Genomic DNA, 55,299 nt, shown 5'->3' on the forward strand with positions numbered 1-55,299 from the left:
CGACCGCGAGGGCTCCGTCCAGTCCTCGCTGCGCGTCGGCCTCGTGGCGGTGCCGCGGGAGCACCCGGACTATCCGGCGCTGCAGCTCGCCAACCTGGTCTTCGGTGGCTACTTCTCGTCCCGGCTGGTGGAGAACATCCGCGAGGACAAGGGGTACACCTACAGCGCCCGCTCGCACTCGGAGTTCACCCCGCACGGCGCCAGCCTGATGATCGACGCGGACACCGCGAGCGACGTGACGGCGGCGGCCCTGCTGGAGACCCGCTACGAGCTGGCCCGCCTCGGCCTCGTGCCGCCGACGGCCGACGAGGTGGACGTGGCCCGCCGGTACGCCGTCGGCTCGCTGCTGACCGCGACCTCGTCGCAGGGCGGCCTGGCGTCGTTCCTGGTGAGCCTCGCCGGGCTCGGCCTCGACCTCGACTGGTTCGTCGCCCACCCGGAGCGGCTCGCCAAGGTCACCGTCGAGGAGGTCGCCGCGGCGGCGCTGGAGTTCTTCGCCCCCACCGCGTTCACCGGCGTGCTCGTCGGCGACGCGGACAAGCTGGCGCCGCAGCTCACGGCGCTGGGCGGTGTGGCGCTGCCGTGACCGACCCGTTCGAACTGCTGGGTCCGTCCGCGCTCTCCCGGTTCACCGTGGACCGGAGCGAGCCGCTGCGGGCGGACACCGAGCGCCTGGCCGCGCTGTGGCCGAAGTCCCGCGTGCTCGTGGTGGACCGGCGCGGGCGCACCCTGGTGGCGGACAAGGGCTCACGGCTGGTCGACCAGCCCGCCCCCGAGTTCGGCGACGCCCCGCCCGCCGACGCCGTGCTGCTCGGTGAGCAGGACGGCGTGGCGTACTGGGGCGTCCCGCTCGCCGACGACGAGACCGACGTCCAGGTCACGGCCGCGCGGACCTGGCAGTTCCCGGAGCTGACCGAGGAACCGCAGTGGCTCGACCTGCGGGCCGTCGGCGCGCTGCTGGACGACACCGGCGCGGGTCTGCTGACCTCGGCGGTGGCGGCGTTCGCGTGGCACCGCACCGCGAGGTTCTGCGCCCGGTGCGGCTCGCCGACCGAGCCGGTCAAGTCCGGCTGGGCCCGCGTCTGCACGGAGTGCTCCCACGAGGAGTACCCGCGCACCGACGCGGCGGTCATCTGCCTGGTCCACGACGGCGTCGGCGTCAACGGCGAGAACGTGCTGCTGGCCAGGGGAGCGGGGTGGCCGGAAGGCCGCTACTCGGTCCTCGCGGGCTTCGTGGAGGCGGGCGAGTCCCTGGAGGCGTGCGTCGCCAGGGAGATCGCCGAGGAGGTCGGCGTGAACGTCACCTCGATCCGCTACCTCGGCAGCCAGCCGTGGCCGTTCCCGCGGTCGCTGATGGTCGGCTTCACCGCCGTCGCCGACCGCGCCGAGCGGCTCGTGCCCGCCGACGGCGAGATCGCCCAGGCCAAGTGGGTCAGCCGCGAGCAGGTCCGGCAGGCCCTGGCCGTGCCGGGCAGCGTCGAGGACCTGCTGCTGGCCCCCGGCGCGTCCATCGCCTACCGGATGATCTCCGCCTGGGCCGAGGCCTCCTAGGGCGGCACCGGCCCGTTCGTCCCGTTCGGACGCGGCGAAGGGGGTGGGGGAGGCCCGCCTGCCTCCCCCACCCCCTTCGGTCCCGGTGCGCTACGCGGTGACGGTCCACTTCTGGTTCGCGGCACCCGTGCAGGCCCAGATCTGGGCCGGGGTGCCGTTCGCCGAGGAGTTGCCGGTCGCGTCGAGGCACTTGTTCGTCGCCGGGTTCACGACGTCGCGGGCCGCGGTGACGTTCCACCGCTGGTTGCCGCCGCCCGCGCAGTCCCAGATCTGGAGCTTCGCGCCGTCCGCGGTGCTGTTGTCCTTGATGTCCAGGCACTTGCCGAGCGCGCGGATCGTGCCGTCCGCGCCCACGGCCCACTTCTGCGCGGTGCTGCCGTTGCAGTCGTAGAGCTGCACGGCCGTGCCGTTGGCGCTGCTCGCGCCCGCGACGTCCAGGCACTTGCCGCCCAGACCGGTGATCGTGCCGCCGACGGGCTGCGGGGTGCCGCTCTGCGCGCCGGTCCAGGTGAACGTGGCGGACGTCCTGGGGGGCAGGCTGTAGTCGAACGACGAGCCGCCCCAGTTGACCTTGACGTTCTGGGTGCTGCCGGTCGTGTTGTACGCGATCAGCGCCTTCGAGCCGTCGGTGTTGCGCCACGCCACGTTCTTGACCGACGCGTTGTCGTTGGTCTCGATGCGCTGCGCGCCCGGCTTCACGAACTTCGTCAGGTGGCCCATCGTGTAGTACTCGACGGTGTAGTCGACCTGCCCGCGCCTGCTGTCGTTGTTGTGCACGGTGATGAAGCCGGTGCACGTGCCGCAGCCGCCGTTGTGCGGGTTCATGGTCTCGTCCATCGCGAGGCTCCACTTCACCACCGAGCTGCCCCAGTTGCGGGTGTAGTCGATGATGTTGAACATGTCCTCTCGGTGCTGGTCGGTGATCCAGGTGCCGCCGGAGTGCTCGGTGTCGAACGCCTTGACGTTCGGGAACTCGTTGTGCGCCGTGGTCTGCGCGGAGACGTCACCGACGTAGCCGTGCCAGGCGATGCCGCCGAACAGCGGGTCGTTGACGATGCCGGGGTCCTGGAGCTGCGGCTTCACCCAGGTGTTGTAGCCGTCCCAGTTCCAGTCGTAGATCAGCACCTTCGTGGTGATCCCCGCCGCCCGGAACGCCGGGTAGATGCCGTTCTTGGTGAAGTTGATCAGGCCCGCGGTGTTCCACTGCATCGACGGGTAGCCGGGGCAGCAGCCCGGCTCGTTCTGCGGCGTCACGTAGTCGATCGGGATGCCGCGCGACTGGTAGGCCTGCACGTACTTCGCGAAGTACTGGCCGTAGGTGCCGTAGTGCTCGGCCTTCAGCCAGCCCTGCCGCATGCTGTTGTTGTCCTTCATCCACGCGGGCGCGCTCCACGGGGACGCCATCACGCGCAGCGCCGGGTTCAGCTCCTTGGCCCGCTTGGTCAGCGGCAGCACGTCGGCGAGGTCGTGGTTGATCGTGAAGTCGTTGACGTCGCAGCACGTCTCGTCGTAGGAGTAGTCGAACCGCGCGAGGTCCGTCGACGCCATCGGGTTGCGCGTCATCGACAGGCCGATGCCGTTGACCGGGTCGAACAGCTTCTTCATCGTGTCCTCGCGCGTCGCCGCGCTGAGGATGCCGCTGCTGTTCATGAGCCACGCGGCGCTGTCGGTGAACGACGCGCCACCGCCCTCGAACGTCTGGTAGCGGGTGTTCTCGTTGACCGTGATCGTCTGGCCGCCGGTGCCCGTGCCCGCGGCGAACGCCACCGGCGTCTGCTGCTGGAGGCCCCGCGTGACCCCCGTCCCGCGGTTGGCGCTGGTGGTGGACGTGAGCCAGACGTTGACCTGTTCACCCGCGGCTCGGGCGGTGGTCGCGTTCGGCACGGCGACGGCGGCCGCCGCGAGGGCGACGGCGCCGAGCGCGGATAGTAGGGACCTTCGAGGCGAGGACTTCGGCATGGCAGGGTTCCTCGTTCCGTGCTGGCAGACCGCTGGTCAGGATCAGCGGGGCGTGGTGGCGACCTTGCGTTACCGGGTTCAGGTGACGGCTGGCATAGTCGGGGTGTCCGGCATCACGCCTTATTTCAAGATGTGATTTAACTCAGATGACCTCGGGGCGTCAAGGCTTGGCGAAGGGGAGAGACAGTGCAGCGGAGCAAGCGGACGATGCGCGACTTGAGGACGAGCAACCGCGCCCGCGTGTTGCGCAGGCTGTACTTCGACGGCCAGTTCAGCCGTCACGAACTCGCCGGGGCCACCGGGCTCAGCCAGGCGTCGGTCAGCAACGTCGTCGGTGAACTCGTCGAGGACCAGGTCGTCGTCGAGGCGGGACTGGTCGGCTCCGACGGCGGCAGGCCCCGCGTCCTGCTCCGCGTCAACCCCGACCACGCCTGCGTCGTGGGGGTGGACGTGGGTGAGACCCACGTGCTGGTCGAGGTCTTCGACCTCACCCTCCGCAGGCTCGCCATGAGCACCTTCCAGATGGACACGATCGCCAACCGGGGCGAGGCGGTCGTCGAACGCGTCCTGGCCGGGCTCGACCAGTGCGTGCAGGACAGCGGCGTCGACCCCAGCAGGCTGCTCGGCGTCGGGGTCGGCGTCCCCGGCCTGGTGGAGCGCGGTTCGGAACTGCTGGTCCACGCCCAGACCGTCGGCTGGAACGGCGTCCCGCTGGAGCGGATGCTCCGGGCGGGCACCGACCTGCCGCTGTTCATCGACAACGGCGCCAACACCCTGGGCCAGGCCGAGATGTGGTTCGGCGCGGGCCGCGGCGCCCGCAACGCCGTGATCGCCCTCATCGGATCCGGCGTCGGCGCGAGCGTCATCGCCGACGGCGTTCCCTACCGCGGTGCGTCCGGCGGTGCGGGCGAGTGGGGGCACACCACGCTGTCCCTGGACGGCAGGCCCTGCCGCTGCGGCGCCAACGGGTGCCTGGAGGCGTACATCGGCGCCAAGGGGGTGCTGGGTCGCCACCGCGAAGCCGCGGGCCTGCCGCCGGGGATCGTCGACGAGGAGGTCGCGCTCCGCGAACTGCTGGCCGAGGACTCGCGGGCGGCCAGGGAGGTGCTGGACGAAACCGCCCGCTACGCGGGCGCGGGCATCGGCAACCTGATCAACCTGTTCAACCCGGAACGGGTCATAGTGGGTGGTTGGGCCGGTCTGCTGCTCGGGGAGCAGCTGCTGCCCGCCATCCGCGAGGTGGCCGCCAAGCACGCCCTGCACCACCCGTACCAGCAGGCGAAGATCAAGCTGTGCGAGCTGGGCACCGAGTCGGTGGCGATGGGCGCGGCCACCCTGCCGGTGGCCGAGTTCCTCGGCGCGGGAGGCGTCCGGTCAGCCGCCCTGATGCGCCCAACCGGCTGACCGCCACAGCGCGGGCTCGTCGACGGGCGCCGACACACCCCGCGCCAGCCCGACGGCCCGAACGACGACCCTGCGCACCAGCGGGTCGTCCAGTTCCGCGGGCCAGTCCCACGGCGCCCCGCCGAGGACGGTCGCGAGCACCGCGTCGGCCCGTGCCACCACGTCGTCGAACAGCGCGGCGGGCACCTCGTCGTACCGCCTGACCTGCGCGAGCCACTGCGACCGCCACGCCATCTGCCCGGCGGGCCGCCGAACCGACCGCTGGTGCACCTCTTCGAGGACCTCCACGAGCGACACCCCCTCCACGCGCAGGTGCTCGTCCAACCGCACCAACGACACCTGCCGCCGCGCGGGAAAACCGATCGCCTTGTGCAACACCGCCCCGAGCGCCTCGGCGGTCACCCGGTCCTCGACCCGAAAACTGAACGCGGACCGCCCGGACTCCATCGTGTCGAGCGTCGACCCCCAAAAACCGACCAACGCAGAATCGGACCAGCGACCCCGTAGTTCGTCATCCACCACAACAGCTTACGACCGCCGATTCCACCCGTTTTCGGGCAGTGAAATCGGTTTCGGGCCAGGTGGTCGGGAAGATGTGAAAACCGCAGGTCAGTGAACCCGTATCGGACAACGGCGCGTGGTCGCGCCCATCCGCCGACCCCGCAAGACCACTGATACCGACCGGTCTACCCCTCAAACGCCGCGCACAATCACCGAGCGTTCATCCGGGAAGCCTCCGAAGGCGTGTTCGGGCAGGCTTTGTTGATCATTGTTGACCCGCCTCCCAGCCCCGTGGTCAAGTCGTCACGAAGGTTATGACGAGATTAAGGGGCCGGTGTTCATGCTGGTACCCGTGCCGACGGCGGTGGAAGCGTCCAGACGAAGACGCCTCCCCGCTACTGCGACAGGACAGTCACATGTGTGATCTCCTCGACGGCCCCCGACACCCGGACCGCTTTCGTGCGCGGATTTCGTCGACCACCGCGACCGTGGAGCACGGCGGCTACCGCTACGGATCGACCAGGTCCAACGCGGCTCCGGCCCAGGTCGTCTGGGTGCAGGCGACACCGCGTCCGGTGCGGGGCGGCAGGACGTCGTAGCCGGAGCGTCCGACGCGGCCGCTCACCCGCTCGACCCGGTTCACGCTCCGCGGAACGTGATCCGCTCCCAGCCGTGAGGCGATGACCACGCTGTCCGCCACTGTCGGCGACGCTCGCTCGCCTCGGCGAACCTCTCCTTGCTGCCTTGCTGCCTTGCTGCCTTGCTGACGCCCTGTGCGAGCCTGCTCGCCGCGCTTTGCTTCCGGCGGATCGGGCAGGCCCCGTGGACCGAGCGTCGTCAGGGGTTGGCCCGGTCCAGCGCGGCTCCGTCCCAGATGCCCACACTGGCGCTCGTGCGAGCCTGCTCGACAGCGGGAGCGCTTCTCCCGTCAGGCCGGGCAGGCCCCGTGGACCGAGCGCCGTCGAGGGCAACCCTGTCCACCGCGGTTCCGCCCACCCCGGAGCGATCCCGTGCGACGCGCCTTCGTCCGGCGAGCCGAGCAGGCCGCGCACCGAACGCCATCAGGGGTCGACCCGGTCCAGCGCCGCTCCGTCCCACGTCGTCTGGGTGCAGGCGACGCCGCGGCCGTTGCGGGGGCGGAGGACGTCGTAGATGTGCATCCTCGGGATCTTGTCGGAGACTCCCCAGCCGCTGGGCCAGGTGATGACCCAGTCCATGTCGAGGTCCACGAGCAGGCCGAGCATGCGGGCGATCGTCGGGTCGTCGAGGCGCTCGAACGCCTCGTCCAGCAGCACCAGCCGCAGCGGGTCGAACGACTCCTCGCCGCTGCCCACCGCGTCGTAGAACGACGCCGCCGCGGCGAACAGGGTCACGTACGAGATGAGCCTGGTCTCGCCGGACGACAGCTGCTTCAGGCGCCGCTCACGAGGGTTGCCGTCCGGGCCGGTGTCGCCGACGGTGACGGTGAACTGGTGCCACGTCCGGTAGTCGAGGGCGCGGGACAGGACCTCGGCGTAGTTGCCCGAGTCCGCGTCGCGCTCGGTCTCGATCCGCTCGGTGAACACCCGCCGCAGCGCCTCGTCCTGCTCCGGCGTCCGGTTCGCGAACGGCTCGCGCACCAGCGCCAGCGCGCCGCGCGTCTCCTCGTCCAGCGCGGACGACGGCTTCCACGACAGCTTCACGTGCACGCCCTGGCTGGACCTCGCCCTGCTGAGGACGTCGTTCATCCGCTTGCACAGGTCCTCGGCGACGGCCACCTGCCCGCGCAGCCACTCGGCGAGGTCGCGGATCAGGTAGTCCGCGAACACACCCTGGTACTGCTCGTTGAGGAAACCGCGCTGGTCGGCCAGCTTCGCCGTCACCTGCCTCGCCGCGACGGCCACCGGACGGGTGCCCTCCTCGCCGGTCACGGTCACGGTGAGCAGCCCCGCGTGCTGCTCGGCGGCGATGTCGTGGCTGCCCGCGAGCGACGTCTGCAACGCCTGCAACCTGGTGATCACCGTGGCCTCGCCCGCGCCGCGCCGGTCGCCCGCGGCCGTGATGGCCTCGCGGATCGCCTCCAGGTCGTCGGCCGCGTCCGGCAGCGCGGCGACCAGGATGCCTGGCGCCGCGACGGTCGCCCGGAACAGCTCGGCCACGCGGGCCTCGTCGGCGGTGGCGCCCGCCAGCTGCTCGCGGGCCCCGTCGAGCTGCGCTTCGAGCTTCGCCGCCTGCTCGCGGGCCGACACGACCTGTTCGCGCGTCGACTTCAGGTCCTCGCGGAGCTTCCGCCGCGTCGACTCCAGCGAGCTGAGCTGGGCGGCGATCTCGCGCGCCTCGCCGCCGATCGCCTCGGTCAGCTCGGCCAACGTCGTGGCCTGCGTCGCGTGGTCGACGCAGCGGCTCTCGGCGTCGGCCTCCGCGGCGGCCCGGTCCTCGCCCGCCGCGTGGAAGCGGTGGGTCGCGTCCGTCAGGTCCGTCACGGCACCCCGGCACTGCCTGCGCAGCAGGTCGCCCAGCCGGTCCGCGGTCCGCTGCGCGTCGCCCGCGGCCTGCTGGGCCTGCCGCAGCCCCTCGGTCTCCGCGGGCAGCCCGGCCTCACCGGCCTGCCGCACCAGCTCGCCGCGCACGGCCTCGCCGCGCGCCTGCGCCTCGTCCAGTTCCGCCCGCAGCTCCCGCGCCCTGGCCCCGGCGCGGTCGGCCGACTCGCGCGCGGCCTGCTCCCGGCTGTGCTTGGCGATCAGGTCGCCGTCGGACGGGAAGCCGTCCAGGTGCGCTTCCCAGCGCGTCACGCGGTCGCGCGCACCCGCCAGCTCGCCCTCCGCCACGCCGAGCTCACCGCGCAGCTCGGCCAGCTCGTCCTCCAGCTCGCCGATCCGGCGCCGCCGGGCGGACTCCCGCGCTCCCGCGCCGATGAACTCCGCGGCGGGCTTGCGCCACGAGCCGCCGAGCACGCCCGCCCGCCAGCGCCCGTCGGTCGACAGCGCCAGCCCGCTCCCGGTGTCCAGCGACACCGCCGCGAGCAGCCCCGCGACCACCTCGGCGGGCACCACGGACCCCGGCTCCACGGCCGGGACCAGCACCGACGCCAGCGACGGCCCGGTGACGGCCTCCCGAGGGGTCGCGGTGACGTCGTCGGCGACCGCCCCGTCGACCGCCACCCACGCGTCCAGCAGCCCGCTCGCCTGGAGCGCCGATTCGAGCCCGGCCCGCCCGGCGTCGTCCACACCCGCGTGGAAGTCGACCAGCCGGTAGAACGGCGTCCCCGTCAGCGGGTCGCGCGAGGACGACACGTAGCGGCCGGGCTCCGGCGCCCGCTCCTCGCCGGAGCGCAGCCCGGCCAGCTCGGCGTCGAGCCGGTCGATCCGGCCGCGCAGCTCCTCCTGCCGCAGCACGAACGCCTGCGCCGCGTCCCGCGCCGCGCGGACCAGGGGAGCGGTCCACTCCCGCGCCGCGGCCGTCACGGTCCGCGCTACCTCCGGGTCGACGGCCTCGGGCAGCTCGAACGACCGGTTCGGCAGGCCGTCCGCCAGCGGGCCCGCGCCGCACCAGCGCTCGACCTCCTCCAGCCACGTCCGCGCGACCGCCGCCAGCTCACGACCCTCCCGGTCGCGCAACGAGGAGGCCTCGGCCGCGGTGGCCTGGGCGTCCTTCGCCTTCTGCCGCAGCGCCTCGACCTTCTGCCGCTCGCGGTCCAGCTCACCGGCCCGCTGGTGCAGCGCGAGCGCCAGCGCGCCGCGCTGCCGGGCCGACGACGCGATCCGCGAGGCCGCGTCCACGGCCGTCTCCAGCCCGGCCAGCACCGCGTCCGCGGGCACCGAGGGCGGCACGCGCCGCTCCGTCGGCAGCGGCTCCGCCTCCGGGTCGGGCTTCACCCGCACGAGGTGCGAGGTCACGGACGCCTCGGCGTGCGGCACCTCCGGCACGGCGGGCGCGGGCGACGGGTCCAGGCCCGCCGCCCTGAGCTGCTGGCGCAGCGGCTCGGTCAGCTCGTCGGCCGACCCCAGCTCCTCCCGGAGCCGCCGCAGCGACCGCAGCACGGCCTCGACGGCACCGTCCTCCTGGAGCCGCTGCTTGTTCGCCATCTCCAGCGCGGCCACGGCCGACGACCGCTTCTCCGCCACGAGCTTCTCGCGGGTCTGGAGGTCCTGGAGGTCGCGGAACGCGGGCAGCTCCTTGAGCGCCGCGATCGTCTCCTCGGCCTGCTCCTCACCGGTCTCCAGCGCGGCCTGGGCGCTCTCCGCCTCGGCGCGCGACGACCGCGTCCGCTCCAGGTCGCCCTCCAGCCGGGCGCAGGCGCGCGCGAGCTTGCGCACCGCGTCCTCGGCGCCGCGCAGCCGCTCGGCCGACGAGCGCAGCCCGCCGAACGCGTAGTCGGAGTAGGTCTTGAGGAACGTGCCGAGCGCGGCGTCCGCCGACGACAGCCGGGTGATGTTCTCCCGGATCGACTCCAGGTCGTCGAACGACGTCGCCAGCTGCTCGACCATCGTCTGGTCCAGCGGCGGCAGCGCGTCGGACAGGATCTGCTCCAGCTGCCCCTCCAGGACCTTCAGGCCGACGTCGGGGTTCCGCAGCGTGCGCTGGAGGTGCAGCAGGTCGCCGTACCGGGCGGCCGGGACGCCGTAGACCGTCTCGGCGACCTTCGCGCGGAACGCGGCGTCCTCCAGCACGCAGTCCGCGCCGATCGCCTCCCGCAGGTGCGCCGGGCCGAGCGGGATCCGCTCGTGGCCCGCCAGGTGCAGGTCGTGCCCGACCCTCGCACGCGTGATGAACCGCCACGAGTCGGTGATCGCCTGCGACGTCTTGGACGCCTTCACGCCCAGCCCGCAGGTCAGGAACTCCTCGACGCCGTCGACGACCCGGCGCAGCTCGATCCACGCGTAGCCGATCCGGTTCGGGCCGCCGTTGTAGTCGTCCAGCATCAGCCGCCGCAGGCTGACCGTGTCGAAGCCCTTCGAACCGACCTGCCGCAGGTCGCCGTCCAGGCACAGCGGCAGCAGCAGCTCCAGCGTCCGCGACTTGCCGGACCCGTTGGTGCCCTGGAAGATCGCGCGTCCGCCGGAGAAGTCGAACGTCTGCTCGGCGTACTGCCACACGTTGACGATGCCGCCGCGGTGCAGCCGCCACCTGTCCCGCCCCAGCGTCACGACACGTTCTCCTCGTCGAACAATGACCAGCTCGGCACTTCGGGCTCGATCGGGGCGGGGGCGGCGACCTCGCGCTCGGGATCGCCGTCCGGTTCGGGTATCCACCGGTGCGCGGCGGGGTTCAGCAGCCAGCCGTCGTCGCACTCGACGGCCAGGCCCATGCGGCGCAGCAGCTCCGCCACCTCGACGGCGAGCTTGGTCGGGTCGTCGACGATCTGCTTCGACCAGGCCGCCGGGTAGTCCTCGACCAGCTGGTCCAGCACCTCCCGCAGCCGGGCGACCGCCACCGGGTGCCTGCCGTCGGGCCGCGTGATCGGCTCGTCGGCGGCGTCGTGCTCCAGTTCCAGCAGTGACGGCAGCGCCAGCAGGGCGAGCCGCGCGACCGTCGACGTGCCGGGGAAGTACATGTCCGTCAGGTAGTCCTCGGGGTCGGCCGCGAGCACGCCCTCCAGGCGCGACTCGGTGAACAGCCCGAAGCACTTCTCCAGCAGCACGGACTCCTTGCGCTGGTTGCGCCGCAACCAGTCGGCCTGGTCGGGCGGCAGGTCGGCGTAGAGCACCAGCGGCGTCTCCACCAGCCTGCGCCGCACCGCGTGCTCGACGCCGCGCGGCCCCGGCCTGGCCGCCAGCGCGACCAGCCGCTCCGGCGAGTCGGCCTCGGCCACCGGCCCGGTCAGCAGCTGCCCCAGCAGGTCGGTGTCGATCGTGATCAGCGCCTCGGTCTGGAGGTCGGCGCCGACCTGGCCCTCGGTCTCGTGCAGCACGCCCAGCGACACCAGGTGCCGCAGCGCCGCCGTCAGCGCCCGCCGGTCGACCACGTCGTCCACCACGTCGATCCCGGCCTCGGCCGCGGCGGCCCGCACGTCCGACACCAGCCGCGACAGCAGGGCCTGCCTGCCGACGCCGGTCAGCACCCCCAGCGTCAGCGCCAGGTAGGCGTACCCGCGCGGCGACATCCCCGGCACGCCGCGGGTGTCGTCCACCCCCGGCCCGGCCTTGTACAGCCGCGCGAACCGGCGCTCCACCACCAGCCGGTAGCCGAGCAGGCCCGCGAACAGGTCCTGGAGCGCGAACCGGTGCCGGTACACCAGCGCCAGCAGCTCGCCGTCCGGGCCGTCGCCGCGCAGCAGCGGCCTGCGCAGCAGCGTGCGGGCGCAGCGCACCACGTTCGCCGCGTCGATGTCGGGGAGGTCGTCCAGCGGCGTGCTCATCCGCTCAGCGCCAAGCGCGCGTCGTGCAGGGTCAGCGTGCCCGCCGCCGAGGTGATCCTCGTGGTCTCGCCGGGCGCGTGGTCGACGGTGACCCGCAGGCCGCGCACCGGGTCGGCCGCCGACCCGGAGTCGACCGCGCTCTCCCGCTGCGCCATCGCCAGCGTCAGCAGCTCGCACAGCACGCCCAGCGCGTCGCCGGACAGCGTCGTCGAGTCGAGCCGGGGAGCCGCCGAGGCCAGCTCGGCCACCGACGCGGCCCGGTGCTCGTCCGCCTCGCGGGCCGCGGCCAGCAGCGACTGCTCGGTGATCGGGTCGTCCAGGATCCGCGACGTCCGCCCGCGCGCGCCGCGGTCGCCCCGGCTGCGGACGCTCACCGTCACGTCCCGCACCGGCCCGTCGCGCCACGCCGTGCGCTCGTTGTCGCTGTCGTGCTCCGGCGCGGGCAGCACGTGCCGCGCCGAGTACAGGCCGAACGCCGCCGCGTACAGCTCGTGGCCCCGCTCGCGGGTGCCGGAGTCGAACCACGCCGCCAGCTTCAGCAGCTCCGCGCGCCTGCCCGGCAGCAGCCCGCCGCCGGAGGTCGCGCGCTTCACCGACGCCAGCAGCGACCCGATGGCCCGCGCCGTCGCCTCGCGCAGCGCCGTGACCTGGCTCGGGTGGCCGGGGCGGTCGACGAACCAGCCCGTCAGCTCCGACCAGTCCGCCGCGGACCGGCCGCGCGCCCGTTCGACCTCGCCGCCGAGCCCCTCCGTGCCGCCGAGCAGCCGCAGCAGCTCGCCGCGGGCCCGCGCGAGCCCGGCCAGGGCGTCCGCGATGGCCGGGGTGTGCCGGAGCACGTCCTCCACCACCATCTGGATGTACTCGACCAGCAGGTTGCGGAACCCGGAGATCTCCTCGGGCGCCAGGTGGTGCCGCGTCACGACCTGGCCGAGGTACGCGTAGAAGTCACGCACCGTGGCCGCCAGCTCGGCGTGCTGGAGGAAGACCGTCGTCACCCGTTCGGCCAACACCTCCCGCGACCGCCTGCCCTCGCCGGTGACCAGCGCCTCGGACAGCGCGCCGCCCAGCTCGCCGAGCCCGCGCTCGATCGCGGGCAGCAGCTCCCGCGACACCTCGCGCGCGCCCTCGGGCACCCGCAGGAGCTGGTCGACGTCGCGCTGGACCCGCACCGCGAGCTTGCTCACCTGGTAGCGGACGCTGCCGTGCTGGAACTCGGCGATGCTCGCCGCGACGACCTCCCGCCGCCCCTGCACGAGGTTGCCCCACTCCACCAGCTGCTTCAGCCGGTTGATCACGTTCTCGATCCGGGACTCGCCCGCGTCCACGGTGCCCAGCCGCTCCGCTCCCGCGAGCGCCCCCGCGACCTCCCCGGCGGACAGGTCGGCGAGCAGGGTGGACGTGAACAGACGCATGATCGCCAGGTAGGTGCGCTGGTGGTCGCGCGCGTCGAGGTACGCGTAGAGCTTCAACCGGCCTGCTGGTTCCACGGTCGGCACCCTAACGCCGGCCACCGACAGTCCCGGACATCGGGAACCGCGCCCCTACCTCGAACGGGTGACGGCCGACGCTATACGGTGCCGTGTCGACTTCGGGGAGGTCTGCCTTGGGCGTGGGACGAGCGGCCGGATTGTTGCTGGGAGTAGCCGCGGACGCGGTCTTCGGCGACCCCCGGAGACATCACCCGGTGGCGTTCTTCGGTCGAGCCGCCGGGGCGGCCGAGGAGAGCACGTACCGGGACAGCCGGGCGGCCGGTGCCGGGCACACCGCGCTGCTCGCGGGCGGCGTCGTCGCGCTCGGCGTGGTCGTGGAGCGGCTGAGCGGTCGCAACGAGCTGGTCAGGACCCTCACGACGGCCGCGGCGACCTGGGCCGTCCTCGGTGGCACGTCGCTCGCCAAGGAGGGCACGGCGATGGGCCGTGAGCTCGACGAGGGCGACCTCACCGCCGCGCGCGACCGGCTGCCGAACCTGTGCGGCCGCGAACCCGCGGCCCTGGACACGCTCGCGCTGGCCAAGGCCACCGTCGAGTCCGTCGCGGAGAACACGTCCGACGCGGTCGTCGCGCCGCTGCTGTGGGGCGCGGTCGCGGGCGTGCCGGGCCTGCTGGCCTACCGCGCGGTCAACACCCTGGACGCGATGATCGGCCACCGCTCGCCCCGCTACCAGCGCTTCGGCTGGGCCGCCGCCAGGCTGGACGACCTGGCCAACCTCGTCCCCTCGCGCGCCGCCGCGCTGCTCACGGTGGCCGCGGCCCCGGTCGTCGGCGGTTCGGCCGCCGAGGCGTGGGAGGTGTGGCGGCGCGACGCGTCGGCGCACCCCAGCCCCAACGCGGGCCAGGTGGAGGCGGCGTTCGCGGGCGCGCTGGAGATCCGCCTCGGCGGGCGCACCGTGTACTCCTACGGCGCCGAGGACCGCGCGGTGATGGGCCACGGCCGCAACCCCGACGCGGGCCACGTGACCAGGGCCGTCGAGCTGTCCAGGGTGGTGGGCGGGCTGTCGGCGCTGCTGGCCGCGGCCCTGGCGCTGTTCTCCCGCCGCCGCTAGCGGGGAGGGGTCAGCGCACGAGCTGGTCGTTCGCCTCGTCCTCGGCCAGCATCTCCGCGACCGACTTCCGCTTGGGCCGGGGCTCCGCGAGCGCCCCGCCCGGCTGGATCTCGCGCCAGCTGAAGTACGCCCAGCCGCCGAGGGCCATCACGCCGAACGCGATCCACTGGAGCGCGTAGGAGAAGAACGGCCCGGAGTCCATCCGGGGCAGCGGCAGCGCGTTCAGCACACCGGGCTGGCCCTCGGAGAGCTGGAAGTAGCCGGGCCGGACGTCGAGCCCGGCCGCGCGGCCGACGACCGCGGAGTTGATCGCGTAGACCTGCCTGCGCCCGTCCTCGGTGAACGCGTCGCGGTTGTCCGACTCGCCCGCCCGCACCCACGCCACGGCGGTCACCTGCTCGGAGGGCGCGACCGGGAAGTCCGGCACGCTCACCCCGCTGGCGGGCCGCACGTAGCCCCGGTTCACCAGCACGGTCTGGCCGCTGTCCAGCGCGAACGGCGTGACCACCTCGAAGGCGGCCTCGCCCTGCACGGTCCGCAGCCTGGCCACGGCCTCGCCCTCGGGCAGGTACCGCCCGGTGAGCGACACCTTCGTCCACTCGACCTCGGCGTTGGACCGGTCCAGCACGGTGCCCACCGGCGCCGGGTCCGTCGCCATGGCCTTGGTCAGCGCGGTGTTCTGCGCGACCCGCTCGTCGTTGCGGCCGAACTGCCAGGGCATGAGCATCGTGAAGCACGCGCCCGCGAACACCCAGACGGCCAGCGTCAGGGCGAGCCAACCAGGTCGGAGCAGGAACCGGAACCGCACACCTCCACGGTAGGCGCTGCGCGGATCAGGAGCTGATCAGGGTCCGTTCGAACCTCGCCTCGAACCCCCTGCCGGTCGGCGCCGCGCACATCACCCCGACGAGCGCGCGCACGCCCGGCGGGAAGTAGGCGAGCCGCAGCATCGTGACGGGTTCGGCGTCGCCCAGCCCGTACCGGACGGTCACCGCGTCGCCGGTCCGCTCCGCGGAGATCGTGACCCGGTCCGCCGAGGCGACGGGGACGACCGACCAGTCCGAGACGCCCCTGGTCACGACCGCGCTGATCTGGAACTCGCCGTCCACCAGCTCGACGCCTGCCTTGATCCAGTTCTCCTCGTCGATCCGCAGCGCGATCCCGGCCTGGTCGTACAGCTCGGCGTAGTCCGCGCTGAACGTCGTCCGCACCTCGCAGTCGCCGTCGACCCACCGGCCGCGGACGTGCCCGGTGTCGCGGACGAACCCGTAGTGGGTGGTGCGCCAGAAGTCGGTGTCCGGGTCGGCTGTGACGAACAGCTCCCCCTCGGCGCCGGTCGACCACTTCGCGGGCTCGTTGATCCATTCGTCCATGGCACCATCATCGCGCCGCGGCGACCGTCTGCGCGGCGTAACCCCGTCCGAACAGCACCACGTGCACGAGCAGCGGGAACAGCTGGTGCAGCCCGACCCGGTCGGCCCACCCGTCGGCGAGCGGCCGGACCTCCTGGTAGCCCGCGACGACCCGGTCCAGGTGGGGGCAGCCGAACAGCCGCAGCATCGCCAGGTCCGTCTCCCGGTGCCCGCCGTGCGCCGCCGGGTCGACCAGCCACACCCGCCCGTCCGCCGACCAGAGCGCGTTGCCGGTCCACAGGTCGCCGTGCAGCCGGGCGGGCGGCTCGCCGGGGTCCTCGGCGCGGGCGACGCGGGCGGTGACGACGGCGGCCTCGGCCCCGGTGAGCAGGCCGCCGTCGACCGCGGTCCGCAGGTACGGCTCGACCCGGTGCTCCCAGTACCACTCCGGCCAGCGCGCGCCGGTCCCGTTGCGCATCGGCGCGAGCCCGATCGCCGCGTCCACGGGCCCGCCGGGCGGGGGAGAGCCGAACTCGGGTGCGCCCGCGCCGTGCAGCGCGGCCAGCTCGCGGCCGAACGCCTCGGCGGCCCGCGCGGTGGGCCGTCCCGGCGGGACGAGGTCGGTGACCAGCCAGTCGCCGCGCACGCCGTGCACGCGGGGCACCGGAGGGCCGCCGGGCACGGCCAGCCACCGCAGCGACGCCGCCTCGGCCCGCGCGGACACCGTCTCCTTCGCCACCACGTGCCCGCCGTCGGCCAGCTCGACGTCGTGCACGTCCCCGCTGATCGGCCGGGCCGACCGGGCGTCCAACCCGGCCAGCTCGACGACCGCGGTCACAGCCTCTCGCGCACCCACGCCAACAGCCCCGGCACCGCGGCCTCGGTCATCGCCAGCACCCGGTCGAACCCCTCGCGGTCGCCGTAGTACGGGTCCGGCACGTCCACGCCGTCGGCGTCCGGGTCGAACGACCGCAGCAGCCGCACCCGGTCCGGGTCGCCGGACAGCCGCCGCAGCTCCCGCGCGTGCCCGGAGTCCAGCGCCACCAGCAGGTCGGCCCCCAGGTGCAGGTCGCCGACCTGCGCGGCCACGTGCTCCGACGGGTAGCCGGCGTCCACGAGCGACTCCGCGGCCCGCTCGTCCGCCGCGTCCCCGACGTGCCAGCCGCCGGTCCCGGCGCTGGAGACCTCGACCACGTCGGCCAGCCCGGCGCGGCGGACGTGCTCCCGGAACACGATCGCGGCCACCGGCGAGCGGCAGATGTTCCCCGTGCAGACGAAGCTCACATGCATCCCCCGACCCTAATCTCAGCGGCCTCTCAGGTCGCGCGGACGACGATCACCCCGTGCCCACCACCACCGCTCCGGCCATCGGCCTCGCGATCCCGGCCCTCGCGCGAGCGCTGCCGCGCGTGGAGGACGAGATCCGCCGCATGGCGACGTCGTCCTCGCTGCCCATCGTGAACGAGCACTCCGGCCGCGTCACGGCGGCGGGCGGGAAGCGCCTGCGCTCCGTCCTCATCCTCGCCGGGACCCTGGCGGTCGGCGGGAGCGTCACCGACAAGGCCGTCACGGCGGCGGCGTGCGTGGAGCTGCTGCACGCCGGGTCGCTCGTGCACGACGACCTGATGGACGACGCGGCCGAACGCCGGGGTGTGCCCACGGTCAACGCCTCCTGGGGTCCGGGACCGGCGGTGCTGGTGGGCGACTTCATGCTCGCGCGCGCCAGCCAGGTCGCGCTGACGGAGATCTCGCCGTTCGCCGCCGAGCGGCTCGCCGCGGCCGTGGCCGACCTGGTCGAGGGCCAGGTGCTGGAGGTGCTGGACCTCTTCAACCCGGACCGGACGCCCGAGGCCGCGCTGCGGTCGATCGCGCTCAAGACCGGCGCGCTGTTCCGGACCGGCTGCGTGCTGGCGGCGCACTGCGCGGACGCCGACGAGGCCACCGGCGCGCGGATGGCCGAGTACGGCGCGAGGTTCGGGCTGCTGTTCCAGATCCTCGACGACCTGCTCGACCTCGCGTCCACCCGGCTGCGGCTCGGCAAGCCCGTCGGCAACGACGTGCGCCAGGGCGTCTACACGTTCCCGCTGCTCCGGGCCATGGATCCGGGCCTGCGGGCGCTGCTCGTGCGCGAACCGGGCGACGACGAGGTGGCGGAGGTGCTGGCCAGGCTGCGCCGGGGGCCGATGGTCGAGGACACCCTCGCCCACTGCCGGGAGCTGGCCCGCCAGTCCGTCGAGGCCCTGCCGGTGCTGCCCGCCTCGGAGACGGCGGACATCCTGCGCGAACTGCCCATGGCCTACCTGAACTGGGCAACCACGCTCATCGCCTAGAATTCCGGGCGATGACCAGCGAGCGCGCCCTCCTGCGCCACCACGGAGACGTCGACGCCGCCCCCGGCCTCGTCGACTTCGCCGTGAACGTGCGCCTGCCGCGCCCACCCGCGTGGCTGCGCGACCGCCTCGTGGCCGCGCTGGACGACCTCGGCCGCTACCCGAGCGACCTCGCAGACCTCACCGCCCGCCGCACCGTCGCCGCCCGCCACGGCCGCACGCCGGAGGAGGTGCTGGTGCTCGCGGGCGCCGCCGAGGGGTTCGCGCTGCTCCCGGTGCTGCGGCCGGTGCTCGCCGCCGTGGTGCACCCGTCGTTCACCGAGCCCGAGGTGGCGCTGGTCGACGCGGGCGTGCCGGTGCACCGGGTCCTGCTGCGCGCCGAGGACGGGTACGCGCTGCGACCCGAGCTGGTGCCGGACGAGGCCGACCTGGTCGTGATCGGCAACCCGACCAACCCGACCTCCGTGCTCCACCCGGCCGCCGCGATAGCCGCACTGGCCCGTCCCGGCCGCGTCCTGGTCGTGGACGAGGCGTTCGCGGACACCCTGCCGGACGAGCCGGAATCCCTGTCCGGGCAACGGCTTCCCGGGCTGCTGGTGCTGCGCAGCCTCACCAAGACCTGGGGTCTGGCCGGCCTGCGCGCCGGTTACCTGCTCGGCGACCCGGCCCTGCTGGCGCGACTCGCCCACCACCGTCCACAGTGGCCGGTCGGCAGCCTGGTGCTGGAAGCCGTCACGGCCTGCTGCGAACCCGCCGCCGTCGCCGCGGCCCGGCGGATCGCGGAGGAGACCGCGCCGCACACCGACCACGCCGCCCGCGCGCTGGCCGACCTGCTCGTCGTGCCGCCGCGCGCGCCGTTCCTGCTGCTCGACGTCCCCGGCGGCGCAGAGGTCAGGGAAGCGCTGCGGGGCAAGGGGATCGCGGTCCGCCGCGGCGACACGTTCCCCGGCCTCACCCCCGACCACCTGAGGGTCGCCACCCGGCCGCCCGCCGAGTTCGACCTGCTGGTCGACGCACTACGAGTCGCGCTGGAGGAACGGTGAGCACCACCCTCGGACAGGTCGTCGCGGCGCTGGAGGCCGCGTACCCGCCAGGGACCGCCGAGTCGTGGGACGCGGTCGGCCTGGTCTGCGGCGACCCCGCCGAACCGGTCACCCGCGTCCTCTGCGTCGTCGACGTCACCGAAACCGTGGTGGACGAGGCGATCGAGGTCGGCGCCGAACTGGTCGTGGCCCACCACCCGCTGATGCTGCGCGGGGTCACCGGCGTCCCGGCGAACGACCCCAAGGGCCACCTCGTGCACCGGATGATCCGCGCGGGCGTGGCGCTGTTCAGCGCGCACACCAACGCCGACGCCGCCGACCCCGGCGTGTCCGACGCGCTCGCCGCGCGCCTCGGCCTCACCGTCACCGGCCCGCTCAGCCCCAACCCCGCGCCCCCGCTGGACGTGCTGACCACGTTCGTCCCGCACGCCGACGCGGTCGACGTCCTGGCCGCGCTGCACGCCGCCGGCGCCGGTCGGCTCGGCGACTACCGCGACGCCGCGTTCACCGTCGCGGGCACCGGCCAGTTCCGCCCGGTCGACGGTGCCAACCCGGCGGTCGGCACCGTAGGCGCGCTGGAGCACGTGGACGAGACCCGCCTCGAAGTGGTGCTGGAACGGCGGCTGCGCAACCAGGTCGTGGCCGCGCTGCGCGCAGCCCACCCGTACGAGGAGGTCGCGCTCAACCTCCACGAGATGGCCGACCTGCCGTCCAGCACCGGCATCGGCCGCATCGGCGAACTCCCCGCCCCCGAAACGCTGCGCGACTTCACCCAGCGCGTCGCCGACGCCCTCCCGGAAACGGTGTGGGGCGTGCGCGCCGCGGGTGATCCTGGTCGCACGGTGCGGCGGGTCGCGGTCTGCGGCGGCTCCGGCGACAGCTACCTGAAGGCCGCGACCGCCGCCCGCGTCGACGCCTACGTGACCTCCGACCTGCGCCACCACCCGGCGTCCGACCACCTCGCGCAGGGCCCCGACGCGCCCGCGCTGGTCGACGTCGCCCACTTCGCGAGCGAGTGGCCCTGGTGCGAGCAGGCAGCGGGGGTGGTCCGCACCGCCTTCGGCGGTACGGTCGAAGCACTCGTCTCCACCCGCCGAACCGATCCGTGGACCGTCGGTGCGACGAGCCGACACAGGAGGACCAACTAAATGAAGGCCGATCCCGCCGTGCAGCGCAGGCTGCTCCCGCTCGCCGAGGTCGACGCCGAACTCTCGCGCGTCGACCACCGCAGGCGCACGCTGCCGGAGATCGTGGAGATCGCCGAAGCGGAGAAGCAGCTCCGGACGAAGACGGACGCGCTGACGACCATCGAGACGACGCTCGGCGACCTCAACCGGGACGTCAAGCGCCAGGAGACCGAGATCGACCAGGTCCGGGCGCGCGAGGACCGCGACCGGAAGCTGATGTCGGGCGGCACGGTCGGGGCCAAGCAGCTCACCGAGCTGGAGCACGAGCTGGCCACGCTGGAGCGCCGCCAGGCCGCGCTGGAGGACGACCTGCTGGAGCTGATGGAGCGGCGCGAGGCCGTCGAGGCCGACGTGCAGCACGCCAGGATCGAGCTGGACAAGGCGACCGAGGCGCTCGCCGACGCGGCTCGCCGCCGGGACGCGACGCTGGCCGACCTGGACTCCATCGAGGCCAAGCGCAAGGCCGACCGCGAGAAGGCCGCGGCCGGCTTCCCCGCCGACCTGCTCGCGCTGTACGAGAAGGTGCGCGCCCACAAGGGGATCGGGGCCGGGCTGCTGCGCTCCCGCCGCTGCGGCGCCTGCCGGATCGAACTCGACCGCAGCGCCTACTCGACCGTTCGCGAAGCCGCGCCGGACGAGGTCCTGCGGTGCGAGGAGTGCGGCGCGATCATGGTGCGGACGGCGGAATCCGGGCTGTGAAGGTCGTCGTCGAGGCGGACGGCGGATCGCGCGGCAACCCCGGACCCGCCGGGTACGGCGCGGTCGTCCGGGCCGCCGAGTCGGGCGAACTCCTCGCCGAGCGCTTCGGCGGCCTAGGCCACGTGACCAACAACGTGGCCGAGTACCAGGGGCTGATCGCCGGGCTCCGCGCGGCGGCCGAGCTGGGGGCGGAGTCCGTCGAGGTGCGGATGGACTCGAAGCTCGTGGTCGAGCAGATGTCCGGGCGGTGGCAGGTCAAGCACCCGTCGATGAGGCCGCTGGCGGCGGAGGCCCGGTCGGTCGCGGCCGGGTTCGAGCACGTCGGCTACACGTGGATCCCGCGCGAGCGCAACAAGGACGCCGACCGGCTGGCGAACCGGGCGATGGACGAGCAGGCAGGTCTCGCCGGGCCCGCCGACCGGGCGACGGACGAGCGGTCGGGTCTCGCCGGGCCCGCCGGCCGGGTGACGGAGGAGCGGTCGGGCACCGCCGACCTGGCCTCGGAGGCCGTCTCGCCCCCGGCGTCCTGGTCCGGCGCGGGCGGCACACCCACCCGCCTGCACCTGCTCCGGCACGGCCAGACCGAGCTGTCGGTCGGCCGCCGGTACTCGGGGCGGGGCAACCCGCCGCTGACCGAGGTCGGCCGCGAGCAGGCCGCGGGAGCCGCGCGGAGGCTGGCGAAGCTGGACGACGTCGCCGCCGTCGTCTCCTCGCCGCTGGGCCGCGCGCGGGAGACCGCCGACGCCGTCGCGTCGGCGCTCGGCCTGGAGGCCGTGGTCGTGGACGGGCTGGTCGAGACCGACTTCGGCGCGTGGGAGGGCCTCACCTTCACCGAGGCCGCCGACCGCGACCCCGACCTGCACCGCAGGTGGCTGTCGGACACGTCCGTCGCGCCGCCCGGTGGCGAGAGCTTCGACGCGGTGCACCGGCGCGTGCGCCGGGCCCGCAACGACCTGATCGCGAGCTACGGCGGCCGGAACCTCGTGGTCGTCAGCCACGTGACACCGATCAAAACACTGTTGCGAATGGCGTTGGACGTCGGCCCGAGCTTGCTTTTCCGACTCCACCTGGATTTGGCGTCACTGTCGGTCACCGAGTTCTACCCGGACGGCCACGCGTCGGTCCGTTTGGTCAACGACACCTCGCACCTGGCGGGCTGACTCCTCGGTGCCGGGGTGCGGCGATCGATCTCCGCGAGATCGGCTGTCGGACCCCGGTGGCGGCATTGGTGTCGGGGGCCCATCGGCCAAGCGGCGTCAGCCTGCGCTGACCAGGCCGCGCCGGTCAGAGGTCGCTTGGCCGAGCCGCACCGGTCAGACCGCGGGCCGCAGCTGCGCCGTCCCCCGCTTGCGCCGGTAGCCCACGTCCGCCAGCGCGGCCGCGAACCGGTCCACCGCCGCCGACACGGCCAGCTCGGCCTCGGGGTCGAGGGCGGAGTCGCCCAGTTCCGGCCGGATGCGGTTGTCGAGCACGAACTCGCCGCGCACCACGTGGTCGGCGCCCTTGCCCGCCAGCAGCGGGTTCAGCGCGTAGTCCATCGCCACCAGGAACCCCTGGCTGCCGCCCGTGGCCAGCGGCAGGATCGCCCGCCCCCGCAGCGCGCGCTTGGGCAGCAGGTCGAGCAGCGCCTTCACCAGACCGCTGTAGGCGGCCCGGTAGACCGGACTGGCCACGACGATGCCGTCCGCCCGCAGGACGAGCGTCACCGCCTCGGCGATGGCCGGGTCGTTCATGTCCTCCGTGAGCAGCGGCAGCGTGGGCAGCTGGCGAACCCGCAACGTCCGCACGTCGTGGCCTGCTTCGACCAGCCTGGCGTTGACGTGGTCGACCAGCACTCCGGTCCGGGCCGACGCCGATGGGCTGCCGGAGATGGTGAGGATCGTGGACATCAGGTGTGGCACCTCGGTTCGTGCGGGGCCGAGGGCCACCCGGCGTTCGCGAAGTGCGCCGGGTGGCCGACGGGGATCAGTGACGTGCCGGGTTCGCGTCACGGCCACGGGTGAATTCCGTGGCCGGAGCACCAGCCCGAACACGTGCGACAACGCGCGGAAACCGTGCGGAGGAAATGGAAAGGTCGTCAGGGACGACAGAAGGAAGCGGCCACCCGACCGAAGTCGACGTGGCGGCGACGGGTCAACACCCCGGTTCCGACCATGCTTCGAGTAGAGCAGTCCGGCCCGGTCGCAACAAGCCCACGTCCCCCGGATTCCACGACCTGGGACGTGCCCACTATCCTGGGCGTGCGGATGAGTCGGCAGGGCGGCCGCGTCGACAGAATTCATGTCTGTCGCCGAGGAAAGTCCGGACTCCACAGGGCAGGGTGGTTGTTAACGGCAACCAGGGGTGACCCTCGGGACAGTGCCACAGAAAACAGACCGCCTCGGCGTGAGCCGGGGTAAGGGTGAAACGGTGGTGTAAGAGACCACCAGCGCCCCTGGTGACAGGGGCGGCTAGGTAAACCCCACCCGGAGCAAGGCCAAGAGGGTGCTCAGGCACCTGCGCAGGCGTTCGAGGGCTGCCCGCCCGATGCCTGCGGGTAGGCCGCACGAGCCTGTCGGCAACGGCAGGCCGAGATGGATGGCCGCCGAGCGGTGCACCGCGAGGTGCCCGTGGAACAGGATCCGGCTTACATGCCGGCTCATCCGCCCCGTTCTCCTGCTTCCCGTCGGGACGGGACGGCTCCCGTTGCGTGCGGGACGGTCCCGTCGGGGTGTGGTCGATTTGACTCGGGCCCCTGGATTTGACCCTTTGATCGGGGCAAAGGGCAGGTGGTGAAAACCTGCCCGATCAACCAGGGCAAGGGTCAAATCCCCCCGGTAAAATCGACCACGGGTTGCGCGCTCCCGGAAAAAGCAGGCGCCTTCGGTCAGGAAGCGCCACCGAACAAGGCGGCAGCGGGCCGAGTGACCGACTGCTGCCAGGCGGGGGACGCGGCGCGGTCGATTCTACTCGGGGATTCGAGCCTTGAAATCGATGATCGGGCAGGCTTTCGGGACTGCTCTTCGTCCCGATCAAAGGCTCACATGAGGGGCCCCCGAGTCGCATCGGCCGACCACCCGACCACCTCGAACACGCGGACCCCGACCCACGACCCCGAAGCCCGACCCCACGACCCGAGCGAGCTACGGCCGCCGAGCGGGCCGCCCCGGCGGCATCCGGTGCACGGGCCGGAACGGGGCCCCTCCGTTGAACCGCTCCTCCAGCTCCCCGACGTACCCCTCCACGGCCGGGTTCACGATGTCCGCCAGGCTCCGCACCCCGGCCACCGGCTCGTAGGCCGCCAGGTACGTGGCGGCGGCCCTCGCGCGCTCCAGCACCTCGCTGTCGAAGTTGATGGTCCGCTGCACCCGCCGCCCCGTTTGCCGGTCCTCACCGGTAGCCTCTGCGGTGTCCAGCTCGGCCGCGGTGATGGTGATTTCCTTCACCTCCGCGTCCGTGCCGGCAGCGGTTTCGGGCGGCGGGGTCATCGGCGAGCCTCCTCGAGTCGTAACACCGGGCTCCGCCTCCGTTCGGGCGAGTGGTCCGGCCGAACAGGTCAGTCAGGTGATCAGCCGAATGAGGGAGAGGCGGGCGTGCGCACTGTGCGTGACCCGCAAGTTCGCGGTCGGGTGAACTATCTCGGCAAGCGGGAGAATCCGGCCCGGGTGGTTCACGGACGACACCCCCTCAACCATGATGTGCGTGCCAGATTAGACGTAATCGAGTGCGAGGGGAACGGCTTTTGATCACCGCACGGCTCGGCGACTGATACACCTCGTGACGAAGACGTGTTCTACTCGTTAGCGCAAGCCCCGGACGGGACCCCCTATGCCCGCCCGGAGTCGCTCGGCGTACTCAGGAGTACGAGATGACCGCCATGGCCCTGGTAACACTCGCGCAGCAGCAGCAGCCTGGCGGCGGCCTGGGCACAACAGGCATCCGCGACTGGATCCTGAACAACCTGGTTCCGCTGCTCCTCCTCACCGTTGCCGTCCTCCTGCTCTGGCTCGGTGGCGGGAAGGGCGACAACGCAGGTGTGATGCGCAGGCTCGGCGGCGTCATCGTCGCGCTGGCGATCATCGGATTGGCCGTGACCACGAACGCCGGCGCGAACATCGGCACGTGGCTCGCCGGCCTGTTCACCGGAGGCTGACGGGTGCGGGTCCGCACTGACGACGAGGTGTACCGGGTCGACGCCGTCTGGCTGGGACCACCGAAGGCGACCTTCCCCTGGCGTGCGCGCTACGTGGCCTGGGGTGTGGGCATCGCGGTGTTCCTCCTGGTCCTGACGGTCGAGCGGCAGCTCGGGTTCGGCTTCAGCTTCTTCACGACCGCGTGGGCGCTCGTCATCACGGTGATGCTCACGCGCTTCATCTGCGCCCGCATCAGCCACGAGCGGCCGCTGTCGGCCGCACTGGCGATGTGGGTCCGCGAACTGCTCGCCCCCCGCGAACGCACCGCGGGCGTGGGCGGAGCGGCCAGCGCCGCCCGGATTCGGGTCAACCCCCAACGCCCCCGCAGGCGTCAGAAGAAGCGGGGCAGGGGTTCGAGACGCTCCACAGCTTCCACCGTCCAGGTCTCGGAACAGGCCCAGAAGAATCGACGGCGGTCAGGCGGCCGTAAGAAGGAGGTACGCGGTGTTCGGACGCCGGCGAGACCGTGACCGACGCTCCGCGGCGCACGTGGCCCAGCACGCGGCCGCCGCGGACCACTCGGACCGCAAGGTGTACAGCAAGCGGGGTCGTCGCCTCACCGGTGAGCAGGCGATCCCGAGCTACACGCCGTCCATCGCCGCCCGCAGCATCGACGGCCACCTGCTGCGCACCGGCCAGGAGGTCTACGCCTGGTACAAGCTCGCGCCGCAGCGCTGGTCCTTCCGGTCGGACTCGCAGCGCCAGGACCTGATCGCGGCCATCGCCGGTCAGTACGCGGAGCTCCAGGGCCGCTGGATGCACCTGCGCGTGACCACGCGCCCGTACCCGATCCGGATGTGGGCCGAGGCGCACGTCCACAACGCGGTGCGCCGCCTCCCGGACACCCCCGGCACGCTGTCGTTCGACGACTACATGGTCGGCGAGCAGCAGCAGCTCATGGGTCGTTCGATGGCGGAGAAGGAGGTCTACCTGGGCGTCCAGGTGCAGACCCGCAACATGATGGACCGCGCCGTCGAGCGCGCCGCTCCCGTGCTGCGCAAGGTCTTCCCGGACGCCGTGGACGCCGAGCTGGTGGCACTGGACAGCGAGGTCGACCACCTCGACCAGGTCATCGGCTCCGCGGGCCTGGAGGGACGCCCGGCGACGGCCGAGGAGATGTCCTGGCTGATGCACCGGTCGTGCTCGCTCGGCCTGCCCGCCCCGCGCAACCTCCCGGCCGTGCCGGGTGCCGCGTGGGAGCCGGAGGACCTGGCCAGCTTCACCGACGCGGCGGACTTCCACCAGGAGCCGTACTCGCCGACGGTCACCGTGCGTGGCCGGACCGGCTCGAACGCGGGCATCCGGCGCCACGTCGTTGTGCTCACCGTGGGCCTGATGCACGGCCTCCAGATCCCCGAGGTCGACGACCCGTGGGTGCAGAGGGCCGACCGCCTGCCCGCGAGCGTCGAGTGGTCCGCGCGGATCTACGTGCGGAAGCCCGAAGACGTCTCGGGCGAGTTGCAGCGGCAGATGAACAAGGTCCGCTCCCAGGTCCGGCACTACACCGACGAGCACGAACTGGAGCCGCCGCAGTCGCTCGCGCGGCAGGCCAGCCGCGTGCTGGACATCGACGACGAGATGACGTCGGGCTTCACCGCGCTGGGCACCCGTGTGCGCTCGTGGTGGCGGCTCGCCGTCTCGGGTCCGACCGAGCGCGACGCGCTGCGGCTGGCCCAGTCGCTGCTGGACCTCTACAAGCCGAAGGTCGCGATCGAGCACCCCGAGGCGCAGTTCGCCATCGCCAGGGAGTTCATCCCCGGTGAGGCCCTGTCCTCCGGCGCGTACCTGCGCCGCGGCTCGGTGCTGTGGGCGGCCTCGGCCGTCCCGACGGCGACGGCGGAGGTCGGCGACCGCCGCGGCATCCTGCTGGGCGAGACCTGCACCGCCACCCGGCGACCGGTGGCGTGGGACCCGTGGATGGCGCAGGAGCTGCGCGACGCCTCGGGCCTGACGGCGATGGTGGCTGGCCTCGGCGCGGGCAAGTCGTTCCTCGGCGGCGGCATCGTCTACAAGACGCTGCGCGCGGGCGCCCACTGGACGCTGCTCGACCCGTCCGGTCCTCTGGCGGCGCTGTGCGAGCTGCCCGAGCTGAAGCCGTACGCGCGGCCGATCAACCTGCTCAACGCCCAGCCCGGCATCCTCAACCCCTACCGGGTGGTCGCCGAGCCGATGCTGGAGCACTTCATCGACGAGGAGGACCCCGAGCGGGCCTGGCGTCGGGAGAAGGCACTGGCGGCGGCGACCCGGCGGCGGCTGGTGCTGGACGTGCTCAGCGGTCTGCTGCCCTACGAGGTGGCGAAGCTGCCGCAGACCCGGATCGTGCTGCTGCGCGCGGTGCGGACGGTCGGCGGCCGGTTCGACGCCCACCCCGGCCAGGTCTTCGAGGCCCTGCGGCGGGACGCGAGCGAGCACCACGAGCACGCGGTGGTCGTGGCGGACTTCCTGGACGAGATGCGCGAGCGCATGTCGCTGCTCATCCCGGAGCGCAACGCCGACCCGTACGACGAGCAGCGCGACGACCGGCTCACGGTGCTGACCATGGCGGGCCTGAACCTGCCGAAGGACAACGTCGGCCGCGAGCACTGGACCGACGCCGAGGCGCTGGGCGTCGAGATGCTGAACCTGGCCGCGTGGCTCACCCAGCGGTCGATCTACGAGCGCCCCAAGGACCTCCGCAAGGGCGTCTGGATCGACGAGGCGTTCTTCCTGTCTGAGGTCCCGACGGGCCGCGTGCTGATGAACCGCTTCGCGCGCGACTCGCGCAAGTGGAACGTCCGCGTGCTGCTGTCGTCGCAGGTCCCGGCCGACTTCCTGAAGATCCAGGGCTTCGTCACGCTGCTGGACTCGGTCTTCGTCGGCAGGCTCGACGACGACCAGGCCCAGTCGGACGCCCTGCGGCTGCTCAAGGTGCCGATCGGCGCCGGGTACGAGCAGGTCGTGGCGAGCCTCGGCCGTCGTCCCGGTGGCGTGCGCAACGCCGCCGAGCGCGACCGCGCGCCCCGCCAGTTCATCTTCGGCGACGGCGCGGGCGGCGTGGAGCGGATCCGCATCGACTTCAGCGGTCCGCACCTGGCGCACCTGCGCGAGGGCCTGGACACGACGCCGGACGCGCTGCGGCACAACGAGGGCGACATCGTGGAGGTGTCCGCGCCCCTGGAGGAGCGGCTCACCTACAACGAGCGCAACCACACCGACGACTACGAGGACGAGCTGGCCGCCGACCTGGAGGTCGGGCTGGTCGACGACGACGAGCTGGTCGATTCGACACACGGCGAGGGAGGGAACCGCCGACCGGGCCGGGAAGGCGCGGCATGACGCTCCTCCTCATCGTCCTGGCCGCAGCCGCCGCGCCGAGTGCGCGGCGGCTGTACAAACGCTTTCGGGGGCCCGCCAAGCCGGGGCCCAAGCGCTGGCGCCCGCTGGCCGTGGTCGTGGCGATCCTGGCGCTCCAGGCGGTCATCGGCGCTCCGGCGGCGAACGCGGCGGCGTGCGGTGAGTCGCCGAACCCCGAGCGGCCGGGCTCCGGCATGGTCGGCGCGATCGACCCGCCGATCGGCAACGGCCTCAAGGACACGCCGTACCTGAACTTCGGCTACGCGGGCATGGTCTGGCACACCTACCAGGAGAAGTGCACCGTCCTGCCCGACTCGCCCGGTGTGATCGACACCTGGGTGGGCAACGAGCTGTTCAACGTCGGCAAGAACATCGTCGGCGCGACGAACGCCCTGCACTACACCGTGATGGGCCGCGGTCTGCTGGTGCCGCTGGACGACGCGGTGAAGTCCGGCGTCCAGAAGGTCTACGACAACGTCTACCTGCGCTGGTTCGGCCTGGTGGCGCTGCTGCTGGCGATCCTGATGTTCCGGCAGATCTGGCAGGGCGACCTGGCCACGATCAGCAAGCGGGGCATGTGGGCGCTGGCCGCCATGTGGCTGGCGACGTCGACGCTCGCGTTACCCCAGTTCTACACGCTGCTCGACAGCACGCTGGTGACCAAGACGTCGGAGATCCAGGCCGGTTTCGTGGAGTCGCCCGAGGAACAGGGCACGCTGCACGTGCTGCCGTCCAAGCTGCACGACACCGTCGTCTACCAGAGCTGGCTGCGCGGCGAGTTCGGCACGCCGGACGCCCCGCAGGCGACCGAGTTCGGCTCGCGGCTGCTCAACGCGCAGGCGTGGACGACCGACGAGCTGGCCCAGCACAAGGACGGCGACCAGGCGGCGCTGGACGCGAAGAAGGCCGAGTACAAGGCGATCTTCGCGGGCCTCGGCACGTCCAAGGGCTACTTCACCGGCGAGGACGGCAGCCGCATGGGCTCCGGGTTCCTCGCGATGCTCCAGGCCGTCGCGTTCTCGCTGTTCCAGCTGTTCGCGAAGGCCGCGGTGCTGCTGGCCCAGCTCCTGCTGCGCATCCTGACGCTGGCCGGACCGCTGATCGGCCTGGTCGCGCTGATCCACCACGACCTGCTGCGCAAGGTCGGCCGCGCGGCGGCCGTGACCGTGTTCAACGTGCTGATCCTCGCCGTGCTGGCGGGCACGCACGCGCTGCTGCTCCAGGCGATCCTCAACGCCAACGGGCTGTCGCTGCTGACCAGGACCCTGCTCGGGCTGATGCTGACGCTCATCTGCTTCATGATCGGCAAACCGCTGCGCCGCATGTGGCAGATGGTGGAGATGTCGGTCGGGTCGGCCAGCCAGGCGCTGCCGATGGGCCAGGGGCTGCTGTCGCGGATGCGCGGCAAGAAGGCCGACACCGGCCCGACGCCGCAGGACGAGTTCTGGGACACCGTGCGCGACACCGATCCCGACGGCGACCCGACCCCGCAGCGTGACCGGACCCGCGTCCGGCCCGAGGCGAACAACCCGGTCATGGCGACGGCGCAGCGGCTCGACCGCCGCTCCGGCCCGGCCGAGCTGCCGTCCTCGTCCGGTGTCGAGGGGACGGGCGACCGGGCGCTGCCCGCGCGCGGCTACGGCGGAGCGGCGGCAGCCCTGCCGTCGGGCCGCTCCAGCCGCGTCGTGGACACCGCCCCGGCGTCCGACCGGGGCTGGGACCGGCAGGAGGACGCGGTCTTCGTGCCCTCCCGCGTGCCCACGTACAGCAGCAACAACAGCAGCAGCTTCGCCCGCGTCGCGGACAACCCCGTGGTGCCTGGCCCCCGCAGGGCCGAGACGGAAGTCGTCGCGGGCAGGCAGGTGCACGTGATCTACCGCCCGTCGCGCGGGCTCGAAGTCAGGGACAACTGAGATGCCGATCCGGACGAACAGGGGCCGCGCGGCGGTCTACCGACGCCTGTGGAGCTGGCCGCTGCGGTCGCCCAACCACCTGATCGCGACGATGGTCGGCTTCGCCGTGGTGATCATCGTGTTCACCAGCGTGATCCCGGCCATGACCAAGGGCGCGAGGGGTGGCGCGACGAACGCCGCGGGCACCAGCACGTCGCAGGTGCCCGGCCAGGTGGGTGTGCTCCCCTCCGGTGTCCCGAGCATCTCGCTGCCCACGAAGGCGCCCCCGCCGTCGGCCACGCCCTCGTCCGCGCCCGTCGACCCCGACGCCCGGATCACCGCCGACCTGTGGGCCGACGCGTGGATCACCCGTCCGGCGGACGACAAGAGCACCACCTGGCTTGAGACCCTCAAGCCGTACACAACGGAAGAGCTGTTGCCCCAGATGGCGACCGTCGACCCCAGGAACCTGCCGACGGCGCTGGACGGGGTGGTGACGCCGAAGGAGTCGCACCCCGACTCCGTCGTGTTCGAGGTCGGGCTGAAGGGCGAGGGCACGCTGCGGATGACGGTGGTGAAGAGGGCCGACAAGTGGCTCGTGCACAAGTACGACAGGGTGTGACGGCATGCTGAAGGTCGGCGTCGTGGTGTCGGTGCTCGTGACCGTGCTGCTCACGGTCATCCTCACCAACGGTGTGACGACGGTCGTCGGCAACAACAGCAACGCCCTCGGCACCATCGGCCTCGTCAACATGAGCTGCAACGCCGCCATCGGCCCGTGGGACGCGGGCGGGGCGGACAAGGGCAAGAACGACGCCAGCAACCTCAAGGAAGACCAGCGCAGCACCGTCGCCAAGATCATCTCCATCGGTCAGGAGCGCAAGCTCCCGCCGCTCGCGTGGCAGGTCGCCATCCAGGCGGGCATGACCGAGTCCGGCCTCAGGCCGCTCGACTACGGCGATCGGGACTCCCTCGGCATCTTCCAGATGCGCCCCTCGATGGGCTGGGGCAGCCCGGCCGAGGTCACCGACCCGCAGTACGCGATCAACAAGTTCTACGACGTCCTGCTGTCCGTGCCGGACTGGGAGTCCAGGCGGCCGGGTGAGTCGGCGCAGGCCGTGGAGCGCTCGGCGTTCCCGGACCGGTACCACAACTGGGAGGCCATGGCGGCCTTCCTCATCGGTGAACTCGGCCAGATCGCCGACCCGGCGGGCTGCGGGCAGAGCAACGGCGCGTTCCTGGCGACCTCGGCGGCGGCGGCCAAGGCCATCGCGTTCACCAAGGACCAGTTGGGCGAGCCCTACCTGTGGGGCGGCAACGGTCCCGACGCCTGGGACTGCTCCGGCATCCTGGTCAAGGCGTTCGCCACCGCCGACATCCAGATCCCGCGCGTGGCGAACGACCAGTACATGAAGGGCGGCGCCTACCTCCCCGTGCGGGAAGCGCAGCCAGGTGATTTGATCTTCTGGGCCAACGACCCGGCCGACCCGGTGACGGTGCACCACGTCGCCATGTACCTGGGGGGCGACGAGTACATCCACGCGCCGCAGACGGGGGACGTGGTGAAGATCAGCAAGATCAACTGGGACTACCACGAATTGATGCCACTGGCCGTCAGGCCGGGTGTGTAGGTCAGCGTAGGCCAGGCGAGGCGCGCAGAAGCCGAGCCTGTCAGGAGGGAGCGCCGCACATGTTCACCCCCGACCCCATCCCGCGCCCGGTAGGACCGCCCGCGTCCACCACACCGGTGCGCGACTACCTGTCGAGCCCGAAACCGGGCGTGGACAAGGCGTACGTGGTCTTACCGCGATCCCTGGTCGAGTCGATGCCGCTGCCGTGGCAGCAGCACATGGCCCACCTGCTGGCCGAGCTGCACCACAACTCGGCCCACCTCCAGTGGCCGCACTACCGGGTGGTGCCGTCGCGGGTGGAGCGGTTGGTCGACCTGGACGAGGAGCAGCTCGCGGAGGTCGGGGCGATCATGGAGATCGACTCGGACGGGGAGCTGGTGTACCGGGAGCGGAACGGGGGGCGGATCTCCAATCCGGAGAGTCGGACCGTGATGGTGTCGTGCGTGGACCCGATTCCGGCGGAGTACGCCAATGCGAATCAGAGCACGCCGCCTCGGGGATTTCCCGCTCCTTATCCTGGGCAGGGACATCCTGGGCCTTCCCATCCTGGGCAGCCGCATCCTGGGCAGCCGCACCCCTCTGGGCCGTTGCCCGTGCAGGCTCCGCAGTGGTGAGCTGGTTTCAGCTGGTCGGGTAGCTGCCGGTCCTGTCGGATCGGGTGGCCGCCGGTCCCGGCCGGGGTGGCCGATGTGATTCGGGGACCCCTCGATTCGACCCTGTGATCGGGCCAATGGGCAGGTGGTGTCAACCTGCCCGACCTACCGGGGCAAGGGTCAAATCCCCCGAGTGAAATCGGCCGTGTTTTGGGGAAGGCAGCGGCCTCGCTTTCAGTCGTGTCGAGATGACATGCGTTGGTTTGCATGGAAGTCTGGTGGTATGGCTGATGATGAGAATGCCTGGTACTACTGCCTGACCCACAAGACCGTTGAGCGTGGGGTCGGGTGCAGGGGTGGGGACCGCATGGGGCCCTACGCCGATGAGGCGACCGCTTCTCGTGCTCTGGAGATCGCTCGTGAGCGGACCCGGTCGGCTGATGAGGCGTCGCGCAAATGGGACGGCGACTGACGCCGCGCGGCTAGGGTGGGTTCGTGGCCTCCTTGGTGATCAGGACCGGTCGCGCCGAGTTGGACTTCAGCGGGATCCGGACCGAGTTCGGGTTGCCGCAGGAGTTTCCCGCTGGGGCGTTGGCCGAGGCGGAGCGTGCGGTGTTGAGCGCGCCCGGTGAGCGGGAGGACGCGACCGCGCTCCCGTTCGTGACCATCGACCCTCCTGGTGCGAAGGACCTCGACCAGGCGCTGCTGATCGAGCGGTTGCCCGGTGGGAAGTTCCGGGTGCACTACGCCATCGCCGATGTCGGCGGGTTCGTCGTGCCGGGCGGGGCGTTGGACGCCGAGGTGCGCAAGCGCGGGCAGACGCTGTACCTGCCCGACGGCAACGTGCCGCTGCACCCGACCGTGTTGTCCGAGGGGGCGGCCAGTCTGCTGCCCACCCAGACGCGGCCTGCCGTGCTGTGGACGTTCGACTGCGGTTCGGACGGTGAGCCCGAGTCGGTGCGGGTGCGGCGGGCGCTGGTGCGGTCCACCGCGCAGTTCGACTACGAGAGCGTGCAGGCGACGATCGACGCGGGGACGGTGCACCCGTCGATCGAGGCGCTGCCGGACTTCGGTCGGCTGCGGCGGGAGCGGGCGCTCGACCGGGGCGCGGTGGAGTTGCAGCTGCCCGAGCAGGAGATCGAGCCCAACGGCGACGGTGACTGGAAGCTCGTGCTGCGGCCCCGCGTGGAGGTGGACGCGTGGAACGCGGAGATCTCGCTGCTGACCGGCATGGCCGCCGCCAAGATCATGCTGGACGCCCGCGTGGGTGTCATCCGGACGCTTCCCGACGCCGATGAGGGCGCGGTCGAGGCGATCAAGAGGTCGGCTCAGGCGTTGAACGTGCCGTGGGCCGACGGGGTGAGTCCCGCGAAGCTGCTGGCCGGGCTCGACCCGGCGCGGCCGGAGTCGTTGGCGTTGTTCGTGGACGCGACCCGGCTGCTGCGCGGTGCGGGGTACACGGCGTTCAACGGGACGGTGCCGGAGATCGCCACGCACGCGGGCATCGCGGCCTCCTACGCGCACGTCACCGCTCCTCTTCGGCGGTTGGTGGACCGGTTCGCCACGGAGGTCTGCCTGGCCGTGACCGAGGGTCGTGAGGTGCCCGAGTGGCTCCAGCAGGCGCTGCCCGAGCTGCCCGGTCTGATGGGTGGGTCCGACGCGGTGGCGAGCAAGGTCGACCGGGCCTGCCTGGACCAGGTCGAGGCGTGGGTGATGGAGGACCGGGTCGGGCAGGAGTTCGACGCCGTGGTGCTGCGGTCCGAGGGCAACGGTGCCGACGTGTTCGTCCCCGAGCCGCCCGTGATGGGGCGCTGCTCCGGCGAGGACATCCCCGAGGGCGAGCGGATCCGGGTGCGGCTCGTGCAGGCTGACGCGGCTCGCCGGAAGGTCGCGTTCGAAGTCGTGTGAAGATGACCCGGTGACTGCGATTCGTGAGCTGACCGTGGGTGTACTGGGTGGTACTGGCGCGCAGGGCAAGGGGCTCGCGCTGCGCTGGGCCAAGGCCGGGCTGAAGGTCGTGATCGGCTCCCGTGCGGCTGAGCGCGCGGAGAAGTCGGCCGAGGAGCTGCGGGAACTGGCAGGCGTCGACCACGTGACCGGTGCGGACAACCAGGGCTGCGCGGAGCAGTCGGACATCGTGCTGGTGGCCGTGCCGTGGGACGGGCACGGCGAGCTGGTGGCGTCGCTGCGGGAAGCGCTGGTCGGGAAGATCGTCGTGGACTGCGTGAACCCGCTCGGCTTCGACAAGCAGGGGCCGTTCGCGCTGGCCGTGGAGGAGGGCAGCGCGGCGCAGCAGACGGCGGCGCTGCTGCCCGAGTCGCGCGTGACGGCGGCGTTCCACCACGTGTCCGCGGTGTCGTTGGCGGACCTGACGATCGAGTCGGTCGACATGGACGTGCTGGTGCTCGGCGACGACCGCGAGGCCACGGACGTCGTGCGCGAGCTGGCCGAGACGGTGCCCGGCTTCCGGGGCGTCTTCGGCGGGCGGCTGCGCAACGCGCACCAGGTCGAGGCGTTCACCGCGAACCTGATCGCGATCAACCGCCGCTACAAGGCCCACGCGGGTCTGAAGATCACCGACATCTGATGCTGCCCGTCGACGACCTCGGCGAGCCGGTCCCGATCCCGGACCGGCCCCGCCGGGTCGTCAGCCTGGTGCCGTCGCTGACGGAGTCGGTGCCCGCGTCGTCGCTGGTCGGCGTGACGGACTACTGCCCGGTCGACACCGCCCGCGTCGGCGGGTCGAAGTACCCGGACGTCGACCGCGTGCTCGCGCTGCGGCCTGACCTGGTCCTCGCGAACGTCGAGGAGAACCGGGCCGAGGACGTGGAGCGGTTGCGGGCCAACGGGGTCGCGGTGTGGGTGACGGCCGCGCCCGCGACCGTGCCGCAGGCCCTCGCGTCGCTGCGGAGGCTGCTGGCGACGGCGTGGGACGTCGAGCCGGACTGGCTCGTGCGGGCCGAGGAGGTCTGGCGGCACGCGGAACCGGTGTGGGCGAGGGCGGTCGTCCCGGTGTGGCGTCGGCCGTGGGTCGTGCTCGGCCGCGACACGTTCGCCGGTGACGTGCTGCGGCGCCTGGGGGTGGAGAACGTCTACGGCGACCACGCCGAGCGCTACCCGAGGCCGTCGCTGGACGAGATCCGGGCCACGGGCGCCGACCTGGTCGTGCTGCCCGACGAGCCGTACGCGTTCAGCGCCACCGACGGTCCGGAGGCGTTCCCCGGCACGAGGTGCGTGCTCGTGTCGGGGCGCCACCTGACGTGGTACGGGCCGTCGCTGGTCGAGGCCCGCGAGGTGCTGGAACTCCGTCGAGGACGTCCTTGACGGCGTTCGATCAGTGGAAGGTGTGCTCGGGGCCGGGGAACTCGTGGCCCCTGACCTCGGCGGCGAACGCCTGCGCCGCGGTGCTCATCAGGCCCGCCATGTCGGCGTAGCGCTTCACGAACTTGGGGGCCCTGCCGCGGCGCAGCCCCATCATGTCCTGCCACACCAGCACCTGGGCGTCGGTGTCCGGACCGGCGCCGATGCCGACGGTGGGGACCCGCAGGTCGTGGGTGATCTGCTTCGCGACCTCGGAGGTCACCATCTCCAGCACGACCGCGAACGCGCCCGCTTCCTCCAGGGCCTTCGCGTCGGCGACGACGGAGTCGAAGGACTCGCGGCGGCCCTGCACGCGGTAGCCGCCGAGCTGGTGCTCGCTCTGCGGGGTGAACCCGATGTGCCCCATGACCGGGATGCCCGCCCGCACGATCGCCTGGACGTGCGGCGCGAAGTGCCTGCCGCCCTCCAGCTTGACCGCGTGGGCCTGGCCCTCCTTCATGAACCGGACGGCGGTGGCGACGGCCTGCTCGACCGACACCTGGTAGCTGCCGAACGGCAGGTCTGCGACCACGAGGGCCTTCTTCACCGACCTGGTGACGCTGCGGACCAGCGGGATCAGCTCGTCGACGGTCACCGGCAGCGAGGTCTCGTGGCCGTAGACGTTGTTCGACGCGGAGTCGCCGACCAGCAGGACGGGGATGCCCGCCTCGTCGAACAGCTCGGCGGTGTACATGTCGTAGGCCGTGAGCATGGGCCACGGCTCGCCCCGTTCCTTCATCTCGCGAAGGTGGGGGATGCGCACCCGCTTGGCGGGTGCGGCCGACTGCGCGGGGCCGTTTCCGTACGGCGCCGCTACTTCAGCCGCAGAGGTCATGGTGGACCGTCCTTCCCTCGACGCCCGCTCCGTTGCGGGTCCCCGGGTGTGTTTGCACGGTTACGCGGTCCAGCGTGACACCGGCGGGGCCCTCGCGGCAGAGTGTGCGAGTAGCCTCACACCACTTCGAGGGGGTGGCATGGCCTGTCGAATCACCGAACTCGTGCTCGACTGCGTCGATCCGGACAAGCTCGCCGACTTCTGGTGCGGCGTGCTCGGCTACCAGGTCCTGGACCGCGACCAGGACGGGATCGAGATCGGTCGCGCGGACCAGGCGCCCGAGGACCGGATCACGCTCGTGCTCAGCCGCGGCGCCGACCGCAGGCGGCAGAAGCTGCCGCTGCACCTGGACGTGAACGCCACCGACCGCGACCAGGCCGCCGAGTTGGAACGGCTGCTGGCGCTGGGCGCTAAGCAGGTCGACATCGGCCAGTCCGGGGTGAGCTGGCACGTGCTCGCCGACCCGGAGGGCAACGAGTTCTGCCTGCTCAAACGGCGTGTGGCCCCCTGAGGACGTCCCGGACGGCCATCGCGACCGCGTCCGGCCGGTCGACCGGGATCATGTGCCTGCTGCCGGGCACCAGCACGTTGCGGCCCCACGGCACGAGCCCCGCGAGCGCGGAGTGCTCCGGCCACAGCCTGCGTCCGGCGGTGAGCACCTGGAACGGCACCTCCGGCAGCGGGTGGTCGACCCGCAGGCGCTCCAGGTCCGCGACCTGGTCGGGGTAGGCGGCGAGTTCCGCGAGCACGGCCTTCGCCACGTGCGGTCGCCGGTAGACGGCCCTGACCAGCGCTTCCGGGGCCGGGTCGCGCTTGGCGAGCGTCGAGCCCTCGATGGCCCAGCGCCGCAGCAGGTGGCCGTGCCTGCGCACGAACGCCGCGCCCGCGCCGTGCGGCACGAGCGCCAGCAGCCAGTGCGCGACCAGCGCGGACAGGTCGAACGGCCGCCCGGCGCCCGGCGACTCCGGGTCGGGGTCGAGCAGCACGAGACCGGCCACCCGGTCCGGGCGCAGCCGGGCGAACGCCTCCACGTGCATCGTGGCCATCGAGTGGCCCACGAGCACGGCGGTCGGCGCGTCGCCGAGCACGGCCTCCAGCACCGCGACCTCGCGGGCCAGCGTCGGGTCGGTCGAGGTGGGCGCGCTGTCGCCCGTTCCGGGCCGATCGAACACGATCACCCGCGCGCTCCCGGCCAGCAGGGCTACCGTTGCACTCCAGTCGAACCAGGCCCCGCCGAGCCCTGAGCTGAGCACGACGACCGGGTCGTCCGCTTTCCCGGCCGAGGTGACGTGCACCCCTCCGGCCTCGGTGATGATCGTGGTCCGCACCCGTTCAGGGTCACCTACGAACCTGTGGAGAAGTTGTGCCCGTGCCGAAGTGGAAGTGGCGCATCGCCGGAACGGTCGCCACCGTCGTCCAACTCGCCGCATTGGGCTCCCTCGTCCTGCTGGTCATCCCCGAGGACAGCGCGGTCGCCGGGGTCGTCCGGCTGGCCGGGTACTGGCTCGGCCTGCCGGTCGACGCGAACCTGTTCATCGTCCTGGTGTTCGTCGTGCTCGGCGCGGCCCTGCGACGGCGCAAGCGGGCCGCGCTGTGGACGCTCCTGGTGTTCGAGGGCCTGGGTCTGCTGCTGGTGTCGGTCGTGCTGGGACTGTTCGTCCTGGACCCCGACTCCATGGCCGAGGAGGGCGTGACCTGGTCCGAGCTGTGGGTGTTCTTCGGCGGCGGGTTCGCCGCCTCGCTGGTGATCATCGGCTTCCTGTGGGTCGCGCGACCCGCGTTCCCGGCGCGGCTGGCGCCGGGGGCGTGGTTGCAGGCGATCGGTCGGTTCCTCGGCGGTTTGGTCCTGTTCTGCCTGGTCGGGTTCGGTCTCACGGAGATCTTCCCCGGCAGCCTCGTCGACGTGGGGGAGAAGTTCGTCTGGGCCGCCAACCAGGTGACCGGCGAGGTGCTGCCGCTGCGGCGGCTCGACGTGGGCGAGGGCCCGCAGTGGCTCAGCGTCGTGCTCGGGCTCTCCGGCACGCTGGTCGCGATCTACGCCATGTACGTGTTCTTCCGCGGCGAGCGGTCCAGCCGGTGGCTGAACGACACCGAGGAGCTGGGCGTGCGCAGGCTGCTCGCGGCGCACGGCGAGCCGGACTCGCTGGGCTACTTCGCGACCCGCCGCGACAAGAGCGTCGTGTTCGCCGAGAACGGGCGCGCGGCCCTGACCTACCGGGTGCTCGGCGGCACGACCCTCGCCAGCGGCGACCCCGTCGGCGACGAGGAGGCGTGGCCGCTGGCCGTGCGGGCGTGGCTCGCGGAGGCGCGGGAGTTCGGCTGGAGCCCCGGTGTGCTCGGGGCCAGCGAGCGCGGCGCGCGGGTGTACACCGCGGCCGGGCTCAAGGCGCTGGAGATCGGCGACGAGGCCGTGCTGGACGTCCGCGAGTTCACGCTGGCCGGTCCGGAGCGGAGGGCCGTCCGGCAGGCGGTGAGCCGGATCTCCCGCGCGGGCTACACGACCAGGGTGCGGCGGCACTCGGAGATCCCGGCGTTCGAGATGGGTTCGATCCTGGCGCTGGCCGAGCGGTGGCGCGGCGCGGAGACCGAGCGCGGGTTCTCGATGGCGCTGGGGCGGCTGGGTGATCCCGCCGACGGCCGGTGCGTGATGGTCGAGGCCTACGACGCCGCCGGGGCGCTGCGGGGCCTGCTGTCGTTCGTGCCGTGGGGCCGTCGCGGTGTCTCGCTCGACCTCATGCGGCGGGACCGGATGGCCGAGAACGGGCTCAACGAGTACATGGTGGCCGAGCTGGTCGAGGCCAGCGGACGGCTCGGCGTGCAGCGGATCTCGTTGAACTTCGCGATGTTCCGCGCGGTGTTCGAGGAGGGCGAGAAGATCGGCGCGGGGCCGGTGCTGCGGGCGTGGCGGAAGGTGCTCGGCATCGCCTCCCGGTTCGCCCAGCTCGAATCGCTCTACCGGTCGAACGCGAAGTACGGTCCGGAGTGGATGCCCCGGTACCTGTGCTACTCCAGGACCCGGAACCTGCCGAGGGTGAGCATCGCGGCCGGGATCGCCGAGGGCTTCGTGCCCAGCCTGCGGTCGCTGCTCAAGCGCGGCTCGGACCGCGTGCTGGAGGACGACCTGAACGGTCCGGACGCGGTGCGGTTCGCGACGTGCGTCGCCGAGATCGAGGCGGAGGCGGCGCAGGTCGTGCTCAAGCCCGCCCGCAGGCCCGAACAGGTGCGGGTGCGGATCGCGAAGGTCGAGGCGATGCGGGCGCGGGGCGTGGACCCGTACCCGGTCGGCTTCGCCCGCGACGGGCAGCTCGTCGGCGTGCGCGAGCGGTTCGGCGCGCTGGCCCCCGACCGGCACACCGGCGAGCTGGTCACGGTGACCGGGCGGGTGGTCGCGGTCCGCGAGGTCGGCGGCCTGTGCTTCGCGCGGCTGCGGGACTTCAGCGGCGAACTCCAGGTGATGCTCGCGCGGGACCGGCTGGGCGAGCAGGGCCTGCGGTCGTGGAAGTCCGCGGTGGACCTCGGCGACCACGTCGGCGTGCACGGCGAGGTGGTCACGTCCCGGCGCGGCGAGCTGTCCGTGCTGGTGGACGAGTGGACGATCACCGCGAAGTGCCTGCACCCGTTGCCGGACAAGCGGAAGGGCCTCGCCGACCCGGAGGCCAGGGTCCGGCGGCGGTACCTGGACCTGATGGTGAACCAGGACTCCGCGCGGCTGCTGCGGGTGCGCAGCGACGTCGTGCGGGGGATCAGGGAGTTCCTGCACGAGCGGTCCTACCTGGAGGTCGAGACGCCGATGCTCCAGAGCGTCCACGGCGGCGCCAACGCCAGGCCGTTCGTGACGCACATCAACGCCTACGACATGCGGATGTACCTGAGGATCGCGCCCGAGCTGTACCTGAAGCGGCTGTGCGTCGCGGGCGTGGACCGGGTGTTCGAGCTGAACCGGAACTTCCGCAACGAGGGCGCCGACGCCACGCACAACCCGGAGTTCACGATGCTGGAGGCGTACCAGGCGTACGCCGACTACACGACGATGCTGCACCTGGTCCGGGAACTGGTGCAGCACTGCGCCCTCGCCGCGCACGGCAAGCAGATCGCCGTCCGCCCGGACGGGTCGGAGTTCGACATCTCCGGGGAGTGGCCGATCGTGCCCGTGCACACCGCCGTGTCCCGCGCGCTGGGGGAGGAGATCACCCCCGGCACCCCCGCCGAGCACCTGCGGTCGCTGCTGGAGGAGCGCGGTGTCGCCGTGCCGGAGGAGGCCGACCACGGGACGCTCCTCCAGGAGGCCTACGACGAGCTGGTCGAGGCCACCACGGTGGAACCGACCTTCTACACCGACTTCCCGACGTCGGTGTCTCCGCTGACCCGGCAGCACCGGGACGACCCGCGGCTCGCGGAGCGGTGGGACCTGGTCGCGTTCGGGGCCGAGATCGGCACCGCGTACTCGGAGCTGACCGATCCGCTGGAGCAGCGGCGGCGGCTGGAGGCGCAGTCGCTCAAGGCGGCCAGCGGCGACGTCGAGGCCATGGAGCTGGACGAGGACTTCCTCCGCGCGCTGGAGCACGGGATGCCGCCCACCGGCGGGCTCGGCATGGGCGTGGACCGGGTGCTGATGATGCTGACCGGCACCACGATCCGGCAGAGCGTCCTGTTCCCCTTCGTGCGACCCCAGTAGCCGGGCCCGGTCGTGCCGGGCCCGGCTCCCGGACTCAGGGCCTCGGTGCGACGGCGTGCGGCACGCCGATCACGTCCCGCATCGGCTTCAGCACGGTCTGCTCGGCGTCCACCTGCATCATCACCGGCCGCGACGGCGCGGCGGGCACGGGCTCCGCGACCACGGACGGGGCGTCGAGCACGGGGAACTCCACGTTGACGGCGATCTCGTCGCCGCCGATCTCGCGGGTGATCCACGACCCGGTCTCCACCAGCACCTGCAACGTCTTGGTCTGCAACCCGTTGATGCGGCTCAGGTACCAGTCGTCGCCGGGCATGTGCCCCATCCGGCTGCCGAGGCGGCTCTTGATGGTCCGCATCCGCGACCACAGCTCGTTGGTCAGCACCTGCCGGTCGGTGGTCGACACCAGGCCGTCGCGGATGCGGTCCTCGATGCCGCGCGGCATCCCGTCGTCCTGCGGCATGACCATCGTCGTCCACGCGCGGGCCTTCTCGCGGTACTGGAGCTGCTGCATCAGGCCCTCGTGCGCGGAGAAGTCCGACGAGCGCAGCTGCTTGCCCTGCCAGCGCGACCGCAGCGTGCCCGCGAGCGACAGCGCGCTCTTGACCCCGGTGTTGAGGCCGCGGCCGGGCCAGAAGTGCAGCGAGTTCGCGGCGTCGCCGATCAGGAAGCCGAACGTCTTCGAGTTGAGCTGCGCGGTGAAGCGCGAGTTCTGCGTCATGCTCAGCCGGAACATGGTGATGCCGAGGATGTCCTGCGGGGCCGCGCCGAAGAACCGGGCGCCGTCCAGGATGCGCGGCCACAGGAACGACAGCCGGTCGATCGACGGCTTGAAGATGGCCCGGTGCCGGTCGCACACGAACCGGTCGCCGCGCGGCAGCATCATGCAGCGGTAGCGGCTGATGCAGTCGACCGGCGAGTTCTCCCCGATCGCGACGATCTCCGACGCCTCCTCGGCGGTCAGCCGCATGTTGATGAACCCGCCGCCGAGCGAGTTGAACAGGAACCGGTTCTGGCTCACCGTCAGCGGAACCGTGAACTCGTCGGGGAAGTTGCCCTTCACCCGGATCCCGAGCACGGTCTCCACGAGCTGCTCGCCGCCGACGGAGTAGAAGTTCCGGTCCGACGTGCCGAAGTGGTCCTTGAGCTTCTCGCGCGTCGGCGAGTTGGCGCCGTCGGAGATCACCAGGATCCGCGTGTCGCCCCAGTCGGCGGGCGGCGTGTACGGCTCCGGCACCAGCTCGATGCCGTAGACGTCCTGCGCCATGTCCAGCAGGCAGTCCTCGATCCAGCGGATCTTGAGGTTGCGCGGACGGCCGCGCTCGCCGGGGGAGTCGGGGCCGAGCGGCCACATCTCCGCGTACCGGCCCTCCACGAACAGCTTCTTCTGCACCGCCTCGGGCAGCGTGGACCACACGTTGCTCTGCAACGTGACCACCTGCTCGCGCCGGTGGTTGCCCTCCGCCAGCCCGAGCCACAGCACCCGGTTGCCCTGCCTGCGCCACCGCCGGTCGAACACCCGCACCACGACCTGGTCGCCCATCATCGCCCGCAGCGTGCAGGCGAACGACAGCCCGACCGGCCCACCGCCCGCGACGTCGACCCGCAGCGGCTCCTGCCCGCTCGGCCTCGGGGCCAGCTTCTTGAACAGACCGGTCGCCCAGTCACCGGCCGGGGTGCCGATCTGGCCGGGGCCGTCGGCGGGCGGCGTGTGCCGGATCATCTTCGTCGCAACTTCGGGGACAGTGCCACCAGTGCCGGTCATGACGGGGTAGACCTCTTCGCGGTGCTCGTCGGGGATACCCCTGCAACACGCACGGAGGGGCGAGTCGGTTCAACCGAATTCGGATTTCCTGAAACCCCTGCTCAGCGGCGAGGGTGACGGGGTTCCACGGGCTCGGTCAGCCCTCGCGCCACCCGCTGGTGATCGGCAGCCTGCGGTCCCGGCCGAAGGCCTTCTCGCTGATCTTCGTGCCCGGCGGGTACTGGCGCCGCTTGTACTCGGCCCTGTCCACCATCCGCAGCACGCGGTCGATCAGGTCGTGGTCGAAGCCCGCCGCCAGCAGGTCGTGGTAGCCCTTGTCGCCGTCCACGTACTCGTCCAGCACGGAGTCGAGCAGCTCGTAGTCCGGCAGGGAGTCGCTGTCCACCTGGCCCGGCCGCAGCTCGGCCGACGGCGGCTTGGTGATGGAGTTCTCCGGGATGGGCGGCTGCTCGCCCAGCTTCTCCGCCTCGTCGTTGCGCCACCGGGCGAGGTCCCAGACGAGGGTCTTCAGCACGTCCTTGATGGGGGCGAAGCCGCCCACCGCGTCGCCGTAGATCGTCGAGTAGCCGACGGCCAGCTCGGTCTTGTTGCCGGTCGCCAGCACGAGGTGGCCGTGCTGGTTGGACAGCCCCATGAGCGTCACGCCGCGGCAGCGGGCCTGGACGTTCTCCTCGGCCAGGCCGGTCAGGCCGAGCTGGTCGACGAAGGCCTCCACCATGCCCGCGATCGGCTGCTCGGTGTAGTTCAGGCCGGTGCGCCGCGCCATGTCGGCCGCGTCGGACTTCGAGTGCTCCGAGGAGTACACCGACGGCATCGACACGGCGTGCACGGCCTGCGCGCCCAGCGCGTCCACGGCCAGCGCGGCGACCACGGCGGAGTCGATGCCACCGGAGAGGCCGAACACCACCGAGGTGAAGCCGTTCTTCCTCACGTAGTCCCGCAGGCCCGTGACCAGGGCGTACCAGACCTCGGCCTCGTTCGACAGCGGCTCGGCGACCTTCGGCACGGGCAGCGGCTCGTAGCTCGGGAGCGGGTCGTCGGACAGCGTCGTGCGGGTCACGGTGAACCCGATGACGTCACCGTCCGCGCGCGCCGCCCCACCGGGCAGGTCCAGGTCCAGGACGGTCAGGTGCTCCACGAACTGCGGGGTGCGGGTGATCAGGGTGCCGTCCGCGGCCACCACCATCGTGTCGCCGTCGAACACCAGCTCGTCCTGCCCGCCGACCAGGTTCACGTAGGCGAGCGGCGCGCCCGCCTCGGCGGCCCGCCGGGCCACCAGCGGCAGCCGCAGGTCGTCCTTGTTCCGCTCGTACGGCGAGGCGTTCGGGGACACCACGAGGTCCACGCCCGCCCGGCCGAGCGCCGCGATCGGGCCGCCGTCCTGCCAGAGGTCCTCGCAGATCACCAGCCCGACCTCCAGGCCGTGCAGGCGCACGATCTCCAGGCTGTCGCCGGGGGTGAAGTAGCGGCGTTCGTCGAAGACGCCGTAGTTCGGGAGGTGGTGCTTGTGCTGCGTCGCGACGACCCGGCCGCCGTGCAGCACCGCCGCCGCGTTGCGCTTGCCGTGCTCGTCGCGGTCGAGGTAGCCGACGAACGCGGCGACCCCGCCCAGTCCGGCGTCGGCGAGCCTGCCCGCGAGGGCCTCCAGCGCCTGCTTGGACGCGAGGGCGAACGACTCGCGCAGCGCGAGGTCCTCGACCGGGTACCCGGTCAGCACCATCTCGGGGAAGACCACGAGGTGGGCTCCGGACTCGGCGGCCTTGCGGGTCCACTCGACGACGAGGTCGGCGTTCCCCGCGAGGTCGCCGACAGTGGCGTTGACCTGGGCTAGGGCGAGGCGCAGCTGCGGCATGCACACATCTTCTCCCACGGCGCCCGGCCTTGGTGCGCGTTGTGGCCGACGTGTCACACCTACGATCGAGTGGTGCGACGCCAACTGCTGCTGTTCCTCGCCCTTCCGGTCCTGGCCGCCTGCTCGACGGTCGTGCCCGGCAGAGCGACGCCCGGAACCGAGATCGAACAGCGGGGTCCGGCCGGTGTCGTGCCCGCCGGTCTGGAGAGGTTCTACGGGCAGGCCCTCGGCTGGGAGGACTGCACGCCCTACGCCACGACCGGTTCCACCAAGTCGGCGTTCAGCAACAAGTCGAACATCGAGTGCACCCGCGTCGAGGTGCCCCTCGACTACGCGAAGCCGACCGACCGCACCATCAAGATCGGCCTCCTCCGCCAGCGCGCCACCTCGCCCGAGCAGCGCGTCGGCTCGCTGCTGATCAACCCCGGCGGCCCCGGCGGCTCCGGCATGGCCGCCGCCGCGTCGATGGCGAAGGACGTCGGCAAGACCGACCTCGGCTCCCGCTTCGACCTCGTCGGCTTCGACCCGCGCGGCGTCGGCGCCAGCGAACCGAGCGTCCGCTGCCTGACCGACCCCGAGCGCGACGCCGAACGCCTGGACCTCGACGTCGACACGTCCCCGGCGGGCGTCGCCCAGACCGAGGCGGAGAACAAGGCGTACGCGGACAAGTGCGCCGAGCGCAACGGCCCGGAGTTCCTGGAGCACGTCGGCACCCGCGACGTCGTCCGCGACCTGGACGTGCTGCGCTCCGCGCTCGGCGACGCGAAGCTCTCGTTCATCGGCTACTCCTACGGCACCCGCATCGGCTCCGAGTACGCCGAGGCGTTCCCCGCGAACGTCCGCGCCCTCGTCCTGGACGGCGCCGTCGACCCGACCCAGAGCGAGGCCGACTCCCTGGTCGCGCAGGGCGCCGGGTTCCAGAAGGCGTTCACCGCGTTCAGCACGTGGTGCGCCGCCCGCGAGGACTGCGCGCTCGGCACCGACCCCGCGCAGGCCAACAAGGCGTTCCGCGACCTCACCCTGCCGCTCATCCAGAAGCCGGTCGACGTCGAGGGCCGCGAGCTGTCCTACACGGACGCCATCACCGGCGCGATCCAGGCGATGTACTCCGAGCAGCTGTGGAGCGCCCTCAACGCGGGCCTCGCGGAGCTGAGGAACAACCGCGCCAACACCCTCATGCTGCTGGCCGACACCTACTACGACCGCGACGAGCAGGGCAGGTACAGCTCCATCACCGACGCCTTCACCGCCATCAAGTGCGTCGACGACCCGCGCCAGACGGACAGGGCCGTCCTCGCCGACATCGCCCGCAGGTACAAGGAAGCCGCCCCGTTCCTCGACGACGGCAACCCCCCGGCCGCCGCCCTCGACCCGTGCGCCTACTGGCCGGTCCCGCCGACGGCCACCCCGCACGTCCCGAAGGCCGACGGCGTCCCGCCGGTGCTCGTGGTCTCCACCACCGGCGACCCCGCGACCCCGTACGAGGCAGGCGTGAACCTCGCGAAGGCGCTCGCGGGCGGCCTGATCACGTTCCAGGGCAACCAGCACACCGTCTACCTCCAGGGCAACGAGTGCGTGGACACGGCGGGCAACGACTACCTGATCAACCTGACGCTGCCGGAGTCGGGGAAGACGTGCTCATGACCACCCGATCGTGGCGCTCCAGGAGCTGCTGCTAGCTGGTATTGTGTGTCTTGCAGCAGGAAACTGCCGTACCGCCTTAGGCCCCGCGCAAGCGGGGCCTTCGTGCATCTAGGGGTTCCAGTAGTACACGTGCTCGATCCGCTTCTCGATCCGGCTCCACAGTGCATCGTTCACGAGCACCGCCCGGCCGTCGGAACTCGCGACGGTGCTGTGGATGCGGTGGTGCATGAAGACGATCAGGTCGACCGCCTGCACCAGGCGGCTCGCCGATGACGGGGCGAAGTGCAGGGTGTCGAGGATCCTGGTGATCACCCGTCCCCGATAGCCCCACGTGCCCTGCCGCCGGTACCTCGTCAGGTCCGCCCGGTACTGGTCCTCGTGGTCGTGCTGGCCCGGTTCGTCCGAGATCACCAGCGCGAGTTCGTCCGAGCGCTCGGCGTACTCGTCGATGCGCTCCAGGAGGTGGGTCAGCACGACGGAGTGCGGATCCGCCGCGATCCCTCGGTAGCGGTCGCAGAGCTTCCTGGTGTCCACGCCTCGGACGAGGATGCGGACGTCGTGCTCCGCGATCACGTCGAACGCTCGACCGTAGAGCTCGATCCGCGCTCTCAGCAGCAGCGCCAGCGGCAGCCAGTCGCCTTTCCCGTGGACGATGTCGTACCCGTGGAGTTCGGCTTCCGCGGACACCCCGTCAAAGTCCGCGGCGGTTTTTCGCACGACGTCGTCCAACGCGCGCGTCAAGGACAACGCCTCGGTGTCGGGGCACAGCAGGGCGGCGATGAAGTAGCTCTGCTCCGAGTACGACTCGTCCACATAGGTCAGTAGCACTGCGTAACGCTACCGAACTGACGGTGACCGATCTCGACTGGGCATCAGCAGTGACAGCCCTGCCCCCACCACGCACAGCACGGCCGTGATCAGGAAGATCTCGTGGTACTCCGTCAGCAGCGCGTCCGTCAGCCCCCGCTGGTACTCCGCCAGCAGCCGCTCGTACTCCTCCGGCGGCACCCCGAACGGCAGCGGCGTGTCCAGCGACGCCGTCAGCTCCCGGAACCGGTGCAGCCCCCACGCGGTCAGCGCGGCCACCCCGATCAGCATCCCGGTCATCCGCGCCACCACCACGGCCGCCGACGCGACCCCGTGCTGCGACGCGGGCACGACGCGCAGCACCGCCGCCGACACCGGCGCGATCACCACGCCCAACCCCAGCCCGGCCACGGCGAGGTCGCGCGTCAGCACCCCACCGGACACGTCCGCGGGCCACTGCGCGATCAGCACGTACCCGACGGCCGCCACCAGCAGCCCGCCGAACGACACCCACCGGTCCCCGAGCCGCCCGGCGAGCCACCCGCCGAGCACCGCCCCCACCGGCAGCGCCACCAGGAACCGGACCAGCAGCGTCGCGGCCGACGCCGAGTCGCGCCCGAGCAGCGTCTGCGCGAACAGCTCCACGTCCACCAGCGTCACCATCAGCGCCGCCCCGGCGAACAGCGAGACCCCGAGGCACGCCAGGAACGGCCCCATCCGCACCCCGGCCGGGTCCAGCAGCCGCACCGGCGACCGGCGCTCCCACAGCACGAACCCCACCAGCACCACCAGGGCCGCCCCGATCACCGGCAGCCCCCACGGCGGCAGCACCGCGTGCTCCGGATCGGGGTTGTACAGACCCACGACGAGCAGCCCGAGACCGAGGGCCAGCAGACCCCCGCCCACCAGGTCGATCCGCACCGCGGTGCGCCGACCAGCGGGAACGGTCCGCTGCACGACCGCCATCGCCGCCAGCGCCAGCGGCAGGTTCACCCAGAACACCCACCGCCAGCTCTGCGGCTCCACGGACTCGAAGAACGACCACGCGTTGAACAGCGACGCCACCCCGACGCCGTACAGCGTGCCGAGCACGGACCCCAGCTCCTGCGCCGCGCCCACCACGCCCAGCGCGGACGACCGGCGGGAGGAGTCCCACAGGTCGGCCACCAGCGCCATCGTCACGGGCAGCAGCGCGCCACCGGCGAGCCCCTGCACGACCCGCCCGGCGACCAGCAGCGGCAGGTCGTCGGCCAGCGCCGTTACCACGGACCCCAGGGCGAACCCGACCAGGCACGCGTGCAGCACGACCCGCCGCCCGAACCGGTCCGACAGCTGCCCGAGCAGCGGCATCCCCGCCACGTACCCGAGCAGGTAGCCGGTCACCACGGGCGTGGCCTGCTCCAGGTGGTTCACCGGGATGCCCAGGTCGCGCACCATGTCGATCAGGACGCCGACCACGACGTACGCGTCGAGCGCGCCCAGCAGAACGGCGGCGGCACCCGCGCCGATCGCCAGCCTCCGACCGCTCACGCCGGCGGCGAGACTTCGACGAGCTTGTCCAGCTCGGACAGCGCGATCTCGACCGACCCGCCGTCCAGTTCGAACCGCGCGACCTGGAGCCGCAGGCTCGCCTTGTCCATCGTGAACCGCGACTTCACGTCCGAGGTGATGCCCGGCACGAGCGCCGCGGCGACGTCCTTCGGCACGGTCCCGGCGACGACGTTCGTCTTGTCGTCGACGCTCTCGGTCTTCACGTCCTTGGCGCTGCGCAGCACCTCGGCGACGCCGCGCTTCGGGTCGAGGATCGCGGTGGGGTCGTACACCTGGCTCTTCAGCACGCCCGGCAGCTTCTGGAACCCGCCGGTCGGGCCCTTGACGTACAGGTCGCCGCCGGAGAGCACGAACTCGACCTCCAGCAGCTGACCGAACTGGTCGGTCTTCGCCCTGCCCTTCGCGTCGCCCGCGGCGTTCAGGTCGCCCTCTGCCCCCTGGACGCCCAGCTGGGGCAGCGAACCGTCCACCTTGATGACGAAGTGGGTGCTCTTGACCTCGGCCATGGTGGCGGCCGACCTCGTCAGCACCTCCTTGCCGTCCGGGAGCGGCTCACCGGAGCCTGACGAGCACGCGGCGAGCAGCGTGACGAGTGCGAGCAGGGGCGCCACCAGGGCACGACGTGCGGACATGGGTGGATCGTAGTGCCCCGCAACGCGCCCCCGACCGGCTTTACATAGGCTGCGCACATGGACCGCCAGCAGGAGTTCGTGCTCCGCACCCTCGAGGAACGCGACATCCGGTTCGTCCGGCTCTGGTTCACCGACGTTCTCGGCTTCCTCAAGTCCGTCGCCGTCGCCCCCGCGGAGCTCGAAGGGGCCTTCAGCGAAGGCATCGGCTTCGACGGCTCCGCGATCGAGGGCTTCGCCCGCGTCTTCGAGTCCGACATGGTCGCGAAGCCCGATCCGAGCACGTTCCAGGTGCTGCCGTGGCAGACGCCGGAGGGCACGAACTACTCCGCGCGGATGTTCTGCGACATCACGATGCCGGACGGCTCGCCGTCGTGGGCCGACCCGCGGCACGTGCTGCGCCGGACCCTGTCGAAGGCCAGCGAGATGGGCTTCACCTGCTACGTCCACCCGGAGATCGAGTTCTTCCTGCTGAAGAGCCTCCCGGCCGACGGCAGCGTGCCCGAGCCCGCGGACAACGGCGGGTTCTTCGACCAGACCAGCCACGAGACCGCGACGCACTTCCGCCGCCACGCCATCGAGGCGCTGGAGGCCATGGGCATCTCGGTCGAGTTCAGCCACCACGAGGGCGCGCCCGGCCAGCAGGAGATCGACCTCCGCTACGCCGACGCGCTGACCATGGCGGACAACGTGATGACGTTCCGCTACCTGGTGAAGGAGGTCGCGATCACCCAGGGGGTGCGCGCCTCGTTCATGCCCAAGCCGTTCTCCGACCAGCCCGGCTCGGGGATGCACACCCACGTCAGCCTGTTCGAGGGCGACCGCAACGCGTTCTACGACGCCGAGGACCCCTACCAGCTGTCGGACACCGGCAAGGCGTTCGTCGCGGGCCTGCTCAAGCACGCCCGCGAGATCTCCGGCGTGACGAACCAGTGGGTGAACTCCTACAAGCGGCTCATCGTCGGCGGCGAGGCCCCCACGGCGGTCTGCTGGGGCCACGCGAACCGCTCCGCGCTCGTGCGCGTGCCGATGTACTCGCCCGGCAAGTCGGCGTCCCGCCGCGTCGAGATCCGCTCGCTCGACTCGGCCTGCAACCCGTACCTGGCCTACTCGGTGATCCTGGCGGCGGGCCTCAAGGGCATCCAGGAGGGCTACGAGCTGCCGCCGCCCGCCGAGGACGACGTGTGGTCGCTCACCGACCGCGAGCGCCGCGCCGCCGGGTACGCGAACCTGCCGCAGAACCTGGGCGAGGCGCTGACCGAGATGGAGAACTCGGAACTGCTGCCCGAGGCCCTCGGGGAGCACGTCTACGACTTCTTCCTGCGCAACAAGCGCACGGAGTGGGACGCCTACCGGCGCAGCGTCACCCCCTACGAGCTCCGCTCCCTGCTGCCGGTCTTGTGAGCGAAAAACCCGTGTGGGTGGTCCACAGCGCCCGTCCGGAAAAGCTAGGTTTGCACACCGTGACAGAAGTGCCGTCCACAGGTGTCCTGATCGAGCCGGAGCCGGAGACCGTCCTCATCGCGTGCACGGTGGCCACGGCCGCCGAAGTGCCCGCGGTGAAGGTGCTGTCCAGCTCCTTCCTGGCCAAGCACCCGGACGCGAAGTTCCTCGCGCTCGTGGTGGACGCCCCGCCGTCCAGCAGGGGACCGGGGCTGATCACGCCCGCCGACCTCGGCGTCGAACCCGACGAGCTGGCCGAGCTGGCGACGGCGTGCACGGCCGACCAGCTCTGCGCGGTGCTGCGGCCCCGGCTGCTGGAGACGCTGCTCGCGTCGAACCTGCCGGTGCTCTACCTCGACCCGTGGATCCAGGTGCTGGACTCGGTCACCGAACCGGTGCTGGCCGCGGTCAAGCGCGGCCCGCTCGTGCTCGTGCCGCGCGCGCTGCGACCCCTGCCGGACGACGGCCTGCGCCCTGAGCCCGCCGAACTGCTGGAGACGGGCGTCTTCGACCCCGGCTTCCTCGTGGTCGCGCCCGGCGCGGAGCCGTTCCTGCACAACCTCGCCGCCCAGCTGCGTCGCACCCCGGACGCGACCAAGGCCGTGCTCGACACCGCTCCCGCGCTGGTCAACCACCACGTCCTGCGCGACTCCACCATCGGCCTGTCCGTCTGGAACGCGGGCCACCGCGAACTCGCCCGCGGCGAGGACGGCGTGATGACCATCCTCGGCACCCCGCTGCGGACGGTCCACTTCGCCGGGTTCGACCCCCGGCGCCCGTGGCTGCTGTCCGCCGACTTCGCCGACCGGCCGCGCACCCTGCTGTCCGAGCACCCGCTGCTCGCCGACCTGTGCACGACCTACCGCGCGGAACTGGTGACCCGCGGCTACACGGTCCAGCCCGTCCCGTACGGCTTCGGCGCCCTCGTCGACGGCACGCCCCTGCCCGACGAGCTGCGGGTCGACTACCGCGAGGCCACCCGCCGCAAGGCCCCACCGCCCGCGTTCGGCGCCGACGGCGGCGCGGCGTTCCTGGCCTGGGCCTGCGAGCCCGTCCCCGACCTGCGCGGCAGCACCCGCTGGTCCGCCGCGCTGTGGCGGGCTGACGAAACGCTGCGCAAGCAGTTCCCCGAACCGTTCGGCGAGGACGCCGCGGAGTTCCGCGAGTGGTGCGCCGGGGTCGGCGTCGCGAGCGGTCGCCTGCCGGTGCCCGCCGTGCCCGGCCCGGCCGTGCTCGCCCCCGCCCTGCTCGACCAGCTTGGCGTGTCCGTGCTCGGCGAGGGCCCGGTCGCGGCCCTCGTCCTGGACGTGGCCCGCGCCTCCGGCCTCCCGACGTCCACCACCGCCGGCTACCCGGTGGTCGTGCGGGTGGGCGGCGAGGAGACCGTGCCCGCCGACCGGTTCGTCGTGGACTACGGCATCGACGCGGGCGCCCACGAGGAACGGCACACCGCGAGGGAGCTGTGGGTGCCGTCCGAGGCCACCCGCGCCGCCGCCGAGCGCATCGGCGGTCCCGTCGTCCGCGTGGTGCCCCTGCCCGTGCACGACACCGGCGAACGCGAACTGCCCGAGGCAGGGGACCGCGACGTCGTCTTCGCCGCGCTCGCCGACCACGCCGTCGACCGCGCGGGCAACGTCCTGGGCGCCGTGTCGGCGTTCCTCGGGGCGTTCCCCGACCGCAACGACGTCCGGCTGCTGATCTCCGTCACCGGTGCGGCCGACCACCCCGAGGCCGCCGAGCGCCTGCGCCTGGCCACGGCCGCCGACCCGCGGATCGTGCTGGTCGAGGACGAGCCGGTGCCGGACACCGTCGACTGCCTCGTCTCCCTGCACCGCGGCGGCGCCTGCGACCGCATCGCCCGGCACGTGGCCGAGCTGGCGGTGCGCGGCATCCCCGTGCTGCTCAGCGACCACGGCGCCGCGGCGGAGCTGTTCGACAAGGACTCCGCCGTCTTCGTCCCCTGCCACCAGGGCGGCAGCGAACCGGACGTGCAGGCCGCCGCCAAGCTCATCCGCAGCCTGGCGTCCGACCTCCCGACCGCCGTCGCCATCGGCGCCGCCGGTCGTGAACACCTCCTGCGCACCCGCTCGCTCGCCCGCGTCGGCGACCAGCTCCGCGAACGCGTCGAGCACGCCTACCGCGGCTGGCGCGCACGCCGCACGGCCGCGAACCCGGCCGCGGCGGTCGACCCGCTGCGCGCCCTGCACTCGGCGAAGCACGCGCTGCTGCGGCAGCCCGACACCAGCTCCGCGAGCCGCATCCCGATGGCGCCCGCGCTGCGCAAGGTCGTGCTGCGCGTGCTCGACCACTACGACAACCACATGCGCGAGGTCCTCACGACCCTGGTCGACGGCGTGGAGCGCACCGCGAGCGAACTCGTCCGCCGCCAGGAGGACATCAAGGCGGGCGTCGGGTTCGGCGAGCTGGAGGTGGTGCGCGCCGAGGTCGAGCAGGTCTCCGAGCGCCAGGCGCACCTCAACGACCAGCTCGTGGGCACCGACGACAGCGTCGTGCGGACGCGGGCCGACATGGCGGCCCAGACCAGGCGCCTGCGCGAGATCGAGGACGCCGTCGTGGGGGAGGCTGCCAAGCGCGCCAAGCAGAACGAGGCGCTCGGCTCCCGGCTCGACAAGCTGACCCACGCCCTGGACCGGACGCTGGACCGGATCGACGCGCTGGAGTCCAAGGTCGTGGAGGTGCTGCGCGACCGCGACCACCGGCTCGACGCCGGGGTGCGGGCCGCCAGCCAGGCCCAGCTGACCGCCGACGCGCTGCGCCGGGTCGTCGTCCGCGAGCACGAGCGGCACAGCGAGGCCGAACCCGAAGTCCGGAGCTCCCTCGTGCTCACCGACGTGGGCCTGCTGCGGTTGCCGTCCGACGACGCGTTCATGCTGCCGCTGCTGTCCAGCAACGGGGTGTGGGAGCCGGAGCTGTCCGAGCTGATCGACTCCCTGGTCGAGCCGGACGGCATCTTCCTCGACGTCGGCGCGTACGTCGGCTACCAGACGATCCGCATGCTCGGCAGGCTCGGCACCAGCGGTGCCGTGGTCGCGGTCGAGCCGTCGACGGGCGCGATGGAGCTGCTGAAGCACAACGTCGAGGTGAACCTGCCCGACCGGATCGGCGAACGGCTCATCGTCGTCGAGGCCGCGGCCTGGGAGAGCGCGGGCGAACTGCGCGGCCAACCGGCGTTGACCGGTGGGATCTCCGTCGAACCGATGGCCGAGGACGCGTCCGCCGAGGTGACGCGCGTGCGCGCCGCCCGGTTGGACAAGGAGCTGGAGGAGATGCCCGAGCTCCGCGGCATGAGCCTCTCCGTCGTCCGGGTGGACGCGCCTGGTCGTGGTCACCGCGCGCTGGCCGGACTCGTCCGGCTGCTGCGCAAGGACCGCCCGCACGTGTTCCTGGAGTTCTCCGCGTCGGCGACCGAGGGGTTCGGCGACGACCCGGTGACGGTGCTCAAGGAGTTCCGCATGTGGGGGTACGACCTGGTGCCGGTGGCGACCAGGCAGCCCGCGCTCCCGGAGCAGATCGTGTCGGCGATGGAGGGTCTCCGGTCGATCACGTTGTGGCTGCGACCGAGGCCCGTCCAGGCGAAGTCGCCGGGTCCGGAGGTCGCCGTACCGGTGCGGCAGGCCGCTGACCAGGCGATTTGACTTCTGTTCACGCGGTGCGTAACTTTCTCCAAGTCGCACGAGCCACACCGGGTCGAGCGGGGGTTGACTCCGCGTTTCGAACCGAGTAGCGTCTGTGGCCGCCCCCGAACCACAACTTTTGAGTCAGAATCGCTGCGCGCGAATCTGATTTCGAAAGCGGCGGATCGGATAGAACTTCCCAGAACTAAATGAACGCCAGTTTCCTTGCTGGGCCGGTTTCCTCCAAGAGGCCGATTTGACAAGGGAAAAGCGGTTCGGATAGCGTCTGGTGCATAGCAAACTGAATGCGAAGCGAGTTTCTGCTGAGCGAAACGGTCCGAAACGGCCGATTTGACAAGGCGAAAACGGAGTTGCTAAGCTTCAGGCACAAACGAAATACCGAATACCTGCCCCGGATCGGGTCGCGCAAAGCGAAACGAGATGGTGTGCGCGTGTTCTTTGAGAACTCAACAGCGTGCCGAATAGCCAGTAACTTATATGAACCCAGTCAATGGGTTTCCTTTGAGATCAAACTGGACAACTGACAGTAATGTCAGTGATTGTTCGGAGCGATCAA

At 72.0% G+C, this 55,299-nt stretch carries 44 protein-coding genes and 1 other RNA gene; 26 read left to right on the forward strand and 19 right to left on the reverse strand.

Annotated features, from left to right (window positions below; all coding sequences use genetic code 11):
• Positions 1 to 586 (forward strand): M16 family metallopeptidase (locus VFZ92_RS42120; protein WP_330883784.1); only part of this gene is annotated, 586 nt, incomplete at its 5' end.
• Positions 583 to 1,551, forward strand: a complete 969-nt coding sequence (gene nudC, locus VFZ92_RS42125; RefSeq protein ID WP_330883786.1) for an NAD(+) diphosphatase — start codon at positions 583 to 585, stop codon at positions 1,549 to 1,551. The genes VFZ92_RS42120 and nudC, both read left to right, overlap by 4 nt.
• Positions 1,552 to 1,641: 90 nt before the next feature.
• Here nudC and VFZ92_RS42135 read toward each other — a convergent pair whose 3' ends face one another.
• Positions 1,642 to 3,510 carry a ricin-type beta-trefoil lectin domain protein gene (locus VFZ92_RS42135; protein WP_414720127.1) on the reverse strand — a complete coding sequence of 623 codons (1,869 nt, stop codon included), beginning with the start codon at positions 3,508 to 3,510 and terminating at the stop codon, positions 1,642 to 1,644.
• Between VFZ92_RS42135 and VFZ92_RS42140 the strand changes: the two genes are divergently transcribed.
• Both VFZ92_RS42140 and VFZ92_RS42145 read left to right on the forward strand, forming a co-directional pair.
• Positions 3,509 to 3,646 (forward strand): hypothetical protein, encoded by a 138-nt coding sequence (locus VFZ92_RS42140; RefSeq protein ID WP_330883788.1) that lies wholly within the window; start codon positions 3,509 to 3,511, stop codon positions 3,644 to 3,646. The genes VFZ92_RS42135 and VFZ92_RS42140 overlap by 2 nt on opposite strands.
• 71 nt (positions 3,647 to 3,717) lie before the next feature.
• Positions 3,718 to 4,914 (forward strand): ROK family transcriptional regulator, encoded by a 1,197-nt coding sequence (locus VFZ92_RS42145; RefSeq protein WP_330883790.1) that lies wholly within the window; start codon positions 3,718 to 3,720, stop codon positions 4,912 to 4,914.
• Here the strand turns inward: VFZ92_RS42145 and VFZ92_RS42150 are convergent.
• The 5 genes from VFZ92_RS42150 to VFZ92_RS42170 form a co-directional block, all read right to left on the reverse strand.
• A complete protein-coding gene (locus VFZ92_RS42150; protein WP_330883792.1) occupies positions 4,885 to 5,361 on the reverse strand; it encodes a hypothetical protein in 477 nt (158 codons plus the stop codon). The two genes, VFZ92_RS42145 and VFZ92_RS42150, sit on opposite strands and share 30 nt — an antisense overlap.
• Before the next feature lie 562 nt (positions 5,362 to 5,923).
• On the reverse strand, positions 5,924 to 6,058 hold the full coding sequence (locus tag VFZ92_RS42155; protein WP_330883794.1) for a hypothetical protein: 135 nt from the start codon (positions 6,056 to 6,058) through the stop codon (positions 5,924 to 5,926).
• 418 nt (positions 6,059 to 6,476) lie between these two features.
• The gene (locus VFZ92_RS42160) at positions 6,477 to 10,541 is read right to left on the reverse strand and encodes a TIGR02680 family protein (protein WP_330883796.1); all 4,065 of its coding nucleotides are present in this window, start codon (positions 10,539 to 10,541) and stop codon (positions 6,477 to 6,479) included.
• The gene (locus VFZ92_RS42165; protein WP_330883798.1) at positions 10,538 to 11,752 is read right to left on the reverse strand and encodes a TIGR02678 family protein; all 1,215 of its coding nucleotides are present in this window, start codon (positions 11,750 to 11,752) and stop codon (positions 10,538 to 10,540) included. Before VFZ92_RS42165 ends, VFZ92_RS42160 begins: the two co-directional genes overlap by 4 nt.
• Positions 11,749 to 13,239, reverse strand: a complete 1,491-nt coding sequence (locus tag VFZ92_RS42170) for a DUF2397 domain-containing protein (RefSeq protein ID WP_330883800.1) — start codon at positions 13,237 to 13,239, stop codon at positions 11,749 to 11,751. The genes VFZ92_RS42165 and VFZ92_RS42170 overlap by 4 nt, the downstream gene beginning before the upstream one ends.
• 116 nt (positions 13,240 to 13,355) lie before the next feature.
• Between VFZ92_RS42170 and VFZ92_RS42175 the strand changes: the two genes are divergently transcribed.
• On the forward strand, positions 13,356 to 14,294 hold the full coding sequence (locus tag VFZ92_RS42175; RefSeq protein WP_330883802.1) for a cobalamin biosynthesis protein: 939 nt from the start codon (positions 13,356 to 13,358) through the stop codon (positions 14,292 to 14,294).
• Between the two features lie 10 nt (positions 14,295 to 14,304).
• Here the strand turns inward: VFZ92_RS42175 and VFZ92_RS42180 are convergent, their stop codons facing one another.
• Genes VFZ92_RS42180 through VFZ92_RS42195 form a run of 4 tightly spaced genes read right to left on the reverse strand, consistent with a single transcriptional unit; the run spans position 14,305 to position 16,936 of the window.
• Positions 14,305 to 15,102, reverse strand: a complete 798-nt coding sequence (locus VFZ92_RS42180) for an SURF1 family protein (RefSeq protein WP_330883804.1) — start codon at positions 15,100 to 15,102, stop codon at positions 14,305 to 14,307.
• A 25-nt stretch (positions 15,103 to 15,127) separates the two neighbouring features.
• Positions 15,128 to 15,667: a DUF1349 domain-containing protein gene (locus tag VFZ92_RS42185; RefSeq protein WP_330883806.1), complete on the reverse strand. Its 540-nt coding sequence runs from the start codon at positions 15,665 to 15,667 to the stop codon at positions 15,128 to 15,130.
• 7 nt (positions 15,668 to 15,674) lie between these two features.
• Entirely contained in the window at positions 15,675 to 16,484 is an 810-nt protein-coding gene (locus VFZ92_RS42190) for a fructosamine kinase family protein (RefSeq protein ID WP_414720128.1), read from the reverse strand.
• Positions 16,481 to 16,936: a low molecular weight protein-tyrosine-phosphatase gene (locus VFZ92_RS42195; protein WP_330883808.1), complete on the reverse strand. Its 456-nt coding sequence runs from the start codon at positions 16,934 to 16,936 to the stop codon at positions 16,481 to 16,483. The genes VFZ92_RS42190 and VFZ92_RS42195 overlap by 4 nt, the downstream gene beginning before the upstream one ends.
• Before the next feature lie 53 nt (positions 16,937 to 16,989).
• On the opposite strand from VFZ92_RS42195, the gene VFZ92_RS42200 reads away from it, so the two are divergent.
• Genes VFZ92_RS42200 through VFZ92_RS42220 form a run of 5 tightly spaced genes read left to right on the forward strand, consistent with a single transcriptional unit; the run spans position 16,990 to position 22,065 of the window.
• Positions 16,990 to 17,976 carry a polyprenyl synthetase family protein gene (locus VFZ92_RS42200; protein ID WP_330883810.1) on the forward strand — a complete coding sequence of 329 codons (987 nt, stop codon included), beginning with the start codon at positions 16,990 to 16,992 and terminating at the stop codon, positions 17,974 to 17,976.
• Positions 17,977 to 17,987: 11 nt separating this feature from the next.
• Entirely contained in the window at positions 17,988 to 19,019 is a 1,032-nt protein-coding gene (gene cobC, locus VFZ92_RS42205) for an Rv2231c family pyridoxal phosphate-dependent protein CobC (protein WP_330883812.1), read from the forward strand.
• The gene (locus tag VFZ92_RS42210) at positions 19,016 to 20,167 is read left to right on the forward strand and encodes a Nif3-like dinuclear metal center hexameric protein (RefSeq protein ID WP_330883814.1); all 1,152 of its coding nucleotides are present in this window, start codon (positions 19,016 to 19,018) and stop codon (positions 20,165 to 20,167) included. The genes cobC and VFZ92_RS42210 overlap by 4 nt, the downstream gene beginning before the upstream one ends.
• On the forward strand, positions 20,168 to 20,905 hold the full coding sequence (locus tag VFZ92_RS42215; protein ID WP_330883816.1) for a zinc ribbon domain-containing protein: 738 nt from the start codon (positions 20,168 to 20,170) through the stop codon (positions 20,903 to 20,905).
• Entirely contained in the window at positions 20,902 to 22,065 is a 1,164-nt protein-coding gene (locus VFZ92_RS42220) for a bifunctional RNase H/acid phosphatase (RefSeq protein WP_330883818.1), read from the forward strand. Before VFZ92_RS42215 ends, VFZ92_RS42220 begins: the two co-directional genes overlap by 4 nt.
• A 153-nt stretch (positions 22,066 to 22,218) precedes the next feature.
• On the opposite strand, the gene ssuE is transcribed toward VFZ92_RS42220, so the two are convergent.
• A complete protein-coding gene (ssuE, locus tag VFZ92_RS42225; protein WP_330883820.1) occupies positions 22,219 to 22,794 on the reverse strand; it encodes an NADPH-dependent FMN reductase in 576 nt (191 codons plus the stop codon).
• A 358-nt stretch (positions 22,795 to 23,152) separates the two neighbouring features.
• Here ssuE and rnpB point away from each other — a divergent pair.
• An RNA gene (gene rnpB / locus VFZ92_RS42230) (RNase P RNA component class A) lies at positions 23,153 to 23,550 on the forward strand.
• A gap of 477 nt (positions 23,551 to 24,027) precedes the next feature.
• Here rnpB and VFZ92_RS42235 read toward each other — a convergent pair.
• Positions 24,028 to 24,330, reverse strand: coding sequence for a hypothetical protein (locus VFZ92_RS42235; protein WP_330883822.1), 303 nt, complete (start codon positions 24,328 to 24,330; stop codon positions 24,028 to 24,030).
• A 422-nt stretch (positions 24,331 to 24,752) separates the two neighbouring features.
• Between VFZ92_RS42235 and VFZ92_RS42240 the strand changes: the two genes are divergently transcribed.
• The 10 genes from VFZ92_RS42240 (at position 24,753) to VFZ92_RS42290 (ending at position 35,850) form a co-directional block, all read left to right on the forward strand.
• The gene (locus VFZ92_RS42240) at positions 24,753 to 25,037 is read left to right on the forward strand and encodes a hypothetical protein (protein WP_259629938.1); all 285 of its coding nucleotides are present in this window, start codon (positions 24,753 to 24,755) and stop codon (positions 25,035 to 25,037) included.
• Positions 25,038 to 25,040: 3 nt separating this feature from the next.
• Positions 25,041 to 25,547: a hypothetical protein gene (locus tag VFZ92_RS42245; RefSeq protein WP_330883824.1), complete on the forward strand. Its 507-nt coding sequence runs from the start codon at positions 25,041 to 25,043 to the stop codon at positions 25,545 to 25,547.
• A gap of 19 nt (positions 25,548 to 25,566) precedes the next feature.
• The gene (locus tag VFZ92_RS42250) at positions 25,567 to 28,392 is read left to right on the forward strand and encodes an ATP-binding protein (RefSeq protein WP_330883826.1); all 2,826 of its coding nucleotides are present in this window, start codon (positions 25,567 to 25,569) and stop codon (positions 28,390 to 28,392) included.
• A complete protein-coding gene (locus VFZ92_RS42255; protein ID WP_330883827.1) occupies positions 28,389 to 30,323 on the forward strand; it encodes a hypothetical protein in 1,935 nt (644 codons plus the stop codon). The genes VFZ92_RS42250 and VFZ92_RS42255 overlap by 4 nt, the downstream gene beginning before the upstream one ends.
• 1 nt (position 30,324) lies before the next feature.
• Positions 30,325 to 30,924, forward strand: a complete 600-nt coding sequence (locus tag VFZ92_RS42260) for a hypothetical protein (protein WP_330883829.1) — start codon at positions 30,325 to 30,327, stop codon at positions 30,922 to 30,924.
• Between the two features lie 7 nt (positions 30,925 to 30,931).
• Positions 30,932 to 31,933, forward strand: coding sequence for a C40 family peptidase (locus VFZ92_RS42265; RefSeq protein ID WP_414720129.1), 1,002 nt, complete (start codon positions 30,932 to 30,934; stop codon positions 31,931 to 31,933).
• A gap of 59 nt (positions 31,934 to 31,992) precedes the next feature.
• On the forward strand, positions 31,993 to 32,547 hold the full coding sequence (locus VFZ92_RS42270) for a hypothetical protein (RefSeq protein ID WP_330883833.1): 555 nt from the start codon (positions 31,993 to 31,995) through the stop codon (positions 32,545 to 32,547).
• Positions 32,548 to 33,033: 486 nt separating this feature from the next.
• Positions 33,034 to 34,434 (forward strand): RNB domain-containing ribonuclease, encoded by a 1,401-nt coding sequence (locus VFZ92_RS42280; protein WP_330883865.1) that lies wholly within the window; start codon positions 33,034 to 33,036, stop codon positions 34,432 to 34,434.
• 10 nt (positions 34,435 to 34,444) lie between these two features.
• Positions 34,445 to 35,113 (forward strand): NADPH-dependent F420 reductase, encoded by a 669-nt coding sequence (gene npdG, locus VFZ92_RS42285; protein WP_330883837.1) that lies wholly within the window; start codon positions 34,445 to 34,447, stop codon positions 35,111 to 35,113.
• Positions 35,113 to 35,850 (forward strand): helical backbone metal receptor, encoded by a 738-nt coding sequence (locus VFZ92_RS42290; RefSeq protein ID WP_330883839.1) that lies wholly within the window; start codon positions 35,113 to 35,115, stop codon positions 35,848 to 35,850. Before npdG ends, VFZ92_RS42290 begins: the two co-directional genes overlap by 1 nt.
• 10 nt (positions 35,851 to 35,860) lie before the next feature.
• Here VFZ92_RS42290 and panB read toward each other — a convergent pair whose 3' ends face one another.
• The gene (panB, locus tag VFZ92_RS42295; protein WP_330883841.1) at positions 35,861 to 36,721 is read right to left on the reverse strand and encodes a 3-methyl-2-oxobutanoate hydroxymethyltransferase; all 861 of its coding nucleotides are present in this window, start codon (positions 36,719 to 36,721) and stop codon (positions 35,861 to 35,863) included.
• 139 nt (positions 36,722 to 36,860) lie between these two features.
• On the opposite strand from panB, the gene VFZ92_RS42300 reads away from it, so the two are divergent.
• On the forward strand, positions 36,861 to 37,232 hold the full coding sequence (locus VFZ92_RS42300) for a VOC family protein (RefSeq protein ID WP_330883843.1): 372 nt from the start codon (positions 36,861 to 36,863) through the stop codon (positions 37,230 to 37,232).
• Here the strand turns inward: VFZ92_RS42300 and VFZ92_RS42305 are convergent.
• Positions 37,210 to 38,049: an alpha/beta hydrolase gene (locus tag VFZ92_RS42305; RefSeq protein WP_330883845.1), complete on the reverse strand. Its 840-nt coding sequence runs from the start codon at positions 38,047 to 38,049 to the stop codon at positions 37,210 to 37,212. The two genes, VFZ92_RS42300 and VFZ92_RS42305, sit on opposite strands and share 23 nt — an antisense overlap.
• A gap of 35 nt (positions 38,050 to 38,084) precedes the next feature.
• Here VFZ92_RS42305 and lysX point away from each other — a divergent pair, with 35 nt between their 5' ends.
• Positions 38,085 to 41,396 (forward strand): bifunctional lysylphosphatidylglycerol synthetase/lysine--tRNA ligase LysX, encoded by a 3,312-nt coding sequence (lysX, locus tag VFZ92_RS42310; protein ID WP_330883847.1) that lies wholly within the window; start codon positions 38,085 to 38,087, stop codon positions 41,394 to 41,396.
• Between the two features lie 34 nt (positions 41,397 to 41,430).
• On the opposite strand, the gene VFZ92_RS42315 is transcribed toward lysX, so the two are convergent.
• Complete coding sequence (locus VFZ92_RS42315) at positions 41,431 to 43,119, reverse strand: hypothetical protein (RefSeq protein WP_330883849.1); 1,689 nt, start codon at positions 43,117 to 43,119, stop codon at positions 41,431 to 41,433.
• A 178-nt stretch (positions 43,120 to 43,297) separates the two neighbouring features.
• Positions 43,298 to 45,013, reverse strand: coding sequence for an NAD+ synthase (locus VFZ92_RS42320; RefSeq protein WP_330883851.1), 1,716 nt, complete (start codon positions 45,011 to 45,013; stop codon positions 43,298 to 43,300).
• Between the two features lie 72 nt (positions 45,014 to 45,085).
• Here VFZ92_RS42320 and VFZ92_RS42325 point away from each other — a divergent pair, with 72 nt between their 5' ends.
• Positions 45,086 to 46,657, forward strand: a complete 1,572-nt coding sequence (locus tag VFZ92_RS42325; protein ID WP_330883853.1) for an alpha/beta hydrolase — start codon at positions 45,086 to 45,088, stop codon at positions 46,655 to 46,657.
• A 108-nt stretch (positions 46,658 to 46,765) separates the two neighbouring features.
• Here VFZ92_RS42325 and VFZ92_RS42330 read toward each other — a convergent pair whose 3' ends face one another.
• The 3 genes from VFZ92_RS42330 to VFZ92_RS42340 are packed head-to-tail and all read right to left on the reverse strand — an operon-like array spanning position 46,766 to position 49,647.
• Complete coding sequence (locus VFZ92_RS42330; protein ID WP_330883855.1) at positions 46,766 to 47,485, reverse strand: DUF3800 domain-containing protein; 720 nt, start codon at positions 47,483 to 47,485, stop codon at positions 46,766 to 46,768.
• A 9-nt stretch (positions 47,486 to 47,494) separates the two neighbouring features.
• Positions 47,495 to 48,994, reverse strand: coding sequence for an MFS transporter (locus tag VFZ92_RS42335; protein ID WP_330883857.1), 1,500 nt, complete (start codon positions 48,992 to 48,994; stop codon positions 47,495 to 47,497).
• The gene (locus VFZ92_RS42340) at positions 48,991 to 49,647 is read right to left on the reverse strand and encodes an LppX_LprAFG lipoprotein (protein ID WP_330883859.1); all 657 of its coding nucleotides are present in this window, start codon (positions 49,645 to 49,647) and stop codon (positions 48,991 to 48,993) included. The genes VFZ92_RS42335 and VFZ92_RS42340 overlap by 4 nt, the downstream gene beginning before the upstream one ends.
• 57 nt (positions 49,648 to 49,704) lie before the next feature.
• On the opposite strand from VFZ92_RS42340, the gene VFZ92_RS42345 reads away from it, so the two are divergent.
• Positions 49,705 to 51,048, forward strand: coding sequence for a glutamine synthetase family protein (locus VFZ92_RS42345; protein WP_330883862.1), 1,344 nt, complete (start codon positions 49,705 to 49,707; stop codon positions 51,046 to 51,048).
• 68 nt (positions 51,049 to 51,116) lie between these two features.
• Positions 51,117 to 54,743, forward strand: a complete 3,627-nt coding sequence (locus tag VFZ92_RS42350) for an FkbM family methyltransferase (RefSeq protein ID WP_330883863.1) — start codon at positions 51,117 to 51,119, stop codon at positions 54,741 to 54,743.
• Positions 54,744 to 55,299: the final 556 nt, after the last annotated feature.

It is taken from the genome of Umezawaea sp., from assembly GCF_036375055.1.
Taxonomy (GTDB): domain Bacteria; phylum Actinomycetota; class Actinomycetes; order Mycobacteriales; family Pseudonocardiaceae; genus Umezawaea.

Coding starts and splice junctions, on each gene's coding strand:
- VFZ92_RS42140 (WP_330883788.1), top strand. CDS start 3,509: ATGGCAGGGTTCCTCGTTCCGTGCTGGCAGACCGCTGGTCAGGATCAG.
- VFZ92_RS42135 (WP_414720127.1), bottom strand. CDS start 3,510: ATGCCGAAGTCCTCGCCTCGAAGGTCCCTACTATCCGCGCTCGGCGCC.
- VFZ92_RS42145 (WP_330883790.1), top strand. CDS start 3,718: ATGCGCGACTTGAGGACGAGCAACCGCGCCCGCGTGTTGCGCAGGCTG.
- VFZ92_RS42150 (WP_330883792.1), bottom strand. CDS start 5,361: ATGGAGTCCGGGCGGTCCGCGTTCAGTTTTCGGGTCGAGGACCGGGTG.
- VFZ92_RS42165 (WP_330883798.1), bottom strand. CDS start 11,752: ATGAGCACGCCGCTGGACGACCTCCCCGACATCGACGCGGCGAACGTG.
- VFZ92_RS42185 (WP_330883806.1), bottom strand. CDS start 15,667: ATGGACGAATGGATCAACGAGCCCGCGAAGTGGTCGACCGGCGCCGAG.
- VFZ92_RS42195 (WP_330883808.1), bottom strand. CDS start 16,936: ATGCATGTGAGCTTCGTCTGCACGGGGAACATCTGCCGCTCGCCGGTG.
- cobC (WP_330883812.1), top strand. CDS start 17,988: ATGACCAGCGAGCGCGCCCTCCTGCGCCACCACGGAGACGTCGACGCC.
- VFZ92_RS42215 (WP_330883816.1), top strand. CDS start 20,168: ATGAAGGCCGATCCCGCCGTGCAGCGCAGGCTGCTCCCGCTCGCCGAG.
- ssuE (WP_330883820.1), bottom strand. CDS start 22,794: ATGTCCACGATCCTCACCATCTCCGGCAGCCCATCGGCGTCGGCCCGG.
- VFZ92_RS42240 (WP_259629938.1), top strand. CDS start 24,753: ATGACCGCCATGGCCCTGGTAACACTCGCGCAGCAGCAGCAGCCTGGC.
- VFZ92_RS42255 (WP_330883827.1), top strand. CDS start 28,389: ATGACGCTCCTCCTCATCGTCCTGGCCGCAGCCGCCGCGCCGAGTGCG.
- VFZ92_RS42260 (WP_330883829.1), top strand. CDS start 30,325: ATGCCGATCCGGACGAACAGGGGCCGCGCGGCGGTCTACCGACGCCTG.
- VFZ92_RS42270 (WP_330883833.1), top strand. CDS start 31,993: ATGTTCACCCCCGACCCCATCCCGCGCCCGGTAGGACCGCCCGCGTCC.
- VFZ92_RS42290 (WP_330883839.1), top strand. CDS start 35,113: ATGCTGCCCGTCGACGACCTCGGCGAGCCGGTCCCGATCCCGGACCGG.
- panB (WP_330883841.1), bottom strand. CDS start 36,721: ATGACCTCTGCGGCTGAAGTAGCGGCGCCGTACGGAAACGGCCCCGCG.
- VFZ92_RS42300 (WP_330883843.1), top strand. CDS start 36,861: ATGGCCTGTCGAATCACCGAACTCGTGCTCGACTGCGTCGATCCGGAC.
- VFZ92_RS42315 (WP_330883849.1), bottom strand. CDS start 43,119: ATGATCCGGCACACGCCGCCCGCCGACGGCCCCGGCCAGATCGGCACC.
- VFZ92_RS42320 (WP_330883851.1), bottom strand. CDS start 45,013: ATGCCGCAGCTGCGCCTCGCCCTAGCCCAGGTCAACGCCACTGTCGGC.
- VFZ92_RS42340 (WP_330883859.1), bottom strand. CDS start 49,647: ATGTCCGCACGTCGTGCCCTGGTGGCGCCCCTGCTCGCACTCGTCACG.
- VFZ92_RS42345 (WP_330883862.1), top strand. CDS start 49,705: ATGGACCGCCAGCAGGAGTTCGTGCTCCGCACCCTCGAGGAACGCGAC.